This window comes from Streptacidiphilus jeojiensis (genome assembly GCF_042510965.1).
GTDB classification, from domain to species: Bacteria; Actinomycetota; Actinomycetes; order Streptomycetales; family Streptomycetaceae; genus Streptacidiphilus; species Streptacidiphilus jeojiensis.
Genome location: NZ_JBEUKS010000002.1, coordinates 692100 through 740508, shown reverse-complemented (window position 1 = coordinate 740508; position 48409 = coordinate 692100). Strand labels below are relative to the sequence as shown.

Below are 48409 nucleotides of genomic sequence, written 5' to 3'. Positions count from 1 at the left end.
CCGTTCGCCACTGATCCACCCCGAAGGGCTTCACCGTTCGACTTGCATGTGTTAAGCACGCCGCCAGCGTTCGTCCTGAGCCAGGATCAAACTCTCCGTGAATGTCTCACGCAAGAGCGGCACAGCAACCACCGGAATAGGCGGTCCCGTGCACTGCGTCCTCGCTATAAATGTAAAACTGTTTCCCAAAGGAACCTCGACCACCCACAGAATTGCAGGCGGACGGGGTATCAACATTTGGCGTTGACTTTTGGCACGCTGTTGAGTTCTCAAGGTACGGACGCTTCCTTCGAGCGGCTTTCACACCGGCCCTCCGGGCGCTTCCTTCGTTTTCCAGCTTAGCAGATTCGTTTCGGCCGGTCGAACCAGTCGAATTCCGTTTCCAGCTGCACTGGCGGCGAATTTCCCCGCCGTTGTCAGAAAGCTTATCAGGCTTTCTGACCCGCTTTCGCGGCCCGCATCCCCGTCACAGCGCGAACAGCATCGACTCGGCATTTCTGCCAGATTCCCTGCTGGATTTCGACTGCCCTCGGGGGCGAGGTGTCAGAGACTACTCACCTGCCATGCGACTTGTCCAATCGCAGGCAACTGCTTGAACCTACCCGGCCTCGGCAGGCCCGTCAACGGCTTTGCTGGGGGGAGTTTCCAGCTGCTCCAGCTCGATGCCCGGGGCCGCAAGCAGGACGTCGCCGGCCAGGTGGACGATGCTCTCCTCGCCCGTGCCCAGGTCGGCGACGCGGTAGCGCTCGACCAGGAGCGGGCCGCTGTCGGTGGCGTGGGTGTCGGTGGCCTCAAGGGTCCAGCCCTGGTCGATGGTGTGCGGTGCCAGCACCGGATCGGTGAAGTGCACCAGGCGCAGCCGGGTCGCGCCGCCGGGCTGGAGCCGCAGCAGGCGGGCCGTGGCGACGAGGAAGGCCGGGGAGCGGCCCATGAAGGCGTGGGCGCGCTCGGTGCCCTCGCGGGCGTGCTCGCCGATGGGGTCGTCCTGGTGGCTGCGGACCCAGCTGAGGCCGTCCAGCAGGCCGCCGCGGATCTGCCAGCCCCGGTGCCGGAGCTCCAGCCGGAGCGGGCGGCTGTGCAGGTCGAGGGTGAGGTCGATCGAGCCCTCGGGCTCGCCCGAGGCGGAGAAGGTCTGCGCTGTGTAGCGCCAGCCGGAGGGGCCGCGGGCGCAGCTGAAGCGTTCCTCGCCGAGAGGGGTGTCGTCGTGCGTGTCGTGGAAGGAGTAGCGGCCGCTGGGCATGGTCCGACTCTATGGGTGGACAGCGGTGTGGCCGGCCTCCCGGGGTCGGGAGGCCGGCCACACCAACGCTCACTGGAGACTACTCACAGCGCTACCGCTGTCAGTGCCGCCGCCGGATCAGTAGCGGTACTGCTCCGGCTTGTACGGGCCCTCGACCGGGACGCCGATGTAGGCGGCCTGCTCGTCCGTCAGAACGGTGAGCTTGACGCCCAGGGCGTCCAGGTGGAGGCGGGCGACCTTCTCGTCCAGGTGCTTGGGCAGCACGTAGACGCCGACCGGGTACTCCTCGGTCTTGGTGAAGAGCTCGATCTGCGCGATGGTCTGGTTCGCGAAGGAGTTGGACATCACGAACGACGGGTGACCGGTCGCGTTGCCCAGGTTCAGCAGGCGGCCCTCGGACAGCATGATGATGGTGTGGCCGTCCGCGAAGCGCCACTCGTGGACCTGCGGCTTGACCTCGGTCCGGACGATGCCCGGCAGCTTGGAGAGGCCGGCGATGTCGATCTCGTTGTCGAAGTGGCCGATGTTGCCGACGATGGCCTGGTGCTTCATCTTCTCCATCTGGCTGGCAAGGATGATGTCCTTGTTGCCGGTGGTGGTGATGAAGATGTCGGCGATGCCGACGACGTCGTCCAGGGTGGTGACCTGGTAGCCGTCCATCGCCGCCTGCAGGGCGCAGATCGGGTCGACCTCGGTGACGATGACGCGGGCGCCCTGGCCGCGGAGCGACTCGGCGCAGCCCTTGCCGACGTCGCCGTAGCCGCAGACCACGGCGACCTTGCCGCCGATGAGGACGTCGGTGGCGCGGTTGATGCCGTCGATCAGCGAGTGGCGGCAGCCGTACTTGTTGTCGAACTTCGACTTGGTGACGGCGTCGTTGACGTTGATGGCCGGGAACAGCAGGCTGCCGTCGCGGAACATCTCGTACAGGCGGTGCACGCCGGTGGTGGTCTCCTCGGTGACGCCCTTGATCGCGGCGGCGGCCTCGGTCCACTTGCGCGGGGACTCCTTGAGCGTGCGGTTGAGCACCTCCAGGACGATCCGGAACTCGTCGTTGTCAGCGGTCGAGGGGTCCGGTGCGGCGCCGGCCTTCTCGAACTCGACGCCCTTGTGGATCAGCATCGTGGCGTCGCCGCCGTCGTCGAGGATCATGTTGGGGCCGACCTCGCCGGGCCAGGTGAGCGCCTGCTCGGTGCACCACCAGTAGTCCTCCAGCGTCTCGCCCTTCCAGGCGAAGACCGGGACGCCCTGCGGGTTCTCGGGGGTGCCCTCGGGGCCGACCGCGATCGCGGCGGCGGCGTGGTCCTGGGTGGAGAAGATGTTGCAGGAACACCAGCGGACGTCGGCACCCAGCGCGGTGAGCGTCTCGATGAGCACGGCGGTCTGGATGGTCATGTGGAGCGAGCCGGTGATGCGGGCGCCGGCCAGCGGCTGCGAGGCCGCGTACTCCTTGCGGATGGACATCAGGCCGGGCATCTCGTGCTCGGCCAGCTGGATCTCCTTGCGCCCGAAGGCGGCCAGGGAGAGGTCGGCAACCTTGAAGTCACCGGTGGGAGTTGCGGACATGCTTGGTCTCCATCGCTATCGCTACGAGGCGCCGGCTGCGCCGGCCCGGGCAGTGTGGACCGCAGGCACGACGAACAGCGCCGACGTCGCGCGGATGCGCGGGCCTGCGGGGTCGTACCTGGTGCGGCCCAGTGCGTCGGAGGCCCTCTCTCCCTCGGCTGGCCCGGAGCACGTCCTCCCTCGCGGGACGACCTGCCCGAACTCACCGACCGCCATCAGCAGCGACGTCTGGCTCTGTGACGAATCTACACCGACCCGCCGACGCGCTGCCCGCGGGACTGCAGGATTCGGCCTCGGGGGTGTGTGATGGATTCGAGAGGACAGGCGTACATTCCGATACGCACGGTCGAATCTTCGTCCTGGGGCGCGTCCTGGGGACGCGGCGGATGGGGTGGAGTGGATGTCGGTGCCTTGGAGCGGCAGCGGGCTGCCGCCTGCGGCCGCTGAGCGCATGGCCGAGGTCAGGGCGAGCGGAACCTGGACCTCGGCATTGTCGACCGGGGAGTTCGCGGCGATCCGTTCGGTCGGGTTCGAGCCGGTCGGGCAGGTGATGGGGTCGGCGGTCTACCACGTCGGCCGGAGCGGCCGCTACTGGGGCTATCACGACTGCCTCTTCCCCGGAGCCGGCTACGGCTTCAGCTACGGCAATGTGGGCAACGCGCCGATCGCGGTGTCCGGGCAGGGGTCGCCGGCTGCGGCGCTGGTGGCCGTCTTCAACAACGCACGGCAGAGCGCGCTGCAGCGGATGACGGCGGAGTGCCTGGCGCTGGGCGGCGACGGGGTGGTGTCGGCGGCCCTCACCATGGCCCCGTTCGCGGCCCAGCCGAACTGCCTGGAGTTCAAGGTGATCGGGACGGCGGTACGGGCGCAGGGGCCGGTGCGGCCGAAGCACCCGTTCACCTCGCACCTGGACGGGCAGGGCTTCGGCAAACTGGTCGCCTCCGGGTGGGTGCCGGTCGAGCTGCTGGTGGGGATGTCGATCGGAGTGCGCCACGACGACTACCGCACCCAGTCGCAGAGCTATTCCTGGCGCAATATCGAGGTGACCGGGTGGAGCGACCTGATCCACGAGGTGCGCTCCGACGCCCGCCGGCAGTTGCAGCTCCAGGGCTCCCGGCAGGGCGGCGACGCGGTCATCATGGCCAGCAGCGATCTGCGGGTCTGGCGCGAGTCCTGCCTGCGCGCCCGCAACCGCAGCAACTCCGAGCAGGAGGACCATGTCGCCGAGTCGACGATGGTGGGCACCACCATCGCCAGGTTCAAGGCCCGGCGCGAGCCTCCCCGGACGCTCTCGGTGATGCCTCTGGGCGACCGCGGCGAGTTGCTGAAGCGGCGGCTGGCCGCCGTCGCGTCCAGCCCCTACGGGGACCGGGCGCAGTACCAGCGGCTGGTGCAGGAACTGAACGAGACGGGTGGCTAGCGCCTCCGGGCCACCGGCCGGCCGAACCCACTGGAACCAAACCGACTGTCCGACCGACTGTCCGAACTGCTTGGTGTGACGAGGGGTAGCGAGATGACGAACACGGAGCCGAACGCCCAGGGTGTTCCGGCAGATGCGATGCGGCGGCTGGCCGAGCTGGAGCCGGGCAAGCCCGGTTCGATCTTCACCAGTGACCTGTCGGTGAACGAGTTCCTGCTGGTGCGGGAGGCCGGCTTCAAGCCGATCGGCCTGGTGCTGGGCAGCTCGATCTACCACGTGGGCATCCAGATCGGCCGCTGGGGCAAGAACCAGGAACTGGAGACGCTCAGTCAGGCCATGTACCACGCCCGCGAGTTGGCCATGACCCGGATGGAGGCCGAGGCCGCGGCACTGGGTGCGGACGGGATCGTCGGGGTGCGGCTCACGGTCGAGGCGCGCGAGTTCGGCAACGACGTGGCCGAGTTCATCGCGATCGGCACCGCCGTGAAGGCGGACAACCCGCCCCCCGGCGGTGGCAGCTGGCGGAACAACAAGGGCCAGCCCTTCACCTCGGACCTGTCCGGCCAGGACTTCTGGACCCTGATCCGGGCCGGCTACGCACCGCTGGGCATGGTGATGGGCACCTGCGTCTACCACATCGCCCACCAGAAGATGGGCGCGGTCTTCTCCAACCTCGGCAAGAACGTGGAGATCGAGCAGTTCACCCAGGCCCTCTACGACGCCCGCGAGCTGGCCATGGCGCGGATGCAGGCGGAGGCGGAGGCGCTGCACGCCGAGGGCGTCGTCGGTGTGCAGCTGAACGCGCACAACCACCGCTGGGGCGGTCACACCACCGAGTTCTTCTCCATCGGCACGGCGGTGCGCCCGCTGCGGGCCGACCACGAGATCGAGCGGCCGACGATGGTGCTGAGCCTCGACGGGTGAGAAGCTTCCAAGGTCCGGTTGGTGTTGACGCAGGGATGGACGACGCAGGGGATGGACGATGAGTGAGCAGGACCCGTTGCCCGCGCGGCCGGAGGACCTGAACGGCACCGTCGAGGGCGCGGACGGTGCCGTCGACGGCGTGGCCGAGGCTCCGGAGGCGTCGATCGACATGCTGGCGGCCGCGTTGCGCCAGGATTCGGCGGACCTGGACATCTATGTCAGGGTGCTGACCGATTCGCTGGCCGACGCGCTGCCGCCCGGGTCGGTGGCCTTCGAGCGCAAGCGGTCGGTCGGGGACCGGCTGGCCGGCCGGGAGGGCAGAGTCGAGAAGCTCGAGGTCTCGCTGGACGACCGGCGGCTGATCCTCACACTCGCGCACGGACGCCCCCAGGGCGAGGTCGCCACCGTGGTGCGCGGGGTCGTGCTGTCCCGCAAGCCGGTGGCCCTGGACGAGTGGGCCACCGCGCTGGCGACTGCGGTCTCGCTGCGGGCGCGCTCAGACGCCCGGGCCCGGGCCGCACTGCAGAAGCTGGTGCTCGGGGGCTGACCCCGGCGGCTCGTCCGAGGGGTTCAGCGAGGGGGTTCAGCAAGGGGTTCGACCCGGCATCACTCGTCCGAGTGGTATTCGCCCCGGGTTCCGGTCTTTTCCGCCGGAACCCGGGGCGTCTGTCGGTCCCCGGGTGTACTTATTGGGTCAGCGAGACCGTGGCACGGAACACCGTGCTGCGGGCTCCGGCGGATGCCCCGGTGACGAGCAGGTCGGTACCTCGGCCGTGGGCGGGAATGAACGCGGATTCACCGCGACGAAGAGTGAGTGAGCCGCCGTCCGCGTCGGTGAGGACCGCGGTCCCCTCGGTGCAGAGCAGGATCTGCGGAGTCCTCGTGGGAATGCGGTGGCTGTCGGCGTCGGCCGGGTCCAGCAGGTAGCGGGAGAGCCGGAACTCGTCGATGGGCGTCGGGTAGAGCTCCTCGCCGTCCGAGTCGGGGACCGGGACGGGGCGCAGCACGCCGGGGTCGGTGCTGCGGAAGTGAACGATACGGAGCAGTTCGGGGACGTCCACGTGCTTGGGCGTCAGCCCGCAGCGGAGCACATTGTCCGAGTTGGCCATGAGTTCGACGCCGATGCCGCTGAGGTAGGCGTGCGGGATCCCGGCGCCGAGGTAGAGCGCCTCGCCCGGCTGCAGCCGGACGTGGTTGAGGAGCAGCGCCGCGATGGCCCCGGGGTCGTCCGGGAACGCACGGCCGAGGGCGGCGTAGGAAGCCAGGGCGGAGTGGATCTCCGCGGACAGGTCGCCGGGCCGGTCCGCGGCGGCGCGCTCCAGGGCGGCGGCGGTGTCGGCCACGGTTTCGCGGACCCTGGCCGGGTCGGTGGTGAGGACGAGGGTCAGCGCCTCGCGGAGGGCCTCCTCCTCGGGCTTGGAGCGCAGGAGCTCGACCAGTGGCGCGAGTGCGGGTACGGCCAGGCTCTCCAGGAGCCGGGCGGTCTCGTCCGGTGCGCGGAATCCGCAGAGCCCTTCGAACGCGCCGGCGTCGGCGTCGTCGAGGGCGCAGATGAGTTCGGGCTTGTGGTTGGCGTCCTTGTAGTTGCGGTAGGGGGCGTCGATGGGCACGCCGCGGCGCTCCTCGTCGGCGAACCCGGCCTTGGCCTGCTCCAGGTCCGGGTGCACCTGGAGCGAGAGCGGCTCGCCCGCGGCCAGGACCTTGAACAGGAAGGGAAGGGTGGGGCCGAAGCGCTCCACGACCGCTGAGCCGAGCTCGCCCTCGGGGTCGGCGGCGATGACGGCGTCCAGGGTCTGCGGACCGCGCTCCCGGGCGACGGTGGAGGGCGCGCCGGGGTGGGCGCCCATCCACAGCTCGGCCTGCGGCTCGCCGGTGGCCGGGGTGCCGAGCAGGGCCGGCAGGGCGGTACGGGAACCCCAGGCGTAGGGACGGATGGTGTTGCTGAGGCGGTCCACGGTGAGATTCCTGATTCTGGCGGTCAATGAGAGGAGGTTCCGGTGGTCGGCCGTTCCACGGGAGTTCTGTCCATGAGAGTTCTGTCCATGGGAGTTCTAGGTGTCGGCCGGTGCCGCTCCGGCGGCGACGTCGGCGGCGCCGGAGGAGGCGAGACCGAGGTAGGCGGCGGCGAAGTCGGTCAGGGCGACGAGTTCCGCGATCGCTTCCAGGTCGTCGGAGTGCGCGCTGACCAGCTCGCCGACGGCGATCTGATGGTCCGTGGCAAGGCGTCGCGCCCGGGCCAGGATCCGACGCGAGGACGGCGGCCGGGACGGGCCGCGGTCGACCTGCTGGTCGGCCCGTTCGTCGACGGCCCGGTCAGAGCGGTGATCCGAGCGGTGGTCGGGTTGCGGGTCGAGGTACTGGTCGGGGTGCTGCTCCGGCTCCGGCGAGCGGTGCAACAGCAGCACCTTGAGCCTGAGCTCGGCCCCGTCCTCGGTCCGGTCCCGGAAGAAGTCGTCCTCGTCGGGATCGGGCGCGAGGTGTCCGGCCAGCAGGCCGTACTGGGTGCTCAGGGCCTCGGGCAGGCTTGCCGGGACGGCCGGGCGACCCGCCAGGTCGGCCAGCACGGCGGCGAACCTCAGGGCCACCGCTCCGGTGCAGGGGCCGTCGCTCCACAGCAGCGGCAGCACCCCGTCGAGCTGCACCGCGAGGGTCTTGGCCGGGTTGCCATAGGTCTCCGCGCCGGGCCGGCAGCGCACCGCGACCTCGTCGAGCCGGTCGGCCGCGGCCTGCACCGAGCCGGGCCCGGCATCGACCACTCCGACCAGGTCGGTGAGGGCGAGGGCCGGGGCGAGCAGACCCCAGAGCGACGAGGGGAGCTCCCGGGGCAGGTCACCCTCCCGGAACGCGGTGCGGTGGCCCGGTGCCCCGGTCGGGGGCACGAAGGGCAGTGGCAGGCCCCGGGTCTGCAGCGCCGCCTCGGAGAGCGGGCTGTCCGCCGGGGCGACGACGACGTTGGAGCAGCCGCGGGCATAGCCCTGCTCCAGCAGGGAGACCAGGCCGGGCTCGGTCCCGGTGCCGGACAGCGCGAGCAGCAGATCGGACGGTCCTGCCCAACCGGGCAGGTTCCACACCAGGGCGGAGGTGAAGGCGATGGCGGAGCCTGCGGGGTCGTCCGCGGTGCTCGGGCGGAGCACGGTGACCGGACAGCTGCCGTTGCCGAGGGCGGCCAGCAGTTCCCCGGCCAGGGCGGCGGTGCCGTGGCCGGCGACGAAGACCGCCCGGGGCCGCCCTTCGGGGTTGAGCCGGTCGAGGCCGGCCTCCCCGGCCAAGCGGACCGCGGTGCGCACGGTGGCCCCGGCGGAGGCCAGATCGAGCAGGACCTCGGTGTCGTCGGCACGCGCCAACTCGTCGGGGTTGTCGAGCACCCATTCCTCGATCATGCGTTGGCCTCCCGGGCGGGGACGGTGGCGGCGGTCAGGCCGAGCGCCGGGCCTCGTCGATGAGCAGCACCGGGATGCCGTCGCGTACGGGGTAGGCCAGGCCGCAGTCGGCGGAGGTGCAGATGAGTTCCTGCTCCGACTCGCGCAGCGGGGCGTGGCACTGCGGGCAGGCGAAGATCTCCAGCAGGGCGGGGTCGATGCTCATGGCCGGTGCGCTCCGAGAGGGGACGGGACGGATGGGGACAGGGGCGGCGTTCCGCCCCTGATGGCTACCGTACCGCCGCCGCCCGGCAGGCCGGGACGGCAGGGGCACGGCGGCGGTACGGGACACAGCAGTTCGGCGCGGGCCGGGCCGGCCGGCCCGGAAAGACCGGTAGACCCGGCCGGACCGACGGACCGACGGACCGACGGACCGACGGACCGACGGACCGACGGACCGACGGACCGTCAGCCGCGGACGATGGCGAGCACGTCGTCGCGGACCTTCGCCATGGTCGCCTCGTCGCGGGCCTCGACATTGAGCCGGAGCAGCGGCTCGGTGTTGGAGGCACGGAGGTTGAACCACCAGTCCCCGGCGGTGACGGTCATACCGTCGAGCTCGTCGAAGGTCACCCCCGGGGTCGCGGCGTAGGCCTCGCGGACGGCGGCGCTGCTCGCGGCCTGGTCCGCGACGGTGCTGTTGATCTCGCCGGAGGCGGCGTAGCGGTCGTACTCGGCCACCAGCTCGGACAGGGTGCCCTGCTGGGTGCCGAGGGCGGCCAGCACGTGCATGGCGGCCAGCATGCCGGTGTCGGCGCGCCAGAAGTCGCGGAAGTAGTAGTGCGCGGAGTGCTCGCCGCCGAAGACGGCGCCGGTGCGGGCCATCTCCTGCTTGATGAAGGAGTGTCCGACGCGGGTGCGGACGACCTTGCCGCCGTGCTCGCGGACGACCTCGGGGACGCTCCAGGAGGTGATCAGATTGTGGATGATCGTCGGCTGCTCCTCACCGTCCGCCTTGGCCCGGGCCAGTTCGCGCACGGCGACCAGGGCGGTGATGGCGGAGGGCGAGACCGGCTCGCCGCGCTCGTCGACGACGAAGCAGCGGTCGGCGTCGCCGTCGAAGGCGAGACCGATGTCGGCGCCCACCTCGCGGACCTTGGCCTGCAGATCGACCAGGTTCTTCGGGTCCAGCGGGTTGGCCTCGTGGTTGGGGAAGGTGCCGTCGAGCTCGAAGTACATCGGCACGATCTCCAGCGGCAGGCCGCCGAGCACGGTGGGCACGGTGTGGCCGCCCATGCCGTTGCCCGCGTCCACGGCGACCTTCAAGGGGCGGATGCCGCTGAGGTCGACCAGCCCGTTCAGGTGGTCGGCGTAGGGCTGCAGCTCGTCCTGCTGGGTGATGGTCCCGGTAGCGGCGTCCGAGGCGGGGACGGTGACAGTGTCGTCCTCGGCGGTCCAGGACTCGACCAGTTCGCGGATATCCACCAGGCCGGTGTCCTCACCGACCGGGGAGGCGCCGGCCCGGCACATCTTGATGCCGTTGTACTGGGCCGGGTTGTGGCTCGCGGTGAACATGGCGCCGGGCAGGTCGAGCTTGCCGCTGGCGAAGTAGAGCTGGTCGGTGGAGCAGAGACCGATCTCGACCACGTCGGCGCCCTGGGCCGCGGCCCCCTCGGCGAAGGCCCGGGACAGCCCCGGGGAGGAGGGGCGCATGTCGTGTCCGGTGACGATCGCGTCCGCACCGGTGACGAGTACGAAAGCGGCACCGAAGGCGCGGGCGAGCGGCACGTCCCACTGGTCGGGGACGACGCCGCGCACGTCGTACGCCTTCACGATCTGCTTCAGGTCACGCACTCGGGATCTCCGCCATTCTGGTCTGCGGTCACAGGTCTGCGGTCACAGCTGGTAGGGGGAGATTACCCGGTGCATGTTAAGGACGGGCTGTGAGCAGGCTACTGCTGCGGGTCGGGCGACCGCAGCACCCGGAGGTGGCCCCGTCGGCCGACCTCGGTGGGGTCGGCCGGGCTGCCGCCGTCCTGACGGCGCACCGGTGGCTTGGCCGCCTCACGGACCGCGTTGGCCAGGGCTTCGAGATCGTCGCCGCTGGGCCGGATCGGGCCGGAGTCGACGGTGAGCCGTACCACCTCCCAACCACGGGGGGCGGTGAGCCGCTCGGAGTGCTCGGCGCAGAGGTCGTAGCAGTGCGGTTCGGCGTAGGTCGCGAGCGGGCCGAGGACCGCGGTCGAGTCCGCGTAGACGTACGTCAGCGTCGCGACGGCGGGACGACCGCACGCGGTGCGCGAACAGCGACGTACAGGGCTCACGACGATGGACGGTACCTCACCGGGCGACCTGTCCGCGACGACTCGCCCCGTGTCGCCGCAATCCGGCGCCGCGTCGCCGGAGTTCAGCGGTCCTCGGAGCCTCTAAGCTGCCGGGATGGACAGACCAGCAGGCTCGGGCCGTCGCCCTCGCCGACGTGACCGGCACGGCCGCGGACTGCGCGGGCCGCTCGCGCCCCCGCAGGTGCCGCTGTCGCTCAGCCGCTCCGAGCTCTTCGACGACTACGTGCGCGAGTCCGTGGAGCGGCTGGAGCGACGCTGGCCGCAGTTGACCACGGTGGAGTTCGCCGTGCAGGACGTCCCGGCCCCGCTGCCCGGGGAGCCGGAGGCGGACCTGGAGAACGTCCGCGCCGAGGACGTGCCGCTGGGCCGGCTGATCCCGGCCGGCCAGGGCCGGCCGGACCGGATCGTGGTGTTCCGGCGGCCGGTGGAGACCCGGGCCAAGGGACGCGACGAGCGCGCCGCGCTGGTCCACGAGATCGTCGTGGAGCAGGTCGCCGAGCTGCTCGGGATGGACCCCGACGCGGTCGACCCCGCCCCGGACGGCGACTGACCCGGTCCCACCCGACCCCCGCCCCGACGCCCCGAGCTGTCAGCGCGTCAGGATCGAGTTGTCCTGCAGGGCGTGCGGGATCTGCACGGTGCTGCGGTCGTCGACCATCTGCTGGATGGTGAACGCCGGGACCGAGCCGCTCTTACGAGTGATCATGCGCGCCGCGTAGACGCTGCCGCCGGACACCGGTTCGACCGTCACCGCGTACGTTCCGTTGCCCGGCGCCTTGGGGGTCACCGCCACGGTGGCCCCGGCCGGGATGGAGACGCTGGTGCTGGTCGGGGTGGAGCCGGAGCCGACCGTACCGACCTTCACCACGGCCGCCGTGTCGGTGGCCGTGAGCAGCAGCGTGGTGTCGCTGCCGGTGCTGCCGGCTGCCGTGGCCCGCTGGCCGATCGAACCGCTGCCGGCCAGGTAGCCGGTGTCGGTCCCGCTCTTGCCGCCGCGGACCACCTGGATCCCGGCGACCACCGGGGTGGCCTGCTTGGGGTCGGTGGGGGTGAGCCGCAGCGCCGCCGGCTGGCCGCGGGTGATGTTCCCGAGGTCGACCGTGGTCACCATCCCTGCCTTGACGTGCACGGTCTCATGCCCGGCCGGCGTGATCCAGCCGGTCTGCGAGGCGAGTTGCACCTTCAGGTCGGCGTCGTCCGTCCCCGGGGCGGCCACCACCAGGGTGGCGTCGCTGAGGTCGCCCGGCAGCCCGGAGACGACCTGGGTACCCGCCGCGGTGGTGGCTGGGATCCAGTCGGCGCCCTTGGAGCCGCTGTCGGCGTGCAGGGCGGCGGCCACCCGGCCGCTGCGGACCAGCACGTGCACCGCCAGCGAGCTGTTCTCGTTGCCCGGGCCGATCAGGGTGGACAGCAGCAGTGAGGCGGTGCCGCCGGCCGGCACATTGATGTTGGCGGCCGTGGTGTTGTCCACCTCGCCGTTGGGGCCGAGGATCTGGATGTCCACGTCGGCCGCGGTCGCCTCGGCGTTGCTGAGCTCCAGGTAGTCGGTGCTGCCCTTGTCCGTGTCCGCCCCGGAGAACCAGAACTCGGTGCCGGGGGCGGTGCAGCCGGTGCCCGAGAGCGTCGTGCCGATGCCGCTGGTGATCTGCTGGACCGTGAAGCCGGGCGCGGTGCTGCCGTCGGACTCGGCCAGCAGCGCCGGGGCCTTGTCACCGCCGACCGCCTTGGCCGTGGTGCTGCCACCGGCCGCGGTCTGCTTGACGAGCGCCTTGGAGCCGTTCCCGCCGGCGGTGAGGCTGCCGAGCGAGGCACCGCTGGCAGTGCTGGAGGCGGAGGCGCTGCTGCCGGAACCGCTCGCGGCCGCCGAACCGGCGCCGGCGAGCCCGCCCGGCACGGCGAGGCTGTAGCCGGTGCTGCCGCTCCCGCCCTGCAGCGGTGGCGGGCAGATGAGCGTGCTGTGCTGAACCGCCGTCAGCACGGTGGCCCCGGTGACCGCTGCCTGCCCGGTCGGCGGATGCACTTCGGCGATGCCGACGGCGAGGGCCAGCACACCGACGGCGGCGAGCAGGGACTGGGTGGTACGGCTGATCATCACTCAGCTCCCGGCTTCGTCGTTCGGGTGGCGGACCGGCTGCTGCGCCTGCAGCCACGGGTCGTCCGGCGGCAGCGAGCCGTAGGCGCCGGCCGGCGCGTCGTGCGCGGCCCCGGCCTGGTTGGGCACCGCCGCCGGAGCCGCGCCGCCGTTCCAGTCGTAGCCGTGCGGGGGCGCGGGCTGCTGGGCGTACTGGGGGTCGGCGTACTGCTGCGGATCGGCGTACTGCTGCGGCTGCACCGGGTAGCCCTGCTCGTCGTAGTACGGCTGCGGCGGCTGCTCCGGATAGGGCGGGTACGGCTGCCCCTGGTAGGCCGGGTCCTGGTAGCCGGGGCCCTGGTACGCCGGGTCCTGGTAGCCGGCGTCCGGATAGCCCTGCGCCGCGTAGCCGGGGTCCTGGTACGCCGGGTCTCCGTACGCCGGGTCCTGGTACTGCTGCCCGGGGTAGGCCGCGTACACCGGCTGGTCCGGGACGGGCTGCTGGTACGGGGACGGCTCGGCGGCGGGCTGCTGCTGGAAGGCGGCCGCCTCCGCGAAGGCCGGAGCCCCCGCCGGAGCCGCCGCGGCCGGAGCCTCCGCCGGTTCCCCGGCCCGGCCGTCCGTACCGGCGTCCGCGCCCGGGTCCTCGGCCGCCAGGCGGCGGGCCCGGCGGGAACCGGGCAGCGGCGGCTCGGCCGCCGCCTGCTGGTCCACGTCGCCCTCGTCCGGCAGGTCGTCGTCGTTGTGGTCGCGCCGCCCGGGAAGGGCCAGCACCAGCACCACCAGGGCGAGGAAGCCCTGCCCGGCGATCCAGGCCAGGTGCACCGGGCTCTCGTGGTAGCTGACCGCGAGCCGGCCGCCGGCCGCCGGCAGTTGGAAGCCCTGCGCCCAGCCGTCCACGGTGACCGCCGTCAGCGCCTTGCCGTCCACGGTGGCCCGCCAGGCGGGGTCGGCCGCGTCGGCGATCCGCAGCACCCGGCCCTCGGCCCCGGCCGGGATGGTCGCGTCGACCGCGACGGCACCCGCGGGGACGGCGGTGTCCGCGGCCCCGGGCGTCTGGATGACGGCCCTGGACACATTGGCGGTGATCCGCCAGATGCTGGCGTCCTGCTGCTGGTTCACCCGGGTCAGTCCCGCGGTGGCGTTCAGGGTGTCGTTGACCTTGGTGCTGACCGGTGCCTGCACCAGCACGTACTGGATGGCGTACCCGGCCAGCGCGTCGGCCTGGTCACCGCCAGCCCCGGCGACCAGGTTGGCCACCAGCGCGTTGAGGTTGCTGGAGGGTCCGGCCGCGATGGTGGTCTCGGCGCTGCCGACGGTGGGCCCGGCACCGCGCGCCAGCGAGTAGCTGACGACCCCTCCGTTATTGCTGGTGCTGAGCACCAGGGTGCGGATCTGGTCGACGGTGTCGGCCTGCTCGGCGATGAAGGCCGGGACCAGTTGGCCGTTGCCGCGGTGCAGCGGGCCGCCGGCGCCGTTGAGCAGCCACCACCCGGCGGCGGCGACGGGGGCCAGCCCGGCGGTGACCAGCACCAGCGCGGCGACCGGCTGGCGCCAGCCGAAGTCGATGCCGGCGACCCGGGCGCGGGCGCCGTCGGCGCCGATGGCGGCGGCGGACAGCAGCGCGATCCCGGCGATCAGGGTGGCGGGTCCGGCCCAGGCGGAGACGGCCTGCGCCCCCGGTCCCGGAACGACCTTGGTGGTGCCGACCAGGACCGCGCCGAGGATGGCGACCGAGGCGGCGCCCCAGGCGACCGCCACCGCACGGCGGCGGTCGGCGCGCAGCAGCGCGGCGAGGGCGGCCAGCACGATGCCGACGACCAGGATGCCGGGCACTGCGCCGCTGCCTCCGGGGTCGAGCAGCAGCAGTCCGGTGGGCGTCGCGGTGGCACCGACGGCGCCGGGGATGCCGGCCTCCAGCAGCAGCCGGGCCGGGTGCGTCAGCAGCCCCAGCGACCAGGGCGCGAGCACCAGCAGCGGGGTGCCGACGATGGCGAGGCAGCGCGGGCCGAGACTGCGCAGCACGTCCGGGCCCTGTCCGAAGGCGCCGCCGCGCAGGAACGCGGCGAGCAGCGCGCCGAGGGCCAGCAGCAGGCCCAGCAGCCAGGCCAGCGGCACGAAGGCGGTGGTGAGGGTGAGCAGCAGGGCGGCGACCCAGGCGCTGCGCCAGCCGGGGCGTCCGCCCTTGGCCGCGGTCTCGCTGCGGATGCCGAGGCCCACGGCGATCGCCGCGGCGCGGGCCAGCGGCGGCAGCAGCATGGCCAGCACCGCGGTGCCGAGCCGGCCCTGCGCCAGCGCGCCGGTCGCGGCGGGCAGCAGCGCGTAGCCGGCGCTGGCCCAGGCCCGGACCAGCCGGGAGTCGATCAGCGGCCGGGAGACCAGGTAGGCGGAGACCCCGGACAGCGGCACGGAGAGCAGCAGCAGCAGGGTGACCGCGAGCCCGGGGTTGCCCAGGGTGATCGTCCCCAGCGCGGCCAGCACGCCGAGGTACGGGGGTGCCCCGCCGGACGAACCGACGCCGGTGGCCTGCCAGGAGGCGGCGTACTGCCGCCACAGCTCCATGGCGCCGCCGGGGGTGGGCAGCAGCGCGCCCCCGTAGAGGGTGCCGCTGCCGAGCAGGCCGCGGCAGGCGATCAGGGTGAGCACCAGCAGTCCGGCGAAGAGCACCGGGGCCGGCTTGCGGGCGATCCGCTTGATCCTGGCGAACTGCTCGATCTCCAGGAAGTCCGAGTCGTCGTCGACCGGGCCCGACTCGACCGAGCCGTGCCGGCTGGACTGGGCCTCGTTGCCGGTCTTCCCGGCGAACTCGGCGACCAGGTTCTCCACCGCGGCCCGGGTGGTCGCGCCGGGCGCGGGGAACAGGCTGCGGTCGTCGAGCGCGTCCGGTCTGCGGGTCCTCCCCCGGCGGACCCGGCCGCCGAGGATCCGGCCGAAGCGCAGCAGCACCTGGGCCAGCCCGGCGAACTCGTCCACGGCCTGGCCGGGGGTCTTGCCGAGCAGGTAGCCGAGGGCCCGCAGCACGGTGCTGAGGGTGATCCGCAGCAGCAGGTACGGCAGCAGCGCGGTACGGGAGTTGACCAGCAGGGTGTAGACCGCGCCGGACTTGTCGACCCGGTGCGGGCGGTCCGAGCGGGCGCAGTCGACCGGGCGGCGCTCGCGGCTGGCCGCCTCGGCGTGCCGCAGCACGGCGTCGGGGGCGACCACGGTGCGGTGGCCCGCGGCGGCGACCCGCCAGCAGAGGTCGACGTCGTCGCGCATCAGCGGCAGCACCGGGTCGAAGCCGCCCAGTTCCTCGAAGACGTCGCGGCGGATCAGCATGCCGGCGCTGGAGACCGAGAGCACCGGACGGACCTGGTCGCGCTGACCCTGGTCCTGCTCGCGCCGGTCCAGGCCGGTCCAACGGCGCCCGCTGCGGGCGATGCTGACGCCGACCTCCAGCAGTTGCCTGCGGTCGTACCAGCTGCGCAGCTTGGGGCCGACCACGGCGGCGCTGGGGGTGGTCTCGGCCACCTGCAGCAGCTTCAGCAGGGCGTCGGGGCGGGGTTCGCAGTCGTCGTGGAGCAGCCACAGCCATTCCACCGGTTCGACCGAGGTGCCCGCGCCGAACTGCTCGTCGGCGAGCTCGTCGTGGTGTCCCAGCGGGTCGCCGAACTGGTCGTGCGCGGCGCCGCCGACCGGGTCGTAGCCGCTGGCGGAGATGGCGTAGGGCAGGTCGTGGGGGCGCAGCGGCGAGGTGGCGCGCACGGTCTCGTTGACGGCGGTGCCGAAGCCGGTGCGGCGTCCGAACTGGTGCACGGCGTCCGGGCCGAGGGCGTCGGACAGCAGTTGCAGCGACTGGTCGGCGGAGCCGGTGTCGGCCGCGAGGACGCGCTGGACCTGGCGCTCCTGGCCGAGCAGCCCGTTCAGGGCCTGCGGCAGCCAGCGGGCGCCGTCGTGGCTGACCAGGACGGCGGTGACCAGGTGCCTCGGGTAGGCGGGGGGCCGCTGGGGAGCGGGTTGGCCGTAGGGACTCGTCGCTGTGGCAGTCATCGCGGTGGGTGGCCCCGGTTCGCTGAGTGGCTGAGTGCTGGATGAGCGCCCCACACTAACGGTTGCGACTGAGGGCGTTGAGTGCCGGTGTGGAAATAGCAGCGGCAGGGGTTCCGGATGTGCTCCCGGGCCGGGCCCGGTACCCGGTCATCGCTGCGGACGCGTCAGAGCCCCGCCGACCTGGGTGGACCCGGGATGGTCGGCGGGGCTCTGCGGAGGTTCGAATCAGACCACGGCCTTCTTGAGGCGGCGCCGCTCCCGTTCGGAGAGGCCGCCCCAGATACCGAAGCGCTCGTCGTTGGCCAGCGCGTACTCCAGGCATTCGGAACGGACCTCGCAGGCGAGGCACACCTTCTTTGCCTCCCTGGTCGATCCCCCCTTCTCCGGGAAGAACGACTCAGGATCGGTCTGGGCGCACAAGGCGCGTTCCTGCCAGCCAAGCTCTTCCTCGCCGGCGTCCTCGTCGGCGATCATCAACTCAAAGAGCTCGCTCATCAGCGCGCCTCCTGCCCCTCTTCAGCGTGCGTCCCCGTGGTGCGGTCGTTGCCTTTGCGACTGAACGACACGAGTGAAATTACAAGTGCGCAACTCTGGCCCAGTCAAGCCATGCTCTGGTATTGGGCCCGGGATTCACTCCCTGGAACCAAGCCGCCACCATAAGTGTGCATAACCGGGCAAACCGGATGAGCCGTCATTCGCGTCCCATGCAACCCCACGGAGGGGAGGACGAGGACTGCGAAGAACCCGGTTGCACAGCAGCCCCAGGAGGCAGTGCCGAAACACGGGCGTTGAGCGCGTCGTTCCCGGCGATCTTGACCGGCAAACCCGAGAGGTGATTTATCCCCCGATCGGGTGATGTCAGCCACTGTCCGGAGGGTCAGGTTTGACAGCGGGTAGGAGAAAAGGATGTGCTGTCGGCTATGTCAGAGCAGCGCGTCCACTCCGAGAGCCTCGTCACCGAGCTCCGCCGTGCCGCCAGTGCGCTCTGTTGCCGCTGTAGCTAGGGCCTGACCTCCGGTCGGGCCCTGTGGTCGTTCCCGGTGCCGAACCTCCCGGTCGCCGCGTGCGGCCCCTTAGGGAAGCACCCACCCCCAGCCGCAGCGCCAGCAAGGACATCACCCCATGTCTTCGTTCCCACCCCCGGTGCCGGGTTCCGGCACGGTTTCGCCCTGGGCCGACGGGCTCAGCGACGTCAGCATCGCCGGCGACCCGCTCGCCTGGCCGCACCTCGCGCCCGCACCGCTGCCCCACCCCGTCAGCGTCGGCGACTTCGCCGCCCTGGCCCGACGGGTCGCCGCCGACCGCGACCGCTGGCGCCCGCTGGTCCGCTACGACGCGCTGACCCGCTGGTACGCGCGGCTGGAGACCGGGGCCGGGTACGAGGTGTGGCTGCTCAGCTGGCTGCCCGGGCAGGGCAGCGGGCGGCACGACCACGGCCGTTCGTCCGGGGTGCTCACGGTCCTGGAAGGCGAACTGACGGAGCGTTCGCTCACCGGCGCCGGGCAGTCCGAACGGCTGCTCGCCGAGGGCGCGCAGCGGGTGTTCGCCCCCGGCTACCTGCACGAGATGGTCAACACCTCGCTGGAGCCGGCCGTGAGCCTGCACGTCTACTTCCCCGGACTCACCGAGATGACCCCGTACGGATCGGGCTGGGGACGGCAGCAGCAGGCACAGCCGCAGGCGCCGACCCAGGCACAGCCGCACGCGCAGCAAGCGGTGGCCGAGGCGCTGCCGGAGCACTGACCGCCCCGACCGCACCGACCCGGTCCGCCGTCCGGGCGAGCAGCCGCAGGGCGGTGCCCGCGAGCACCACGCACAGGGCGCCGGCGTAGGCCGGCTGCTGCATCCCGCGGCCCAGCACGATCATCACCTCGGCCGCCGCCGGCAGGGCCAGCCACTCCCAGCCGCCGTCCAGCGCGACCAGACCCACCACCAGCAGCCCGTACCAGGGGTAGCCCGGAGCCGCCAGGAACAGTGCCGTGCCGGTGACCGTGAGCGCCCCGCGCCACGGCCGGGCCGGGTCGCCGTAGCGCAGCACCAGCAGCACGGCCACCAGCAGCACCGCCGCGACCAGGGCGGGGAGCTCCCGCTGCGGCAGTCCCAGCAGGGTGAGCAGGCCGAACCGGGTGCCCTGGTCGTAGCCCTCCTCCTGGAGGTAGCCGGGCAGGTAGCCGAGCACGGCCGGGCCGGAGAGCAGCACGTAGGGCAGGTAGCAGAGCAGGAAGGTCAGCGTGGCGACGGCGGGCACCACCACGTCGCGCCAGGCCGGGCGTCGGCGCAGCACCCCGGCCAGCGCGCCGGGGAGGACCAGGGCCGGGATGAGCTTGGTCGCCACGGCTGCGCCGAGCAGCGCCCCGGCCCCGGTTCTCCGGCCCTGGGCCGCCCCGGCGAGTCCGCAGACCACCAGCAGCACCCCCAGGGTGTCCACATGGGCGTCGTTGACCGCCCACATCGCCACCCCGGGGCACCAGCCCCAGAGCGCCGCCCGGTGCAGCGGCGCCCGGTTCCGGCGCAGCACCAGCAGCAGCGCGGCCGTGGTGGTCACCGCCAGCGCCGCTCCGCCGACCTGTGCGGTGCGCACCCCGTGGCCGCCGGTGAGCCGGCCGGCCTCGTACAGGCCGAGGAACCAGACCTCGGCGACCGGCGGGTAGATGGTGTGCACGGTCGGCCGGTTCAGGTGGGTGCAGACCGACCCGGCCTGGTGCAGGTCCCAGCCCTGGCAGGAGCCGGTGACCGGGAACAGCGCGGGATCGGCGGCACGGAGCGGGGCCAGCGCCGGATCGGTCGGCGCATAGGTGTACGGCGAGATCCCGGCCGCCTGGACATGGCCGTCCCAGAGGTAGCGGTAGGCGTCGTCGCTGGTCCGGGGTGGTGCGAGCAGTCCGGTGAGGGCGACGGCGGCGGAGCCGGCCAGCACCAGCGCGGCGGTGTGCCGCAGCGGGACCCGGCGCAGCAGCAGCACCGCGAGCGCGAACAGCAGGCCGTCGGCGACGTACAGGTGGTGCAGCGGGCCGAGCTGCCAGAGGGTGGCGCCGCTGGTGAAGGTCCTGGCGAGGCAGGCGGTCAGGGCGGCCAGGGTGGCGGCGCAGAGCAGGGTCCATACCGTCCCGGCGCGCCGGGAGTCGCGGAAGCTACGAGGGCCGCGGCGGCTTCGGGGGCCGGAACTCATAGCCGCTCCAGGGCGAGGAAGCTGCGGCCGCCGGCGGTCCAGGAGTCGGCGAGGTCGAACCGGCCGACCGCCTCGCGCAGGGTCGCGGCGGCGCCCAGCCTGGCCCAGCGGAAGGTCGGCCCGCGGCGGCCCGAGGCGTCCTCGACCGCCACCGTGACCCGTTCCTCCAACTCCTCCGACTCGACCTCGACCAGCAGGTGGCCGCAGGGTCCGAGCAGGTCGGCGGCGCGGGCCAGCAGCGCACCGGGGTCGCCGCCGATGCCGACGTTGCCGTCGGCGAGCAGGGCGGTGCCCCAGCGGCCCTCCCCCGGCAGCGGGTCGAACACCGAGCGGCACAGCGCGCTTCCGCCGAGGCCCCGGGTGCGGGCGACGGCGGCGCGGGTGATGTCGACGCCCAGCGCGGGCAGCCCGTGCGCCTGGAGTTCGGCGACCAGGCGGCCGGGGCCGCAGCCCAGGTCGATGGCGGGCAGGCCCCGGTGCAGGCAGCGGCGCAGCAGGGTCCGATCGGCGGCGTCCGGGGCGGCGCACCAGCGCGCCACGTCCAGGGGGTAGCGGTGCCCGTCGGTGCGCCGCAGCCAGAGCGGGCCGCGGCCGCGGCGGATCGCCTCGGCGAAGGGGTCCGCCGCCCAGGGTGTGGGCGTGGGCGTGGGGGCGGGGTGCAGGGCAGGGGTGACGGTCGGGATCGGGGTGTGGATCTGGCTCGGAGCGGCGGCGGTGGTCGTCGGGGTCACCGGGTCGTACCCCCAGGGGCGGGCGTCGTGGACAGGGCGGATGCGGACACAGCGGACGAAGAGAATGCGGGCGAGGAGAGAGCTGACGCAGACACGGCGGAGCGGGGAACGGCGGGCGGGAGCAGAGCGGCCCGGGACGGGACCGTCCGGGACGGGACCGTCGGGGACAGCCCGCGCCAGGTCTCGGCGAAGCGGGTGTCCGGGGCGAGTCCGGCGACCTCCGCGGCCTCAGCGACGGTGTCGACGTCGGTCAGCGGCGGCAGCGTGGCGACGCGCAGGCCCTCGGCCGCGAGCCGTCCGCGCAGCACCGCTCCGGTGGTCCCGGTGGACATCGGGACGCCGACCAGCAGCCGGCGGGCAAGTTCGGCGTCGGGGCGGGCCAGCCCCAGGGCCCAGAAGCCGCCGTCGACCGCCGGGCCGAACCAGGCGTCGACCCCGGTCCTGGCCGGTGCGGAGAGTGCCTCGGCCAGGGTCCGGGCGCTCAGCTGCGGGGTGTCCATGCCGACCAGCAGGGCCGGCGTCCGGTCACCTGACGCACCGTCGGCCACCGCTGCGAAGGCCTGCGCCAGCCGTACGTCCAGGCCGCCGCCGGCCTGCGGGAAGACCTCCCAGCCCGGGGGGAGCCAGCGTCCCGGCGCACCCTCCAGGACCAGGATCCGCCGGCCGGCCGGGACCCGGCCGAGGGTCTCCAGGGTGTCCGCGAGGGCGGCCTCGGCCAGGGCGGCGGCCTGCTCGGGCGTGCAGGCCGGGGTGAGCCTGGTCTTCACCCGGCCCGGGACCGGCGACTTGGCCAGCACCAGCAACGTCGGCGCCGGGGCCGCCAGCAGGGCGCCCATGTCGTGGACCGCCTGCCGGGTGCCGCGCAGGGTGCCGGTGACCTTGGAGCGGCCCGCCCTGGGACGGTAGGCCACCTCCCGCTCGGCGATCCGCATGCCAGCGGCCGCGGCCCCGAGGACCATCTCCAGCGGGTAGCCGGACCGCCGGTCGCCCAGTCCCAGGTCCAGCAGCCGTCGCCGGCGGGCGACCCGCATCGGCCCGAGGTCGTGCAGCGGCGCGCCGGTGCGGGCCCGCAGCCGCCGCGCCAGTTCGGCGTTGGCGAGCCGGGCGTGCAGCGGCCACGCCCCGCGCGCGGTGGGGCGGCGGCGCCCCAGCACCAGGTCCGCCGTACCGTCGCGGACCGGATCGAGCAGCGACGGCAGTTCGGCCGGGTCCAGCGAGGCGTCGCAGTCGCAGAAGCAGACGTACTCCGCCGTGGCGGCGAGCAGCCCGGCGTGGCAGGCGGCGCCGAAGCCGCGCCGGGGCTCGTGGACCACCAGGGCGCCGAGACTGCGCGCGAGTTCCGCGGAACCGTCACTCGAACCGTTGTCCACGACGATCGCCCGGAATCCCGGCGGCATCCGGTCGAGGACCCAGGGAAGGGCCTCCGCCTCGTCGAGGCAGGGCAGCACGACATCTACCCGAGGGGCGGCTGCCTGGAGGGGCTGATGAGGATTGGTCATGGCGCTCACGGTATGAGCGACAAGGGGGACAAATGCCTCAATGGATCCTTACGGAAGTCCTACGCCGTCCGTCCGAACCCGGTCGGCACGGCCCGGAGCCTTCTACCCTCGACCTGTGTCCCCTTCCCGCATTCTGGTTGTCGACGACGACCCCACCGTCGCCGAGGTCGTCACCCGCTATCTGCACCACGCCGGCTACTCGGTCGAGCGCGCTGCCGACGGTGTGGCCGCCCTGGCGCAGGCCACCGCCGGCAGGCCCGATCTGGTCGTGCTGGATCTGATGCTGCCCGAGATGGACGGCCTGGAGGTCTGCCGACGGCTGCGCGCCGACCCCGGCGCCCGCGGGGTGCCGATCGTCATGCTGACCGCCAAGGGGGACGAGCAGGACCGGATCAGCGGACTGGAGCTGGGCGCGGACGACTACGTCACCAAGCCCTTCTCGCCGCGCGAGCTGGTGCTGCGGATCCAGTCGGTGCTGCGGCGCAGCGCGGCGTCCTCGGCGTCCGGGACGGCCGGAACGCCCGGCACCGCGGAGGCGGCCGAGCCGACTGCTCCGGTGCAGGCCGGGGACCTGGTGCTGGACCCGTCCGCGCGGCGGGCGCACCGGGCCGGGCGGGAGCTGACGCTGACGCTGCGGGAGTTCGACCTGCTGGCCTTCCTGGTGCAGCACCCCGGCACCGCCTTCGGACGCGAGGAGCTGATGAACAAGGTGTGGGGGTGGGACTTCGGCGACATGTCGACGGTGACGGTCCATGTGCGCAGGCTCAGGGAGAAGGTCGAGGACGATCCGGCCGCCCCGCAGCTGATCACCACGGTGTGGGGCGTGGGCTACCGCTTCGACCCGGTCGTGGAGGCTGCGGCATGAACGACTACGTGACGATGGCCTGTTACGCCGCGCTCGGCGCCGCCTCGGCCGGGCTGCTGGGCTGGCCCGCCGTGGTGCTGCTGCGCCGGCGGTCACTGGCGCTGTCGCTGTTCACCGTCGCCCTGGTGACCGCGGCCTCGCTGACCGCGAGCACCGTGGCGGTCGCCCAGGCCATGCTGCTGGACAAGCACGACTACGTCGTGGTGACGATCATCCTGGGCATGGGCTGCGTGGTCTCGCTGATCGTCGCGGCGTTCCTCAGCAGGCAGGTGGTCGCCGGCAGCCGGGCCCTCGCCCGCGCCGCCCGCACGGTCGGCAGCGACGAGGGCTTCACCGCCCCGGCCGCTCCGTTGAACTCCGAACTGTCGGCGCTGAGTTCGGAGTTGCAGGCGACCAGCGCGCGGCTGGCCGAGTCCCGGCAGCGCGAGCGGGCCCTGGAGCACTCGCGGCGCGAGCTGATCGCCTGGATCTCGCACGACCTGCGCACGCCGCTGGCCGGGCTCAGGGCCATGGCCGAGGCCCTGGAGGACGGGGTCGCCGACGACCCGGGCCGGTACCACGCGCGGATGCGGATCGACGTCGACCGGCTCACCGGGATGGTCGACGACCTGTTCGAGCTGTCGCGGATCCAGGCCGGGGCGCTGACCCTCAGCCTGTCCCGGGTGTCCGTCTACGACCTGGTGGGCGATGCCATCGCCGGGGCGTACCCGCTGGCGCAGGAGCGCGGGGTCCATCTGATCGGCGGCCATGTGGCGCCGGCGCCGGTGGAGGTGGACAGCCGGGAGATCACCCGGGTGCTGGGCAATCTGCTGATAAACGCCATCCGGTCGACCCCGGCCGACGGAACCGTCGCAGTGGCGGCCCGGCGGGACGAGCGGGAGGTCGTGGTGTCCGTCACCGACGGCTGCGGCGGCATCGACGAGCAGGACCTCGCCCGGGTCTTCGAGACCGGGTGGCGCAGCGGCAGCGCCCGGACGCCCCGTGCCCCGTGGGGCGGGACGGTGCAGGGCGGAGCCGTGCAGCACCACGGGGACACCGGCGCGGGGCTGGGGCTGGCGATCGTGCGCGGGATCGTGGAGGCGCACGCCGGCCGGGCCTCGGTGCACAACGTGATGGGCGGCTGCTGCTTCGAGATCGCCCTGCCGGCGGGCGGCTGAGATCCGGCTCGCCGACAGGGCCGTTCCGAGGGGCCCGGAGCAGGTCGGTCCTGCCCGGTCAGGACCGGAGCGGGGCGGTCGCGAACTCCTTCATGCCGGTTTCGAAGGAGATCTGCGGCTGCCAGTCCAGTTCCTCGCGCAGCCGGCGCGAGTCCGCGGTGATGTGGCGGACGTCGCCCAGGCGGTACCGGCCGGTGACGACGGGCGCGGGGCCGTCGGCGGCCTCGGCCAGCGCCCCGGCCATGTCGGCGATGGTGTGCACGGTGCCGCTGCCGACGTTGTAGGTCCGGAAGTGGCCCGGACCGCACCGGGTCAGCTCGGCCAGCGCCGCCGCGTTGGCCGAGGCCACGTCGGCGACGTGGACGAAGTCGCGGCGCTGGGCGCCGTCCTCGAAGACCTGCGGGGCCTCGCCGCGGGCCAGGGCGGAACGGAAGATCGAGGCCACCCCGGCGTAGGGGGTGTCCCGGGGCATGTTGGGGCCGTAGACGTTGTGGTAGCGCAGCGCGATCACGTTGCCGCCGGTGGCGCGGGCCCAGGCGGAGGCCAGGTGCTCCTGGGCCAACTTGGTTGCGGCGTAGACGTTGCGCGGGTCGGCGGCCGCGGTCTCGTCCACGAGGTGCGGGGTGAGGGCGGCGCCGCAGTGCGGGCACGGGGGTTCGAAGCGGCCGGCGTCGAGGTCGGCCGGGCGGCGTGGTCCGGGGGCGACGTCGCCGTGCTCGGGGCAGCGGTAGCGGCCCTCGCCGTAGACCACCATGGATCCGGCCAGGGCCAGCTGCGTCACCTCCGCCCTGGCCATGGCGGCGAGCAGCACGGCGGTGCCCAGGTCGTTGCAGCCGGCGTACTCGGGGGCGTCGTCGAAGTCGAGGCCGAGGCCGACCATGGCGGCCTGGTGGCAGACGGCTGACACCCCGTCGAGGGCGGCGTCCACGGTGGCGCGGTCGCGTACGTCGCCGCGGACGAACTCGACCCCGTCGGGGAACGGCGGCGGCTGCCGGGTCGGATGGACGGCGGGCAGCAGCGCGTCCAGCACGCGGACGCGGTGGCCGGCCGAGGTGAGGGCGGTGGCGACGGCGGAGCCGATGAAACCGGCGCCGCCGGTGAGGAGGACATCCATGCCGCCGACGCTAGGACCCGGGCGGGCGCGACGGGGTGCGCCGCGGGGTCACGTAAGGGGATCGTCAGAGGTACCTGCGAGGATGGGCGCCATGCGCATCGTGGTGTTGGCCGGAGGAATCGGGGGCGCGCGCTTTCTGCGCGGGCTGAAGCAGGCGGTCGAGGGAGGGGAGATCACCGTCGTCGGCAACACCGGCGACGACATCCATCTGTTCGGGCTGAAGGTCTGTCCCGACCTGGACACCGTGATGTACACCCTCGGCGGCGGCATCCACGAGGAGCAGGGCTGGGGCCGGGCCGGTGAGTCCTTCTCCATCAAGGAGGAGATGAAGGCGTACGGGGTCGGGCCCGAGTGGTTCGGGCTCGGGGACAAGGACTTCGCCACGCACATCGTGCGGACCCAGATGCTGGGCGCCGGGTACCCGCTGAGCGCGGTCACCGAGGCGCTGTGCGCCCGGTGGCAGCCGGGGGTGCGGCTGATCCCGATGTCGGACGACCGGGTGGAGACCCATGTGCTGACCGAGATCGACGGGGAGCGCAAGGCGGTGCACTTCCAGGAGTACTGGGTGAAGCACCATGCCACCGTGCCGGCCCTGGCGATCATTCCGGTAGGTGCGGAGACGGCGACCCCGGCGCCGGGGGTGCTGGAGGCGATCGCCGAGGCGGACGTGATCCTGCTGCCGCCGTCGAACCCGGTGGTGAGCGTGGGGACGATCCTGGCGGTGCCCGGGATCCGGCAGGCCGTGGTCGCGGCGCAGGCCCCGGTGATCGGGCTCTCGCCGATCATCGGCGGGGCGCCGGTGCGCGGGATGGCGGACAAGGTGCTGGCCGCGGTCGGCGTGGAGACCTCCGCCGCCGCGGTGGCCGGGCACTACGGCAGCGAACTCCTGGACGGGTGGCTGGTGGACGAGTCGGACGCCGGAGCGGTGGCCGAGGTCGAGGCCGCCGGGATCCCGTGCCGTGCGGTGCCGCTGTGGATGACGGACGTGGACGCCAGCGCGGCCATGGCGCGGGAGGCGTTGGCGTTCGCGGAGGCGGTGCGGGCCCGGTGACGGCGCTGCGGGTGTGGGCGGTCGAGGGCCTGCCGGAGATCGCGGCCGGCGACGACCTGGGCGAGCTGGTCGCCGCGGCGGTGGGCGACACCCTGGCGGACGGCGACGTCCTGCTGGTGACGTCCAAGGTGGTCAGCAAGGCCGAGGGCCGGACGGTGCGGGCCGACGACCGGGAGGCCGCGATCGACGCCGAGACGGTGCGGGTGGTCGCCCGGCGCGGACGGACCAGGATCGTGGAGAACCGGCAGGGGATGGTGATGGCCGCGGCGGGGGTGGACGCCTCCAACACCCCGGCCGGGACCGTGCTGCTGCTGCCGGAGGACTCGGACGCCTCGGCCCGGGCGCTGCGCAAGCGGGTCGGCGAACTGACGGGCCGTCGGGTGGCGGTGCTGGTCACCGACACCTTCGGGCGACCCTGGCGCAACGGGTTGACGGACGTCGCGATCGGCGCGGCCGGGATCGACGTGCTGGAGGACCACCGCGGCCGGCTGGACTCGCACGGCAACGAGCTGTCGATGACGGTCACCGCCACCGCCGACGAACTGGCGGCCGCGGCCGACCTGGTGAAGGGCAAGGCCGGGGGCCTGCCGGTGGCCGTGGTCCGCGGCCTGGGCCGGCTGGTGACGGAGCAGGACGGCGCTGGCGTCCGCCCGATGATCCGCAGCGCGGCCGAGGACATGTTCCGGCTGGGCACCTCCGAGGCGGTGCGGGAGGCCGTGTTCGGACGCCGCACGGTGCGCACGTTCACCGCGGAGCCGGTGGACGGGGCCGCGGTGCGGCGGGCGGTGGCAGCGGCGGTGACCGCGCCGGCGCCGCACCACACCACGCCGTGGCGGTTCGTGCTGCTGGAGAGCGCGGAGGTGCGGACCCGGCTGCTGGACGCGATGCTCGCGGCCTGGAACCGGGACCTGCGGGAGCTCGACGGCTGGAGCGAGGAGCGGGTGGCGACCCGGGTGCGCCGGGGCGATGTGCTGCGCAACGCGCCGTACCTGGTGGTGCCCTGCCTGGTGATGGACGGCTCGCACGACTATCCCGACGCCGGCCGGGCGGCCGCGGAGCGGGAGATGTTCGTGGTGGCGATGGGCGCCGCGGTGCAGAATCTGCTGGTCACGCTGGCGGGAGAGGGGTTGGGGACGGCGTGGGTGTCCTCCACGATGTTCTGCCGGGACGTGGTGCGGGGGGTGCTGGCGCTGCCGGACGGGTGGGATCCGATGGGGGCGGTCGCCGTGGGACACCCTGCGGGGGGCGCGGGGCAGCGGGCGCGGCGGGATGAGGCGGCGTTCATCGAGGTGCGCTGAAGCCGTTTCTGACGGGACTTCGGGGGCGGGCTGTGCATGGTTTGTCGCGCAGTTCCCCGCGCCCCTGCACGTTTGCAACTGAGCCAGTTGCAGCCCCCTAGGGGCGCGGGGAACTGCGCGACCAGCCATGCACACGCCGCACCCTAGATCCCTCGGTAGTCGATCGGGGCGTACCGCGGTGCATGCCGGGGCGCGCGGAGGCGCGCGGCGCGGAGGAGCCGGCAGACGCGGTGGCGGTGGCCTCGGTAGGGCTCCAGGAGTTCCAGCATCACCGCGTCGTCGCTGCGTTCGCGCCCGGCCAGGGCCCAGCCGACGGTGTTGGGCAGGTGCAGGTCGCCGACGGTGACCGCGTCGGCGTCGCCGTTGCTGCGCTGCAGGGTCTCGGCGGCGGTCCAGACCCCGATGCCGGGGACCGCGGTGAGCAGCGCGGTGGCCTCCGGGGTCGGCAGCACCGAGGCCTGCTCCAGGCGGGCGGCCAGCCTCGCGGCGCGGACCACCGCGGCGGAGCGCTTGCCGTCGACGCCGGCGCGGTGCCACTCCCAGGACGGGATCCCAGCCCAGTCCCGGGCGGACGGGATGATCCGCATCCCGGCCGGCGCCGGTCCCGGCGCCGGCGCGCCGTGCTGCAGCAGCAGGGTGCGCCAGGCGTCGTGCGCCTCGCCGACGGTGACCCGCTGGCCGAGCACCGCGGGCACCAGGGACTCCATGACCAGGCCGGTGCGGCCGATCCGCAGCCCTGGGTTGCGCCGGTGTGCCTCGCGGAGCAGGGCGTTGCCGCAGTGGTCGAAGCCGGAGGGGTCGTCCTCGGCGCCGAGCAGCGCCGGCAGCCGGTCCAGCAGCCAGTCGGCGCCGGGGCCCCAGGCCCTGGCCTCGACCTCGGCCGGGGTGCCGGCCACCCGCAGCGTGCCGAGCCCGCCGGGGGTGCGCGAGCAGCGCCAGAGCGCGCCGTCCGGAGTGCGCCGGTAGGCGGGGTCGCGCGGACCGAACCTCAGCACCCCGAGCGTGCCGGCGACATCGAGCGCCCCTTCCGGACGCCAGACCCGCTGGGCCTCAGCAGCCTCGTCCGTACGCATCCCGCCAGGGTACGGGGTGTGGCGGGGGTGGGGAGCGAGGTTGCGGAGCTAGCAGAGGTTGTCGTTTCCTGACCGGGTTTCTCCGACCGGTGCTGGATGGGGTCGCAATCTCGCGATCCCCAGGGCATAGGCTGAGCACCACCATGAGCCAGACACCCCTCAGCGGCGCAGAGACCCCCGCCGATCTGCTGCGCTCCGCCCTCGCGACCGACCCTGCCCGTCCACTGATCACCTACTACGACGACGCGACCGGCGAGAGAGTCGAACTCTCCGTCAAGACCTTCGACAACTGGGTGGCGAAGACCGCCAATCTGTTGCAGGACGATCTCGCCGCGGCCCCGGACGACCGGGCGTCGCTGCTGCTGCCCGCGCACTGGCAGACCGCCATCTGGCTGTTCGCCTGCTGGTCGGTGGGGTTGACGGTGCTCCCGGGCGGCGATCCGGCCGAGGCCTCGCTGGTGGTGAGCGGACCCGACACCCTGGAGCAGGCGCTGGCCTGCCCCGGTGAGCGGGTGGCGCTGGCGCTGCGGCCGCTGGGCGGGCGCTTCCCCGAGCTGCCGGCCGGTTTCCTGGACTACGCGGCCGAGGTGCCGGCCCAGGGCGACCGCTTCGTCCCCTACGCCCCGGTGGACCCGGACCGTCCGGCCCTGGTGATCGACGGCGAGCAGCTGACCGGGGCCCAGGTGGTGTCGCTGGCCGCCGAGCAGGCGGCCCGGCTGGAGCTCGGCCCCGGCGACCGGGTGCTCAGCACGCTGTCCTTCGACGACTGGGCCGGACTCGGCGGCGGCCTGCTGGCGCCGCTGGCCGCGGGCGGTTCGGTGGTGCTGTGCCGCAACAGCGAGAAGCTGGCGGACGAGGTGCTGGAGCAGCGGATGGCGTCGGAGCGGGTGACCCGCAGGATCAGCTGACGGTCCGCCCTCCCCCCGGAGTGGACCATTCGGCGCGGGCCCGCCGCCCTTTCGGAGCAGTCGGCGTGCCGTCTGCGGCATGATCGCCGGGTTCTGCGGTGATCATGGAGAAACTGTGCAACTACCTGCACCGTTCGCGCGTCTGACAGGTGAACGCACGTTCTGTTCTGCATGGGGGTGGTTCGCCGGTGCCCGAGAGTCCTGGGGACGAACAGGATCAGAATCCGCCCTCCGGGGTCGAGGACGGTGCGGAGGGGACCGACCCGGGTGCCTCGGCGATCCCGTACCGCCACCACCGCCGCCGCTGGCGCATCGTCCGCTGGGTGGCGCTGGGTCTGGGCCTGGTGCTGGTCGGGGCCTCGGTGACGGTGTGGCTCGGCTACCGGAAGCTCAACCACAACATCCACACCGACACCACCACCGAGAAGCTGCTCGGACCGCCGGCCTTGCGCCCCACCGTGGCCCCGGTCGCCTACAACGCCGAGAACATACTGATCATCGGCTCGGACAGCAGGGACGGCGCGAACAGCGCCTACGGCGACCCCAACGGCACCGCCCGGTCGGACACCACGATCCTGCTGCACCTGTCCCAGGACCGTAAGAGCGCGGTCGCGATGAGCATCCCGCGCGACGCCATGGTGCAGATCCCCGCCTGCCAGCTCGCCGACGGCAGCCGTACCAAGGCCCAGTTCGCCCAGTTCAACTGGGCGTTCGAGTTCGGCGGCACCGCCTGCACCATCCGCACCCTGGAGAACCTCACCAAGATCCGGATCGACCACTTCATGGTGGTGGACTTCAACGGCTTCAAGAACATGGTCAACGCCGTCGGCGGGGTCCAGGTCTGCCTGGCCAAGCCGGTCAACGACCCCGACTCGCACCTGGTGCTGCCGGCCGGACGGCAGACCATCAACGGGAACCAGGCCCTGGGGTTCGTCCGGGCCAGGGAGACCATCGGCGACGGCAGCGACACCGAGCGGATCGGCCGCCAGCAGCAGTTCCTCTCCTCGCTGGTGCAGAAGGTGGAGAGCAACGGGGTGCTCTTCAACCCGACCAAGCTGTACCCGCTGCTGGACGCGGCGACCTCGGCCATCACCGTCGACCCCGGCCTGAACACCGTCGGCAAGCTGTACGACCTGGCGACCAGCCTCAAGGACCTGCCCAGCGACAAGCTGGTGCTGCTCACCGCACCGAGGGAGCCGTACGTCAACGACTCCAACCGGGACCAGTTCCAGCAGCCCGAGGCGGACCAGCTGTTCGCCCGGATCAGGAACGACGAGCCGGTACAGGTCTCCGGGGCGACCGACGGCTCCGCGTCAGCTTCCCCGTCCGCGTCCGCGTCCGCCTCCCCGTCCACATCCCCTTCCGCGTCCGCGTCCGCGTCCCAAGCCTCCGCGGCCGGGGTGCAGGGCAGGGCAACCGGATCGGCCTCCGCCAGTGCCGCACCTTCCTCCGCGACACCCGGACCGACCTTCACCGGACGTACTGCAAACCAGGACATCTGCGCATCATCCTGACCACTCTCACCTCCCTTCGCACCACCCCCACGAACAGACCGGCTAGTGTGGCCGACTCGGAAGAATGCTGAGCGGAGCAGAGCGGAGCGGCACGTGCAGAGGGGCCATGGGACCGGAGCGGATCCCGGCTTCGACAGCTCCGACGGCGTCGGAGCCGTCGACCCGGCCGACCTCTGGGTCCTGGATCCGGCGACCGGCGAGTACCGGATGCGGCTGCCCGGCGAGCTGCCACCGCCCGCAGCGCCCCGACCGGCACCGGTACCCACGTCCGCGCAGCCAGCCGCACCCGCACCCGTACCCGGAGCCGGTCCGGAACAGCCGCCCGTCGGCCCCCGCCGGGCCGCCCGGCGCCGGCAGCAGGCACGCAGCGGACCCTGGCTGGCCGGGGTGGCCTGCTTCCTGCTGGCCGTGGGCGGAGGCTGCATCTACGTCCTGGCCGCGAACGCCCACAGCGGCTCCGCCCAGGCCGCGGCGACCGGCAGCGCCGCCGCGAGCCCGAGCGCGACCTGCTCCGCAGCGCCGACCAAAGCCGCCGTCCCGGTCGCCGAACCCGCCGTCTCCGGCAGCTTCCTGGCCGGTGAGAAGGCCGCCGCGCTGGACACCCGGGTGACCGTGCTGAACGGCAGCGGCGTCCTCGGCGAGGCCGAGACCGTGCTCAGCTGGATGCAGAACACCGAGAAGTGGCTCCGCACCAGCAACGGCGGCCCCGCGGACCGGACGCCGACCACCACCCTGGTGTACGCGCCCAACCACGTCAGCCAGGCCCGCACCGTGGCCGCGGCGATGGGCCTGCCCGCGTCCGCACTGCACGGCGACGGGAAGACCACCGGCCTGCGCGACCCCATGGTGCTGACGCTGGGTCAGGACTTCCACGGCATAGGCAAGCCGTTCGCGGCCCCCTCCCCCGCAGCCGCTGCCGGCAGTCAGACGAAGGCGGCCTGCGGCAGCCATTAGCCCGGTGCGCACCGGGCGCAGACGCCCGAGCACGAAGGCAGGCCACCGCCGATGAGCAGCAACCAGCCAGGCAGCAACCAGACCGGCAACCGCCGCCGCCGGGCCGAACCCCAGGGACGGCGACGCAGGTGCCGGCCCGGACACCCGCAGGTACGGATCCGCCGGATCGCACTGGGCTGCGCCCTGCTGCTGCTGATCGGGACGGGCTGCGCCTGGGGCTACGTGCAGTACCTGGACAGCAACATCAAGCACGGTGCGCTCAGCTTCGGCGACCAGGGCGCCGCCTCCCAGGACGCCTTCGGGCACACCCCGCTGAACATCCTGATGATCGGTTCGGACACCCGGGACACCGCCGCCGACCTCTCCCTGGGCGGGGCCCGGGCCAGCGTCGGCGGACCGGTCCACGCCGACGTGGAGATCCTGCTGCACGTCTCGGCGGACCGCAGCAACGCCTCGCTGATCAGCATCCCGCGCGACACCATGGTCGACATCCCGGCCTGTACCGACCCGGCCACCGGGAAGACCTACCCCGAGTCGCCGCACGAGCAGATCACCGACAGCCTGTCGCACGGCGGCCCGGGCTGCACCGTCTACACCTGGCACCAGTTGACGGGCATTCACATCGACCACTACATGATGGTCGACTTCGGCGGCGTGGTGAGCATGGCCGACGCGGTGGGCGGGGTCCCGGTCTGCACCCTGGGGAACGTGGCCGACCCGTACTCGCACCTGCGGCTCACCAGGGGCACCCATGTCGTCAAGGGCGTCCAGGCGCTGGAGTGGCTGCGCACCCGGCACGGTTTCGGGGACGGCAGCGACCTCTACCGGACCCAGGTCCAGCACATGTACCTGACCTCGCTGCTGCGCCAGCTGCGCTCGGCCGGGACGCTCACCGACCCGGGCCGGATCCTCTCGCTGGCCGACGCCGCCACCAAGGCACTGACCGTGGACGACGGGCTGGACAGCGTGGGCAGGCTGGCCGGGCTCGCCGACCAGCTGAAGGGGTTGCAGCCGGACCGGCTGACCACGGTGACCATGCCCTACGCCGAGGACCCGAGCAACCCCAGGGCCTGGGTGATCCCGATGCCGGGCGACGCGGAGCGGCTGTTCTCGATGGTGCGCGGCGACATCCCGCTGGACGCCCACGGCGCCCCCGCGGGCACGGCCTCCGCCTCGGCCTCTGTCTCGGCCTCCGCCCCCGCATCGCCCCCGGCCGCGCCGAGCGCCGTCCCGGCCGCCCCCGCGGTCCCGGCCGAGGTGCACCTCACCGTGCAGAACGGCAGCGGCATCGCCGGCCGGGCCACCGCGCTCACCTCTGCCCTGCGCGCCAAGGGCTTCACCCGCACCCGCAACGGCCTCAACGCGCCCGAGCACCAGCACGGCACCACCCTGAGCTACCCCTCCGCGGACCTGGCCGGGGCCCAACTGGTCGCCAGGGCCCTGCACCTGCCCGCCGCGGACCTGCACGAGTCGGCGACGGCGGCGCAGCCGCTGCTGGTGGTCGGCTCCGACTGGCCGACCGGCAGCACCTTCCCGGCCGTGGCCACCCCCTCCGCCGGCGCGGTACCGACCACCGCGGCGCAGCAGAGCGGGGATCAGAGCAAATGCGCAAAGGTGAACCCCGTTTACGCATGGTGACGAAATGTTCCAGAACTGTCCGGATTCCCATTCTCAGAACCTCGACAGCTGGACGACAGATCACGAATGGATAGAGTCGATCCCCAGCGGCTACCGGGGGTGAAGTAGGCCGTCAGGCTCCGCACCGGGGGTGCAGCGGGCCGCGCCATCACAATTGCGGGGGTGTGCTGTCCCTTGTCGCCAGAAAACGGCCGTTCCGGTCGAAATGCACAATCGTCGTCATCGACCGGCCGAGGAGGCCAGGAGGAACCCTGGGGAGGTCGGGCGGCAGCCCGCAAGGCCGCAGGTTCGGGGCGGCGCGGACGGCCTGGCCGGGCGAAAGCGACCGGCCGAAAACGAATACTGAAGTACACAGCGTACGGAAGTGCCGGAATTCTGGTACTCGGAGCGGGTTCCGCCTTCGCCTATGTCTCGTACCTCAACGGGAATATCAGGACCAGCCACTTCGCGGGCGATCACAAACTCCCGCCGCCGAAGGCCGACGCCAGCGGGCACACCCCGCTGAACATCCTGCTGATAGGAACGGACACCCGCAGCAGTGCGGAGGACTGCGCACTCGGCGGCTCCTGCGACGAGAGCGGCCCCGGCAACGCGGACGTGGAGATCATCCTGCATGTCTCCGCCGACCGCAGCAACGCCTCCATGCTGAGCATCCCCCGCGACACCGACACCGACATACCGGCGTGCACGGGCAGCAACGGCACCAGGTACGCGCCGGTGCACTACATCATCAACTCCAGCTTCGGCCGCGGCGGCGCGGGCTGCACCGAGGCCGCCGTGGAGCAGCTGACCGGCATCTCCATCACCGACACGATGACCGTGGACTTCAGCGGGGTGGTGAAGATGGCCGGCGCCGTCGGCGGCGTCCCGGTCTGCCTGGCGCAGAACATCGACGACAACTACGTCTACCGCGACAAGACCGGTCTGCACGACCAGGGTTCGCACCTGATCCTGGCCGCGGGCAAGCACATCGTGCTCAACTCGATGCAGTCGCTGGAGTGGCTGCGCACCCGGCACGCCTTCGCCCCGGACGGCAGCGACATCGGCCGCGCCGACGCCCAGCACATGTACCTCAACTCGCTGATCCGGACCCTGCGTTCGAACGGTACGGTGACCGACCCGGGCAAGATGCTGAGCCTGGCGCAGAGCGCGGTCAAGAGCATCGTCTTCTCGGACAACCTCAACAGCGTCACCAAGCTGCTGGGGCTGGCGGACCAGCTCAAGGGGGTGAAGACGGACCGGATCGAGTCGGTGACCATGCCGTACATCGCGGATCCGAAGAACCCCACGGCCTGGCTGGTGCCCGAACCCGTCAAGGCCCAGCACCTCTTCTCGATGATCGCCAACGACATCCCGCTGGACGGCAGCACGGCCTCCCCCGCCGCATCGGCATCGGCGACGCCCTCGCCCGCCCCGTCCAAGAGCGCGACCCCGCCGCCCGCCAAGGGCAGCTTCACGGTCACCGTGGTCAACGCCAGTGGCGGCAGCTTCGACAACCGCGCCTCCGGCATGGTGACCGCGCTCAAGGGCCTGGGCTTCACCGGGTCGAAGGTCGGCAACAGCCCGGCCACGGCCGCGAAGACCAGCACGCTGACCTACCCCGCCGCGCTGAAGGCCCAGGCAGCGGAGGTGGCGACGGCGCTGCACCTGACCGCCGGGGCGCTGAAGCAGTCGGCCGACGCCACCGGGGTCACCCTGGACATCGGCCTGGACTGGCCCAGCGGCGACGACTTCCGCACCACCCTGCCCAAGCAGGGGTCGGTGCCGACCGACTCGCACGCCAAGAACGCCGACGACAACAGCGGCTGCATGAACGTCATGCCCAACTACCAGTGGAAGGGCAGCACTCCGCCGTCGCAGCCCAAGCTCTGACGGAGCCTCAGCGCGCCGCCGCGCCCCAGCTGTCGACCGCACCGGCCACCGGGACGGCGCTGGCGATGACGCGGCGGGCCAGCGAGCGGGGGCTGGTCAGAAAGCCCCACCCCCAGGACATGTGCATGGTGGCCAGGGCCAGCGGCAGTTGGGCGCGGGACGCGAGCGGCAGCCCGCGCCCCTCGCGCAGCGACCCCAGCAGGATCATCGCCGCGTAGCCGCCGGGGGCGACGAACAGCAGCGGGTGCAGCAGCACGCCGCCGACCAGGCCGAGGACCACACCCAGCAGCGCGGCCGGCGGGGCCAGGTAGCGCAGGTTCACCGAGCCCCTGTGGTAGCGGGAGACCACCCGGCGCCAGCGCCCGTAGTCGCGGTACTGCCGGGCCAGCGCGCGCACGCTGGGGCGCGGCCGGTAGGTGACCCGCAGCTCCGGGGTGAACCAGATCAGGCCGCCGTCCTGGCGGATCCGGTAGTTCAGCTCCCAGTCCTGGGCCCGGAGGAACTCCTCGTTGTAGCCGCCGAGCCGCTCCAGCACCGTACGGCGGAACACCCCGAGGTAGACCGTGTCGGCCGGGGCGGCCTCGCCGCCGGTGTGGAAGGCGGCGTTGCCGACGCCGATCCGGGAGGTCATCGCGGCGGCGACGGCCTTCTCCCACGCGGTCTCGCCCTCGGCGTGCATGATCCCGCCGACGTTGGCGGCGCCCTTCTCGTCCAGCAGCCGCACCGCAGTGGCGATGTAACCGGGGGTGAGCAGGCCGTGGCCGTCGACCCGGACCACCACCGGGAAGCGGGAGCCGCGGATCGCGGCGTTGAGCGCCGCAGGGGTACGGCCGCTGGGGTTGGCGACGGTCCGCACCTCGCGGTCGCTGCCCGCGGTCTCCGCCACCAGCTCGGCGGCGATCCGGTCGGTGTCGTCCTTCGACGGTCCGAGGGCGATCACCACCTCGATCGGGGCGGGGTAGTCCTGGGCGAGGATCTCCCGAACGGCGTCACGCAGGTGCCGGGACTCGTCGAGCACCGGCATGATCACTGATACGGGCGGCAGCGGCTGCGCCCCGGAGGCGCTGGAGGCGGCGTTGGCGTTCATATGCGGCCAACCGTACCGTCGGGCGCCGGGCTGCGCCGAACCCCGGCAGCGGAATGGTCACATCATCAGAATGAATTCACCTGACGGGGGGACAGCGACGACACCCCGGCGGTGCTGCGCGGTGCGCCGCCCGTCCCGTCCTACGATCCGAAGGATGCCTGCCGATCCCCGGAAACCAGCCCGCACCGCCGCCTCGCCGCTGCGCCGGCGGGTGCTGTGGACCGCCTCGGCGCTGTCCTGCGCGGTGCTGGCCACCAGCGGGATCGGCCGGGCCGTGGTCAGCGGGGTCGGCGACTCCATCGGCCGGGTCAATGTCTTCGGCGGGCTGACCCACCGCCCGGCCGACGACGACGCCATGAACATCCTGGTGGTGGGCACCGACGACCGGGACGGCGTACCCGAGCGGATCCTGCAGTCGCTGCACGCCGGCGGGGAGGCCTGCCACTGCACCGACACCATGATGCTGGTGCACCTGTCCGCCTCCGGGGACGGCGCCAGCGTGGTCAGCATCCCGCGTGACAGCTACGTCGACATCCCGGCCCACCAGGACCTGGCCACCCGGCAGCCGGTGCCGGAGTCCATGGGCAAGATCAACGCCGCCTACGGGATGGGCGGGCCGCCGCTGACCGTGGAGACCGTCGAGCAGGCCACCGGGCTGCGCATCGACCACTACCTCCAGCTCAACTTCCTCAGCTTCGTCTCCACCGTCGACGCCCTGGGCGGGGTACCGGTCTGCACCGACCGGCCGCTGCACGACCCCAAGTCGGGGCTCGACCTCCCGGCCGGGACGACCAGGCTGGACGGCGCGACGGCGCTGAAGTACGTCCGTGCCCGCTATGTGGACCCCACCGCCGACCTGGGCCGGATGCAGCGCCAGCAGAAGTTCGTCGCCCAGGTCATCCAGCAGGCGACCGGCTCCGGGACGCTGCTCAACCCGCTGCGGCTGCAGCGGGTGCTCTCCTCGGTGCTGGCCTCGGTCAAGGCGGACGAGGGGCTCAGCGACAAGGACCTGCTGGCCCTGGCCACCCGGATGAAGGACCTGCGGCCCTCCTCCGCCTCCTTCGCGACCGTGCCGCTGGCGGACCTCAACCACGTGGTGCCCGGCTGGGGCTCCACCGTGCTCTGGGACAAGCCGCGGGCCGCCGCGCTGTTCACGGCGCTGCGCGAGGACCGGCCGCTGACGCCGCCGGCCCCCAGGCCGTCCCGGTCGCCCTCGTCGGCGGGCTCGGCGTCGGGCTCGGCGGCGGGCTCGTCGGGGGCGGGCGGGAAGGCCGAGGCGCAGCCGACCGTCCCGCCCGGGCGGGTCCGGGTGCAGGTGCAGAACGGCTCCGGGGTGGCCGGCCTCGGCGCCAGGGCGGACCGGCTGCTGCGCGCCGAGGGCTTCGCCACCAGCGGTTACGCCAGCAACGCCCCCGGGCCGGACGCCGCGGCGCGGACCGTGGTCCGGTACGACCCGCGCTGGGACGAGTCGGTGCGCACCCTGGCCGCCGCACTGCCCGGAGCCCAGCTGGTGCCGGTGGCCGGGCTCGGCGGCACCATGCAGGTGGTGCTGGGGAAGGACTTCACCGGTGTCGCCAAGGTGCCCGTACCGAAGCCGACCACCCCCGCGCCGGTCGCGAGCAGCGCCGCCCCGACCGCCGCCCCGACCGCCGCCCCGACCGCCGGGCCGTCGATCGCCGCCACCCGTGGTGACACCGTGGTCTGCACCTGATCCCCGGGACAGCGCCACGGACCCTTCACCGACGTGCATCAAAACTGCTACAGCCTGCCCAAATCGACCTTCTCCGCCCCTGACGGACAGGAAAACAGGGCATCCTCTGGCGTATGACGACGCACGACGGGTGGGACAACGGGACCGGCGGACGCCGGGACGCCGGCGACATCAGCGGCTGGGAGACCCGCACCAGCCGGCCGGGCCAGGACGGCCGGGCCGGGCAGGGCGGGTCGGGCTACCCGGGCGGCGGCTACGGCCGGCCCGGGGCTCCCCGGGCGCAGAGCCAGGGCGAGCAGCCGCTGCCGCCCGAGCTCAACCCGCGCGGTCCCGGCGCCGGCCGCCGGTCCGGTGGGCAGCAGGTCGGCCGGCCCGTGCCGCAACAGCAGCAGCCGTCGTACGGGGAGCAGCCCTCCTACGGCAAGCAGGGCTCGCCCGGTTCCGGCCTGCCGCCGGAGCTGGACCCGCGCGGTCCCGGGCGCTCCACCGGTCCCGGCGGGCCGGGGCGCGGCGGCAACGGCGCCGGAACCGGCCCGGGCTCCGGACGGCGCAAGTGGTCCCGCAGCCGCAAGATCAGGTTCACCCTGTTTGCAGTGGTGCTGACGCTGCTGGTGGTGAGCGTCGGCACCTACTTCTGGGCCGACTCCAAGCTGACCCACAGCAATGTGCTGGTCGACTACGCCGGCCGCCCGGCCGCCGGCAAGGGCACCAACTGGCTGGTCATCGGCTCGGACAGCCGCCAGGGTCTGACCAAGGCGCAGCAGCAGGCGCTGCACACCGGGTACGACACCGGCGCGCGCACCGACTCGATGATGATCCTGCACGAGGGCTCCAACGGGAACACGCTGATGAGCATCCCGCGCGACTCCTACGTCACCATCCCGGCCTGGACCGACAGCAAGGGCGTCAAGCACAGCGCCGCCAAGCACAAGATCAACGCGGCCTTCGCCGAGGGCGGCGGCGCGCTGCTGGTGCAGACGCTGGAGTACAACACCGGCATCCGCATCGACCACTACGCCGAGATCGGCTTCTCCGGCTTCGTCAACGTGGTGAACGACCTCGGCGGCATCGACATGTGCCTGGACAAGGCGATCGTCGACAAGGCGTCGGGGGCCAACCTCAAGGCCGGCTGCCAGACCCTGAACGGCGCGCAGGCGCTGGCCTTCGTCCGCGAGCGGCACCAGGAGGCCACCCAGGACCTGGCCCGGATGCAGCACCAGCAGCAGTTCCTGGCCGCGCTGTCGCACAAGGCGACCTCGGCGGGCACGCTGCTGAACCCGTTCACCCTCTACCCGACCCTGGACAGCGGCCTGTCGCTGCTGACCGTGGACAACAACACCGGGCTCACCGACCTGGGCTCGATGTTCTTCGCGATGAAGGACGTCAAGGGCGGCAAGGGCAAGACCATCACCGTGCCGATCGCCAACGCCAACTACCCGACCCCGGCCGACGGCGACGCGGTGAAGTGGAACATGACCGAGGCGAAGCAGGTCTTCGACGCCTTCAAGAACGACACCACGGTGCCGACCTTCTCCAGCTGAGACCGGCGGTCGCGGACGGGCGGGGGACGAACGCCGACCGGCGCGCGGGGCGTACGGCGGACGGGCCAATGTGCGGCCCGCCGCCGTGCGCCGCGCGCGCTTTCGTCCGGCCGGGGCCGATGATCGGATCATGACCAGCCCCGAGGACCCCCTGCCGCCCGAGCTGTCGCCGCGCGCGCAGGCCGCCAGACTCGGCGGGGTGCCCAAGGAGCAGGCCGACCCCTCGGCCGGCGGCGCCTACCGGGCCGGGAGGCGGGGCCGGCGGAAGGCCGCGGGCGGGCCGAAGCGGCGGCGCAGCCGCTCGAAGACCCTGCTGCTGGCGCTCGGAGTGCTGGTGGTGCTGGTGCTGCTGGTCGTGGCCGGCACCTGGATCTGGGCCGACGGCAGGCTCACCAAGGTGGCCGCGATCACCGACTACAGCGGGCGCCCGGCGAACGGCCCCGGCACCAACTGGCTGATCGTCGGTTCGGACAGCCGGGCCGGGCTGACCAAGCAGCAGCAGCAGGAGCTGCACGTGGGCTCCGACACCGGGGTCAACACCGACACCATCATGGTGCTGCACAAGGGTTCCAACGGCCCGGTGCTGATGAGCATCCCGCGCGACTCCTACGTCACCATCCCCGCGTACACGGACAGCGGCGGGACCGCGCACGCCGCGCACAAGGACAAGATCAACGCCGCCTTCGCCTCCGGCGGTCCGCAGCTGCTGGTGAAGACCGTGGAGACGACCACCGGCATCCACCTGGACCACTACACCGAGGTCGGCTTCACCGGGGTGGTGAACATCGTGAACGCGCTGGGCGGGGTGCCGATCTGCCTGTCGGCGCCGGTGGTGGACTCCCGGTCGGGCGCCGACCTCAAGGCGGGCTGCCAGACCCTGAACGGCACCCAGTCGCTGCAGCTGGTGCGCACCCGCTACTCGCTGCCGGACTCGGACCTCAGCCGGATCCAGAACCAGCAGCAGTTCCTGCAGGCCATGGCCAAGCAGGTGGTCAGACCGGGCACCTGGCTGAACCCGTTCACGCTCTACCCGTTCCTGAACGCCGCCCTGGACTCGCTGACCGTGGACCAGGGCACCGGGATGTGGACGCTGGCCCAGTTCGGCCGGCAGATGTACCAGGTCAGCGGTTCGGGCGGGAAGACCGTGACGGTGCCGCTGGCCACCCAGGACTACACCACCCCCAGCGGGGCCTCGGCGGTGCTGTGGTCGTCCAGCGGTTCGGCGACCCTCTTCGACGAGATCCAGAACGACCGGCCGGTCACCGCCAAGACCAACCCGTCCGGCACGACCGGTAGTTGACCGTGCGTCAACCCACGTGCCGGGCCAGCGGGTTGGAGCCGATGGAGTTGGCCACGGCGAAGCTGACCGAGCCCTGCCGGTAGCGGTCGTCGGACCACTCGATCGGCCGCCCGGCATGGGTGGTGGTGGTGCGGCGGATCCGCAGCAGCGGTCCGCCCCGGCGGATGCCCAGCAGCTCGGCGTCCTGGGTGCCGGCGGCGACGGCGTCGATGGTGTGCTCGCCGTAGGCGAAGATGATGCCGATGTCGTCGTAGAGGGCCTGGACCACGGACTCGCAGTCCGCGGGCAGCCGCTCCACCGCCTCGGCCACCCAGATCGGGTAGGCGTTGCGCTCGACCAGCACCGGTTCGCCGTCCAGACCGCGCACCCGGAGCACCTGGAGCACGTCCGAGCCCGGCGGGATCAGCAGCCGCTCCACGTCCTCGGCGGTGGCCGGGCGGCGGTACTGCTCGATCACCCGCCCGGTGGCGGTGCGCCCCATCGCCCTGGCCCACTGGGCGAAGCTGCGCAGCTCGGCGAAGCTCTGGCTGCGCCGGTTGCCGAGGACCACCCGGCGGGCCCCCTGCCGGGAGCCGATGCGGCCCTCGGAGGTCAGTGCGGCGACGGCCTGGCGGACCGTGCCCCGGGACACCTCGTAGCGGGCGGCGAGGTCACTCTCGGTGGGAAGGGTCCCGCCGACGGGGTACTCGCCGCGGTCTATCGCGCGGCGGAGCTCCTCGGCGATCTCCTCGTGGCGTGCTGCCACCGTGTGAACCTCCATTTCAGTGCGGTTGGATTGTGCACAGTGCTGTCACCGGAGGGGCGCCAGCGCCGCCCTGGGGCGGCCGACTGCGTGATCGTACCGTTACCTGCACGGGACGTGAAACACCGGTCCGGCAGGCGGGATAACGACAGCCAGAGGAGCGCAAGTGTCTACGTCGTGTTAACCATGCGGTCATCATCCTCGGGCGTACTGTCACCAGCTTGTCCAAACAAGTCTCGCCTTTCAGACGCCTCGTCAGGAGACCTCGTGACCCCCTCCCGTACCCGGGCCGCCGCCCTCACCGGCGTCCTGGTGGCCGCAGCGCTCGCTGTCAACGCCTGTGGTTCCTCGACCTCCAAGACCGCTGCAGCCGGTTCCACGGCCGGTACCAAGAGCGCTGCCACCGCGACCTCCGCGGCCGACCTCGGGGGCATGGACGCCCTGGTCGCGGCCGCCAAGAAGGAGGGGACGCTGAACGCGATCACCCTTCCTCGTGACTGGGCCAACTACGGCGCGATCATGGACGGCTTCACCAAGAAGTACGGCATCAAGATCAACGACGAGAACCCCGAGGGTTCCAGCCAGGACGAGATCAACGCCGTCACCACCCGCAAGGGCCAGGGCCGCGCGCCCGACGTGCTGGACCTCGGCGGCGCCTTCGCCCTCAGCGGCGCCCAGCAGGGCCTGTTCGCCCCGTACAAGGTCGCCACCTTCTCCTCCATCCCGACCGGCCAGGCCGCCACCGACGGCTCCTGGACCTTCGACTACGGCGGCTACGTCTCCATCGGCTGCAACGAGACCAAGGTCAAGGACTGCCCCAAGACCTTCGCCGACCTGCTCAAGCCCGAGTACAAGGGCATGGTCGCACTGAACGGCGACCCGACCCAGGCCGGTGCGGCCTTCGCCGGCGTCTACGCGGCGGCCCTGGCCAACGGCGGCAGCTTCGACAACATCCAGCCCGGCCTGGACTTCTTCAACAAGCTGAAGAAGGCCGGCAACTTCAACCCGGTGCAGGCCAAGCAGAGCACCGTCGAGTCCGGCGAGACCCCGATCACCATCGACTGGGACTACCTCAACGCCGGCTACGCCGCCGAGTTCAAGTCCAAGGGCATCAACTGGCAGGTCAACGTCCCGACCGACGGCCTGTACGCCAACTACTACAACCAGGCCATCAACAAGTGGGCGCCGCACCCGGCCGCCGCCCGGCTGTGGGAGGAGTACCTCTACAGCACCGAGGGCCAGAACCTCTTCCTCGGCGGCTTCGCCCGCCCGGTCGAGATGGACGCCATGAAGACCGCCGGCACCCTGGACACGGCCGCCGCCGCCAAGCTGCCCGCGGTCAGCGGCACCCCGACCTTCCCGACCCAGGACCAGATCACCAAGGCCAAGGCCGCCCTGGCCGCCGGCTGGTCGAAGGCCATCTCCGGGTGAGCACCGCCGCCCCCGCCACCAACGACGGGGCCGTCGCGCCCCGCCGCCGTCCGGGCAGCTTGCTGCGCCGGGCGGCGGCGGGGCGCCTCGCCGTCGTTCCGCTGCTGCTCTTCGTCGCCGTGGCCTTCGGCATCCCCGCCGTCGCCATGGCCTACGGTGCGTTCACCACCAACACCTCCAGCACCCCCGGCACGCCCTCCGCCTTCACCTCGGGCAACCTCAGCGCCTCGCTCCAGGGCGGCTACCTGACCGCGCTGATCGGCAGCGTCAAGCTGTCCGCGATGTCGGCGCTGATCGGCACCGTCGGCGGGCTGCTGCTGGCCCAGGCCGTGGTCACCTCCCGGTTCCAGGCGCTGCGGCACGCCGTGCTCAGCGCCTCCGGGGTGCTGGCCAACTTCGGCGGGGTCCCGCTGGCCTTCGCGTTCATCGCCACCCTGGGCAACGCCGGGGTGCTGACCACGCACCTGCACCTCAAGGACGCGGGCTGGAGCCTCTACACCTTCTGGGGCCTCAACCTGGTCTACCTCTACTTCCTGGTGCCGCTGATGGTGCTCAGCGTGCTGCCCTCGCTGGACGGGCTGCGCCGGCAGTGGCGCGAGGCGGCCCAGAACAACGGCGCGACCACCTGGCAGTACTGGCGCCATGTGGCGCTGCCGGTGCTCGCGCCCTCGCTGCTGGGCGGCTTCGTGCTGCTCTTCGGCACCGCCTTCGCCGCGTACGCCACCGCGGCCGCGATGGTCGGCGCCTCGGTGCCGCTGATCACCCTTCAGATCGCCAACGCCCTCAACGGCAACGTGGCCGCCGACGCCGGCAACGTGGCCCTGGCCATGAGCCTGGACATGGTAGTCATCGCGGTGCTGGTGATGGCCGTGTACCTGCCCCTGCAACGGAGGAGCGCCCGATGGCTGGTATGACTGCGGCGACGCTCACGGCGTCCATCGACCCGCCCCCCGGCGAGCAGGCATCCGCGCGCCGCCGCGGCCGGCCGCGCTTCGGCCGCGCCGCGGTGCTGGTGATCTTCGGGCTGTACTTCGCCGTCCCGATCCTGGCCTCCTTCCTGTTCACCGTCGACGACCCGGTGAAGGGCTTCAGCCTCAGCGCCTACAGCCAGATCTTCAGCGTCGCCGGCCTCTGGCCGGCCCTGCGGCTCTCGCTGGAGCTCGCGGTGGCCACCATCGCCGTGGTCTACCTGCTGCTGATCCCCGCGGTCGTCGCGGTCCGGCTCGGCGGGCCCCGGCTGCGCACCTTCGTCGAGCTGGTCTGCACCCTGCCGCTGGTCGTCCCCTCGATCGCGCTCACCGCAGGGATCACCAGCGTGCTCCGCTGGGGCAGCGACAACATGGTCCCCGGCCAGACCACCTTCATCCAGCAACTGCTGATCGACATCCAGAACCCCAGCTTCCCGGTGATCCTGCTGCTCGCCTACGTGGTGATGGCGCTGCCGCTGGCGTACCGCACCCTGGACGCCGGGATGCGCGCGCTGGACGTGCGCACGCTGCTGGAGGCGGCGCAGAACAACGGGGCGGGGCGGACCCGCGCCATCGTCACGGTGATCCTGCCCAACCTCCGCGGCGCACTGCTGAACACCGCGTTCCTCACCCTGGCGCTGGTGCTCGGGGAGTTCACCGTCTCCTCGATCCTCGGCTTCGTGCCCTTCGCCGTCTGGATCGTCAACGGCAACGCCGCCGGCCAGGGGCCGGTGACCGTCGCCGTCTCGATCGTCAGCCTGGTGCTCACCTGGCTGCTGCTGCTCGTCCTGTCGGCCGGCGGCGGACGCCGCGGCGCCGCCGCCCCCGCGAACCAGTGACCCCATGAAGACCACAAGCTCCAGGGAGCCCCAGATGACCGAGACGGCCCCCACAGCCGACACCCCGTCCCTCACCGATCCCGTCCCACCGGCCGCCGCCGACAGCGGCGCCGGGGCCACCGTCGAGTTCCGCAGCCTGCGCCGCAGCTTCGGCGCGACCACCGCCCTGGACGGCCTGGACCTGACCGTCCGCCCCGGCGAACTGCTGGCCCTGCTGGGCCCGTCCGGCTGCGGCAAGACCACCGCGCTGCGGATGGTGGCCGGCTTCGAGACCCCGGACTCGGGCGCGGTCCTGGTCGACGGCAGCGACATCACCGGCATACCGGCGCACCGCCGCGACGCCGGCATGGTGTTCCAGTCCTACAGCCTGTTCCCGCACCTCAACGCCCGCGACAACGTGGCCTTCGGCCTGAAGATGAGGCGGGTCGGCAGCGCCGAGCGCCGCAAGCGCGCGGACGAGCTGCTGGAGCTGATCGGCCTGCCCCAGTACGGCGACCGCTACCCGCACCAGCTCTCCGGCGGCCAGCAGCAGCGCATCGCGCTGGCGCGGGCCCTGGCCCTGCGCCCGCGGGTGCTGCTGCTCGACGAGCCGCTGTCGGCGCTGGACGCCAAGGTCCGGCTGACGCTGCGTGAGGAGATCCGCCGGCTCCAGCAGGAGCTCGGGATCACCACCCTCTTCGTCACCCACGACCAGGAGGAGGCGCTGTCGATGGCCGACCGGGTCGCGGTGATGCACGCCGGACGGCTGGAGCAGTGCGCCACGCCGGCCGAGCTGTACGCCCGCCCGACCACCGCGTTCGTGGCCGAGTTCGTCGGCACCATGAACCGCATCCCCGGACGCGTCGGCGAGGACCCGGGCACCGTCGAGGTGCTGGGCCAGCGGCTGCCGGTGGACGGCGAGCGGACCGCCGCGCAGCAGGACGTCGAGGTGCTGGTGCGCCCGGAGAACGTACTGCTGACCCCCAAGGGAGGCGGCGGCGCGGTCATCACCGGCAGCACCTTCCTCGGCGCGGTCACCCGGCTCGGTGTCCAGCTCCCGGACGGACGGAGCATCAAGGTCGACCTGTCCACCCACGAGGCCGCCGCCCTGCCGGCCGGCAGCGGGGTCACCGTCTCGCTCCCCGAGCGCCCGGTCCTGGTGGACGCCCGCGCCACCGACTGACCCCGGCCGACCGGCCCGACCGGCCCACTGCGGAGCTCCCCCGGGGCCCCGCAGCATCAGCCTGCCCGCATTCCACCCCCTGCAGAGAGCAGCTCACGTGCCGCCGATCCAAGCCACCGACCAGCTCCAGGCCGTCCTCTTCGACATGGACGGCACCCTGGTCGACACCGAGAAGCTCTGGCTGGAGGCGGTGAGGAGGCAGGCGGAACAACTGGGCCTGGCCCTGGACGAGCGGGACCAACCGCACATCCTCGGCCGCGCGGTCGAGGACACCGCCGAGCACCTGCACCGCCGGCTGCTCGCCGAGGACGCCGCCCGGCCGCTCCCGCTGGACCGGCTCGCCGACGCGCTGGAGGAGCGGTTCGCGGTGCTGGTCGCCGCCGAGGTGGTCCCGATGCCGGGCGCCCTGGCGCTGCTGGACGCGCTGGTGGCCTCCGGGGTCACCACCGCCCTGGTCTCCGCCTCGCCGCGGCATGTCGTCGACGTGGTGCTGGACTCACTGGGCCGGCACCGCTTCGCGGTCTCCTTCGCCGCCGGGGAGACCCCGCGCACCAAGCCCGCCCCCGACCCCTACCTGGCCGCCGCGGCCGCGCTGGGCGTGGCGCCCGCCCACTGCGTGGCGGTCGAGGACACCCCCACCGGCATCGCCTCGGCCGAGGCGGCCGGCTGCGCCGTCCTCGCCGTGCCCTCGACCGCCCCGGTCGAGCAGGCACCGGGCCGCCTGGTGGTGGGTAGCCTGCTGGAAGTAGATCTTGCCCTGCTGCGTGCCCTGGTCAGCGCGGGGGAAGAGCGACCCGGTCGACCGTGAGGATCCCGCCACCCATGCCCTACCTGCTGCTCGCCCTCGCCATCGGCAGTGAGATCTGCGCGACGGTCTCGCTGAAGTACTCGGAGGGCTTCAGCCGGCTGCTGCCCAGCCTGGTGGTGGTGGTCGGCTACGGCCTCTCGTTCGTGTTCCTGGCCCAGGCGTTGAAGCACATACCGGTGAGCACCGCCTATGCGATCTGGTCCGGAGCCGGCACCGCGGTGGTCGCGGCGGTCGGCTTCGCCTTCCTCGGCGAGGGGGTCAACGCCCTCAAGCTGGCCGGGATCGGCCTGATCATCGCCGGGGTGGTGGCGCTCAACCTGGGCGGGGCGTCGCACTGACGTTCCATCAGCACCGGTACGGCATGGCACTATCGACGCGTGACCGAGCAGACGGCCGAACTCGAGGACGCCGACCACCCGGAAGCGGCGGCGCAGGTCGCCGAGAAGCGCGTCACCAACGCCGAGCTCTTCTTCGACCTGGTCTTCGCCCTGTGCGTCACGCAGGTCTCGGCGCTGCTGCACGCCCACCACGGCTGGGCCGGCGTCGGCCACGCGCTGATCGTCTTCGTCCCGGTCTACTGGGCCTGGGTCGGCACCAGCGTCCAGGCCAGCACCCATGACATCGACAACCCGGTGGACCGGCTCACCATCTTCGCGGTCGGCCTCTGCGGCCTGTTCATGGCGCTCTCGGTGCCCCACGCCTACGGCTCCCGCGGGCTGCTGTTCGGCTGCTCCTACCTGGCCGCGCGGCTGGTGCTGGCCGGCCGGGTGGCCGCCATCGGCGGCCAGCTGGTCAGCCCGTTCGGCATGGGCGCCCTGGTCACCGGGCCGATGATGGTGATCGGCGGCGCCCTGCACGGGGGTGCGAGGACCGCCCTGTGGGCGGTGGCGGCCGCGCTGGACCTGGCCACGCCGGTGCTGGCCCGGAGCCGGCTGCTGGGGGTTCAGGTTCACCCGGCCCATCTGCCCGAGCGGTTCACCCTGTTCCTGCTGCTCGCGCTCGGCGAGACGGTCATCTCCGTCG

The 48409-nt window shown here is 72.6% G+C and carries 40 protein-coding genes, 1 rRNA gene and 1 pseudogene (1 of these 42 running past the window's edge); 24 read left to right on the top strand and 18 right to left on the bottom strand.

Annotated elements, in window-relative coordinates; all coding sequences use genetic code 11:
- The 3 genes from ABUW04_RS09065 to ahcY form a co-directional block, all read right to left on the bottom strand.
- Nucleotides 1-102, bottom strand: a 16S ribosomal RNA gene (locus tag ABUW04_RS09065); the annotation flags it as partial.
- A 496-nt stretch (nucleotides 103-598) separates the two neighbouring features.
- A complete protein-coding gene (locus ABUW04_RS09060) occupies nucleotides 599-1240 on the bottom strand; it encodes a hypothetical protein (protein WP_380563899.1) in 642 nt (213 codons plus the stop codon).
- Nucleotides 1241-1357: 117 nt separating this feature from the next.
- Nucleotides 1358-2806 carry an adenosylhomocysteinase gene (gene ahcY, locus ABUW04_RS09055; protein WP_030264019.1) on the bottom strand — a complete coding sequence of 483 codons (1449 nt, stop codon included), beginning with the start codon at nucleotides 2804-2806 and terminating at the stop codon, nucleotides 1358-1360.
- Nucleotides 2807-3206: 400 nt separating this feature from the next.
- Here ahcY and ABUW04_RS09050 point away from each other — a divergent pair, with 400 nt between their 5' ends.
- From ABUW04_RS09050 to ABUW04_RS09040, 3 genes are all read left to right on the top strand, one after another.
- The gene (locus ABUW04_RS09050) at nucleotides 3207-4226 is read left to right on the top strand and encodes a heavy metal-binding domain-containing protein (RefSeq protein ID WP_157624087.1); all 1020 of its coding nucleotides are present in this window, start codon (nucleotides 3207-3209) and stop codon (nucleotides 4224-4226) included.
- A gap of 93 nt (nucleotides 4227-4319) precedes the next feature.
- On the top strand, nucleotides 4320-5150 hold the full coding sequence (locus tag ABUW04_RS09045; RefSeq protein WP_030264025.1) for a heavy metal-binding domain-containing protein: 831 nt from the start codon (nucleotides 4320-4322) through the stop codon (nucleotides 5148-5150).
- Nucleotides 5151-5208: 58 nt separating this feature from the next.
- The gene (locus ABUW04_RS09040; RefSeq protein WP_380563897.1) at nucleotides 5209-5697 is read left to right on the top strand and encodes a hypothetical protein; all 489 of its coding nucleotides are present in this window, start codon (nucleotides 5209-5211) and stop codon (nucleotides 5695-5697) included.
- Nucleotides 5698-5836: 139 nt separating this feature from the next.
- Here ABUW04_RS09040 and manA read toward each other — a convergent pair whose 3' ends face one another.
- The 5 genes from manA to ABUW04_RS09015 form a co-directional block, all read right to left on the bottom strand.
- Nucleotides 5837-7105: a mannose-6-phosphate isomerase, class I gene (gene manA / locus ABUW04_RS09035; protein WP_380563896.1), complete on the bottom strand. Its 1269-nt coding sequence runs from the start codon at nucleotides 7103-7105 to the stop codon at nucleotides 5837-5839.
- 96 nt (nucleotides 7106-7201) lie between these two features.
- On the bottom strand, nucleotides 7202-8530 hold the full coding sequence (locus tag ABUW04_RS09030) for an SIS domain-containing protein (RefSeq protein ID WP_380563895.1): 1329 nt from the start codon (nucleotides 8528-8530) through the stop codon (nucleotides 7202-7204).
- Nucleotides 8531-8564: 34 nt separating this feature from the next.
- Nucleotides 8565-8735 (bottom strand): Trm112 family protein, encoded by a 171-nt coding sequence (locus ABUW04_RS09025; protein WP_380563894.1) that lies wholly within the window; start codon nucleotides 8733-8735, stop codon nucleotides 8565-8567.
- Nucleotides 8736-8977: 242 nt separating this feature from the next.
- Nucleotides 8978-10363, bottom strand: coding sequence for a phosphomannomutase/phosphoglucomutase (locus tag ABUW04_RS09020; RefSeq protein ID WP_380563892.1), 1386 nt, complete (start codon nucleotides 10361-10363; stop codon nucleotides 8978-8980).
- 98 nt (nucleotides 10364-10461) lie between these two features.
- Entirely contained in the window at nucleotides 10462-10833 is a 372-nt protein-coding gene (locus ABUW04_RS09015; RefSeq protein WP_030264038.1) for a DUF3499 domain-containing protein, read from the bottom strand.
- 115 nt (nucleotides 10834-10948) lie between these two features.
- Between ABUW04_RS09015 and ABUW04_RS09010 the strand changes: the two genes are divergently transcribed.
- Nucleotides 10949-11404, top strand: a complete 456-nt coding sequence (locus ABUW04_RS09010; protein WP_380563891.1) for a metallopeptidase family protein — start codon at nucleotides 10949-10951, stop codon at nucleotides 11402-11404.
- Nucleotides 11405-11443: 39 nt separating this feature from the next.
- Here the strand turns inward: ABUW04_RS09010 and ABUW04_RS09005 are convergent, their stop codons facing one another.
- The 3 genes from ABUW04_RS09005 to ABUW04_RS08995 all read right to left on the bottom strand — a co-directional run bounded on the left by ABUW04_RS09005 (nucleotide 11444) and on the right by ABUW04_RS08995 (nucleotide 17449).
- Nucleotides 11444-12946: a DUF5719 family protein gene (locus ABUW04_RS09005; RefSeq protein ID WP_051726439.1), complete on the bottom strand. Its 1503-nt coding sequence runs from the start codon at nucleotides 12944-12946 to the stop codon at nucleotides 11444-11446.
- Nucleotides 12947-12949: 3 nt separating this feature from the next.
- Entirely contained in the window at nucleotides 12950-16954 is a 4005-nt protein-coding gene (locus ABUW04_RS09000; RefSeq protein WP_380563890.1) for a glycosyltransferase family 2 protein, read from the bottom strand.
- 225 nt (nucleotides 16955-17179) lie between these two features.
- Complete coding sequence (locus ABUW04_RS08995) at nucleotides 17180-17449, bottom strand: WhiB family transcriptional regulator (protein ID WP_030264048.1); 270 nt, start codon at nucleotides 17447-17449, stop codon at nucleotides 17180-17182.
- A 627-nt stretch (nucleotides 17450-18076) separates the two neighbouring features.
- Here ABUW04_RS08995 and ABUW04_RS08990 point away from each other — a divergent pair.
- Nucleotides 18077-18697: a cysteine dioxygenase gene (locus tag ABUW04_RS08990; protein ID WP_380563889.1), complete on the top strand. Its 621-nt coding sequence runs from the start codon at nucleotides 18077-18079 to the stop codon at nucleotides 18695-18697.
- Nucleotides 18698-20119: 1422 nt separating this feature from the next.
- Here ABUW04_RS08990 and ABUW04_RS08985 read toward each other — a convergent pair.
- The 3 genes and pseudogenes from ABUW04_RS08985 to ABUW04_RS08975 form a co-directional block, all read right to left on the bottom strand.
- Nucleotides 20120-20854, bottom strand: coding sequence for an SAM-dependent methyltransferase (locus ABUW04_RS08985; RefSeq protein WP_380563887.1), 735 nt, complete (start codon nucleotides 20852-20854; stop codon nucleotides 20120-20122).
- Nucleotides 20851-21621 (bottom strand): TIGR04282 family arsenosugar biosynthesis glycosyltransferase, encoded by a 771-nt coding sequence (locus ABUW04_RS08980; RefSeq protein ID WP_380563922.1) that lies wholly within the window; start codon nucleotides 21619-21621, stop codon nucleotides 20851-20853. Before ABUW04_RS08980 ends, ABUW04_RS08985 begins: the two co-directional genes overlap by 4 nt.
- A 36-nt stretch (nucleotides 21622-21657) precedes the next feature.
- Nucleotides 21658-22353, bottom strand: a pseudogene (locus tag ABUW04_RS08975) (glycosyltransferase family 2 protein); the annotation flags it as partial.
- A 40-nt stretch (nucleotides 22354-22393) separates the two neighbouring features.
- On the opposite strand from ABUW04_RS08975, the gene ABUW04_RS08970 reads away from it, so the two are divergent.
- Both ABUW04_RS08970 and ABUW04_RS08965 read left to right on the top strand, forming a co-directional pair.
- A complete protein-coding gene (locus ABUW04_RS08970; protein WP_084715397.1) occupies nucleotides 22394-23218 on the top strand; it encodes a response regulator transcription factor in 825 nt (274 codons plus the stop codon).
- On the top strand, nucleotides 23215-24375 hold the full coding sequence (locus tag ABUW04_RS08965) for a sensor histidine kinase (protein ID WP_380563885.1): 1161 nt from the start codon (nucleotides 23215-23217) through the stop codon (nucleotides 24373-24375). Before ABUW04_RS08970 ends, ABUW04_RS08965 begins: the two co-directional genes overlap by 4 nt.
- A 58-nt stretch (nucleotides 24376-24433) precedes the next feature.
- Here the strand turns inward: ABUW04_RS08965 and ABUW04_RS08960 are convergent, their stop codons facing one another.
- Entirely contained in the window at nucleotides 24434-25489 is a 1056-nt protein-coding gene (locus ABUW04_RS08960) for an NAD-dependent epimerase/dehydratase family protein (RefSeq protein ID WP_380563884.1), read from the bottom strand.
- A gap of 91 nt (nucleotides 25490-25580) precedes the next feature.
- Here ABUW04_RS08960 and cofD point away from each other — a divergent pair, with 91 nt between their 5' ends.
- Together cofD and ABUW04_RS08950 are read left to right on the top strand one after the other, a co-directional pair.
- The gene (gene cofD, locus ABUW04_RS08955) at nucleotides 25581-26540 is read left to right on the top strand and encodes a 2-phospho-L-lactate transferase (RefSeq protein ID WP_380563882.1); all 960 of its coding nucleotides are present in this window, start codon (nucleotides 25581-25583) and stop codon (nucleotides 26538-26540) included.
- Nucleotides 26537-27838, top strand: coding sequence for a coenzyme F420-0:L-glutamate ligase (locus ABUW04_RS08950; protein ID WP_380563881.1), 1302 nt, complete (start codon nucleotides 26537-26539; stop codon nucleotides 27836-27838). Before cofD ends, ABUW04_RS08950 begins: the two co-directional genes overlap by 4 nt.
- A gap of 143 nt (nucleotides 27839-27981) precedes the next feature.
- Here the strand turns inward: ABUW04_RS08950 and ABUW04_RS08945 are convergent, their stop codons facing one another.
- A complete protein-coding gene (locus ABUW04_RS08945) occupies nucleotides 27982-28911 on the bottom strand; it encodes a DNA-3-methyladenine glycosylase family protein (RefSeq protein ID WP_380563879.1) in 930 nt (309 codons plus the stop codon).
- A gap of 143 nt (nucleotides 28912-29054) precedes the next feature.
- On the opposite strand from ABUW04_RS08945, the gene ABUW04_RS08940 reads away from it, so the two are divergent.
- The 5 genes from ABUW04_RS08940 (at nucleotide 29055) to ABUW04_RS08920 (ending at nucleotide 35797) form a co-directional block, all read left to right on the top strand.
- Nucleotides 29055-29819 (top strand): TIGR03089 family protein, encoded by a 765-nt coding sequence (locus ABUW04_RS08940; protein WP_030264077.1) that lies wholly within the window; start codon nucleotides 29055-29057, stop codon nucleotides 29817-29819.
- Nucleotides 29820-30007: 188 nt separating this feature from the next.
- Entirely contained in the window at nucleotides 30008-31333 is a 1326-nt protein-coding gene (locus ABUW04_RS08935; protein WP_380563878.1) for an LCP family protein, read from the top strand.
- A 93-nt stretch (nucleotides 31334-31426) separates the two neighbouring features.
- Nucleotides 31427-32287 (top strand): LytR C-terminal domain-containing protein, encoded by an 861-nt coding sequence (locus ABUW04_RS08930; RefSeq protein ID WP_380563876.1) that lies wholly within the window; start codon nucleotides 31427-31429, stop codon nucleotides 32285-32287.
- Between the two features lie 51 nt (nucleotides 32288-32338).
- Nucleotides 32339-33925 (top strand): LCP family protein, encoded by a 1587-nt coding sequence (locus tag ABUW04_RS08925; protein ID WP_380563875.1) that lies wholly within the window; start codon nucleotides 32339-32341, stop codon nucleotides 33923-33925.
- 597 nt (nucleotides 33926-34522) lie between these two features.
- On the top strand, nucleotides 34523-35797 hold the full coding sequence (locus ABUW04_RS08920; RefSeq protein ID WP_380563874.1) for an LCP family protein: 1275 nt from the start codon (nucleotides 34523-34525) through the stop codon (nucleotides 35795-35797).
- Between the two features lie 7 nt (nucleotides 35798-35804).
- Here ABUW04_RS08920 and ABUW04_RS08915 read toward each other — a convergent pair whose 3' ends face one another.
- Entirely contained in the window at nucleotides 35805-36884 is a 1080-nt protein-coding gene (locus tag ABUW04_RS08915; protein WP_037597775.1) for a glycosyltransferase family 2 protein, read from the bottom strand.
- A 154-nt stretch (nucleotides 36885-37038) separates the two neighbouring features.
- Between ABUW04_RS08915 and ABUW04_RS08910 the strand changes: the two genes are divergently transcribed.
- The 3 genes from ABUW04_RS08910 to ABUW04_RS08900 all read left to right on the top strand — a co-directional run bounded on the left by ABUW04_RS08910 (nucleotide 37039) and on the right by ABUW04_RS08900 (nucleotide 41436).
- Nucleotides 37039-38595, top strand: a complete 1557-nt coding sequence (locus ABUW04_RS08910; RefSeq protein ID WP_380563872.1) for an LCP family protein — start codon at nucleotides 37039-37041, stop codon at nucleotides 38593-38595.
- A 113-nt stretch (nucleotides 38596-38708) separates the two neighbouring features.
- Nucleotides 38709-40136, top strand: coding sequence for an LCP family protein (locus ABUW04_RS08905; RefSeq protein ID WP_380563871.1), 1428 nt, complete (start codon nucleotides 38709-38711; stop codon nucleotides 40134-40136).
- A 130-nt stretch (nucleotides 40137-40266) separates the two neighbouring features.
- Nucleotides 40267-41436: an LCP family protein gene (locus tag ABUW04_RS08900; protein WP_380563870.1), complete on the top strand. Its 1170-nt coding sequence runs from the start codon at nucleotides 40267-40269 to the stop codon at nucleotides 41434-41436.
- A 7-nt stretch (nucleotides 41437-41443) separates the two neighbouring features.
- On the opposite strand, the gene ABUW04_RS08895 is transcribed toward ABUW04_RS08900, so the two are convergent.
- A complete protein-coding gene (locus ABUW04_RS08895) occupies nucleotides 41444-42181 on the bottom strand; it encodes a GntR family transcriptional regulator (RefSeq protein ID WP_030264123.1) in 738 nt (245 codons plus the stop codon).
- A 264-nt stretch (nucleotides 42182-42445) separates the two neighbouring features.
- Between ABUW04_RS08895 and ABUW04_RS08890 the strand changes: the two genes are divergently transcribed.
- The 7 genes from ABUW04_RS08890 to ABUW04_RS08860 all read left to right on the top strand — a co-directional run.
- Entirely contained in the window at nucleotides 42446-43609 is a 1164-nt protein-coding gene (locus tag ABUW04_RS08890; RefSeq protein ID WP_380563868.1) for an ABC transporter substrate-binding protein, read from the top strand.
- A complete protein-coding gene (locus tag ABUW04_RS08885; RefSeq protein WP_051726443.1) occupies nucleotides 43606-44523 on the top strand; it encodes an ABC transporter permease in 918 nt (305 codons plus the stop codon). The genes ABUW04_RS08890 and ABUW04_RS08885 overlap by 4 nt, the downstream gene beginning before the upstream one ends.
- Entirely contained in the window at nucleotides 44511-45416 is a 906-nt protein-coding gene (locus tag ABUW04_RS08880; RefSeq protein ID WP_084715400.1) for an ABC transporter permease, read from the top strand. Before ABUW04_RS08885 ends, ABUW04_RS08880 begins: the two co-directional genes overlap by 13 nt.
- Nucleotides 45417-45450: 34 nt before the next feature.
- Nucleotides 45451-46578 (top strand): ABC transporter ATP-binding protein, encoded by a 1128-nt coding sequence (locus ABUW04_RS08875; RefSeq protein WP_380563867.1) that lies wholly within the window; start codon nucleotides 45451-45453, stop codon nucleotides 46576-46578.
- Nucleotides 46579-46675: 97 nt separating this feature from the next.
- Complete coding sequence (locus ABUW04_RS08870) at nucleotides 46676-47386, top strand: HAD family hydrolase (protein ID WP_232242723.1); 711 nt, start codon at nucleotides 46676-46678, stop codon at nucleotides 47384-47386.
- A gap of 14 nt (nucleotides 47387-47400) precedes the next feature.
- A complete protein-coding gene (locus tag ABUW04_RS08865; RefSeq protein ID WP_030264139.1) occupies nucleotides 47401-47724 on the top strand; it encodes a DMT family transporter in 324 nt (107 codons plus the stop codon).
- 39 nt (nucleotides 47725-47763) lie between these two features.
- A protein-coding gene (locus tag ABUW04_RS08860) for a low temperature requirement protein A (protein WP_380563866.1) crosses the window boundary here: on the top strand, nucleotides 47764-48409 show its 5' portion. Its footprint extends 503 nt past the window's final position; 646 of the gene's 1149 nt are visible here — the first part of the coding sequence; the start codon lies at nucleotides 47764-47766; the stop codon falls past the right edge of the window.

What these genes read in the sequence shown, in the direction of transcription:
- ABUW04_RS09060 (WP_380563899.1), bottom strand. Translation starts at nt 1,240, where the DNA reads ATGCCCAGCGGCCGCTACTCCTTCCACGACACGCACGACGACACCCCT.
- ahcY (WP_030264019.1), bottom strand. Translation starts at nt 2,806, where the DNA reads ATGTCCGCAACTCCCACCGGTGACTTCAAGGTTGCCGACCTCTCCCTG.
- ABUW04_RS09050 (WP_157624087.1), top strand. Translation starts at nt 3,207, where the DNA reads ATGTCGGTGCCTTGGAGCGGCAGCGGGCTGCCGCCTGCGGCCGCTGAG.
- ABUW04_RS09045 (WP_030264025.1), top strand. Translation starts at nt 4,320, where the DNA reads ATGACGAACACGGAGCCGAACGCCCAGGGTGTTCCGGCAGATGCGATG.
- ABUW04_RS09040 (WP_380563897.1), top strand. Translation starts at nt 5,209, where the DNA reads ATGAGTGAGCAGGACCCGTTGCCCGCGCGGCCGGAGGACCTGAACGGC.
- ABUW04_RS09030 (WP_380563895.1), bottom strand. Translation starts at nt 8,530, where the DNA reads ATGATCGAGGAATGGGTGCTCGACAACCCCGACGAGTTGGCGCGTGCC.
- ABUW04_RS09025 (WP_380563894.1), bottom strand. Translation starts at nt 8,735, where the DNA reads ATGAGCATCGACCCCGCCCTGCTGGAGATCTTCGCCTGCCCGCAGTGC.
- ABUW04_RS09010 (WP_380563891.1), top strand. Translation starts at nt 10,949, where the DNA reads ATGGACAGACCAGCAGGCTCGGGCCGTCGCCCTCGCCGACGTGACCGG.
- ABUW04_RS09005 (WP_051726439.1), bottom strand. Translation starts at nt 12,946, where the DNA reads ATGATCAGCCGTACCACCCAGTCCCTGCTCGCCGCCGTCGGTGTGCTG.
- ABUW04_RS09000 (WP_380563890.1), bottom strand. Translation starts at nt 16,954, where the DNA reads ATGACTGCCACAGCGACGAGTCCCTACGGCCAACCCGCTCCCCAGCGG.
- ABUW04_RS08995 (WP_030264048.1), bottom strand. Translation starts at nt 17,449, where the DNA reads ATGAGCGAGCTCTTTGAGTTGATGATCGCCGACGAGGACGCCGGCGAG.
- ABUW04_RS08990 (WP_380563889.1), top strand. Translation starts at nt 18,077, where the DNA reads ATGTCTTCGTTCCCACCCCCGGTGCCGGGTTCCGGCACGGTTTCGCCC.
- ABUW04_RS08970 (WP_084715397.1), top strand. Translation starts at nt 22,394, where the DNA reads ATGGATCCTTACGGAAGTCCTACGCCGTCCGTCCGAACCCGGTCGGCA.
- ABUW04_RS08965 (WP_380563885.1), top strand. Translation starts at nt 23,215, where the DNA reads ATGAACGACTACGTGACGATGGCCTGTTACGCCGCGCTCGGCGCCGCC.
- ABUW04_RS08960 (WP_380563884.1), bottom strand. Translation starts at nt 25,489, where the DNA reads ATGGATGTCCTCCTCACCGGCGGCGCCGGTTTCATCGGCTCCGCCGTC.
- cofD (WP_380563882.1), top strand. Translation starts at nt 25,581, where the DNA reads ATGCGCATCGTGGTGTTGGCCGGAGGAATCGGGGGCGCGCGCTTTCTG.
- ABUW04_RS08945 (WP_380563879.1), bottom strand. Translation starts at nt 28,911, where the DNA reads ATGCGTACGGACGAGGCTGCTGAGGCCCAGCGGGTCTGGCGTCCGGAA.
- ABUW04_RS08940 (WP_030264077.1), top strand. Translation starts at nt 29,055, where the DNA reads ATGAGCCAGACACCCCTCAGCGGCGCAGAGACCCCCGCCGATCTGCTG.
- ABUW04_RS08925 (WP_380563875.1), top strand. Translation starts at nt 32,339, where the DNA reads ATGAGCAGCAACCAGCCAGGCAGCAACCAGACCGGCAACCGCCGCCGC.
- ABUW04_RS08915 (WP_037597775.1), bottom strand. Translation starts at nt 36,884, where the DNA reads ATGAACGCCAACGCCGCCTCCAGCGCCTCCGGGGCGCAGCCGCTGCCG.
- ABUW04_RS08910 (WP_380563872.1), top strand. Translation starts at nt 37,039, where the DNA reads ATGCCTGCCGATCCCCGGAAACCAGCCCGCACCGCCGCCTCGCCGCTG.
- ABUW04_RS08905 (WP_380563871.1), top strand. Translation starts at nt 38,709, where the DNA reads ATGACGACGCACGACGGGTGGGACAACGGGACCGGCGGACGCCGGGAC.
- ABUW04_RS08900 (WP_380563870.1), top strand. Translation starts at nt 40,267, where the DNA reads ATGACCAGCCCCGAGGACCCCCTGCCGCCCGAGCTGTCGCCGCGCGCG.
- ABUW04_RS08880 (WP_084715400.1), top strand. Translation starts at nt 44,511, where the DNA reads ATGGCTGGTATGACTGCGGCGACGCTCACGGCGTCCATCGACCCGCCC.
- ABUW04_RS08875 (WP_380563867.1), top strand. Translation starts at nt 45,451, where the DNA reads ATGACCGAGACGGCCCCCACAGCCGACACCCCGTCCCTCACCGATCCC.
- ABUW04_RS08865 (WP_030264139.1), top strand. Translation starts at nt 47,401, where the DNA reads ATGCCCTACCTGCTGCTCGCCCTCGCCATCGGCAGTGAGATCTGCGCG.